General features: G+C 71.2%; 51 protein-coding genes (1 of these 51 only partly in view). 30 read left to right on the top strand and 21 right to left on the bottom strand.

The features are described from left to right. Positions 1-268 precede the first annotated feature (268 nt). Entirely contained in the window at positions 269-1,735 is a 1,467-nt protein-coding gene (locus ACETWP_RS06080) for an AAA family ATPase (RefSeq protein ID WP_373971326.1), read from the top strand. 139 nt (positions 1,736-1,874) lie between these two features. Here the strand turns inward: ACETWP_RS06080 and ACETWP_RS06085 are convergent, their stop codons facing one another. Beyond that, positions 1,875-4,409: a DEAD/DEAH box helicase gene (locus tag ACETWP_RS06085; RefSeq protein WP_373971327.1), complete on the bottom strand. Its 2,535-nt coding sequence runs from the start codon at positions 4,407-4,409 to the stop codon at positions 1,875-1,877. Between the two features lie 83 nt (positions 4,410-4,492). On the opposite strand from ACETWP_RS06085, the gene ACETWP_RS06090 reads away from it, so the two are divergent. Continuing rightward, a complete protein-coding gene (locus ACETWP_RS06090; RefSeq protein ID WP_373971328.1) occupies positions 4,493-5,302 on the top strand; it encodes a trans-aconitate 2-methyltransferase in 810 nt (269 codons plus the stop codon). Between the two features lie 70 nt (positions 5,303-5,372). Here the strand turns inward: ACETWP_RS06090 and ACETWP_RS06095 are convergent, their stop codons facing one another. Beyond that, entirely contained in the window at positions 5,373-6,044 is a 672-nt protein-coding gene (locus ACETWP_RS06095; RefSeq protein WP_373971329.1) for an MBL fold metallo-hydrolase, read from the bottom strand. A gap of 97 nt (positions 6,045-6,141) precedes the next feature. On the opposite strand from ACETWP_RS06095, the gene ACETWP_RS06100 reads away from it, so the two are divergent. The 13 genes from ACETWP_RS06100 to secG all read left to right on the top strand — a co-directional run bounded on the left by ACETWP_RS06100 (position 6,142) and on the right by secG (position 20,504). Further along, positions 6,142-6,519 (top strand): GntR family transcriptional regulator, encoded by a 378-nt coding sequence (locus tag ACETWP_RS06100; RefSeq protein ID WP_373971330.1) that lies wholly within the window; start codon positions 6,142-6,144, stop codon positions 6,517-6,519. Positions 6,520-6,769: 250 nt separating this feature from the next. Then, a complete protein-coding gene (gene uvrA, locus ACETWP_RS06105) occupies positions 6,770-9,661 on the top strand; it encodes an excinuclease ABC subunit UvrA (RefSeq protein WP_373971622.1) in 2,892 nt (963 codons plus the stop codon). Positions 9,662-9,748: 87 nt separating this feature from the next. Continuing rightward, entirely contained in the window at positions 9,749-10,435 is a 687-nt protein-coding gene (locus ACETWP_RS06110) for an HAD hydrolase-like protein (RefSeq protein ID WP_373971331.1), read from the top strand. After that, entirely contained in the window at positions 10,436-11,104 is a 669-nt protein-coding gene (locus tag ACETWP_RS06115) for a lysophospholipid acyltransferase family protein (RefSeq protein WP_373971332.1), read from the top strand. Positions 11,105-11,108: 4 nt separating this feature from the next. Beyond that, positions 11,109-13,091, top strand: coding sequence for an excinuclease ABC subunit UvrC (gene uvrC / locus ACETWP_RS06120; protein ID WP_373971333.1), 1,983 nt, complete (start codon positions 11,109-11,111; stop codon positions 13,089-13,091). A gap of 143 nt (positions 13,092-13,234) precedes the next feature. Then, the gene (rapZ, locus tag ACETWP_RS06125) at positions 13,235-14,125 is read left to right on the top strand and encodes an RNase adapter RapZ (protein WP_373971334.1); all 891 of its coding nucleotides are present in this window, start codon (positions 13,235-13,237) and stop codon (positions 14,123-14,125) included. A gap of 6 nt (positions 14,126-14,131) precedes the next feature. Then, positions 14,132-15,196: a gluconeogenesis factor YvcK family protein gene (locus ACETWP_RS06130; protein WP_373971335.1), complete on the top strand. Its 1,065-nt coding sequence runs from the start codon at positions 14,132-14,134 to the stop codon at positions 15,194-15,196. Further along, positions 15,187-16,167 (top strand): DNA-binding protein WhiA, encoded by a 981-nt coding sequence (whiA, locus tag ACETWP_RS06135; RefSeq protein WP_373971336.1) that lies wholly within the window; start codon positions 15,187-15,189, stop codon positions 16,165-16,167. Before ACETWP_RS06130 ends, whiA begins: the two co-directional genes overlap by 10 nt. Positions 16,168-16,283: 116 nt before the next feature. Further along, the gene (locus tag ACETWP_RS06140) at positions 16,284-16,913 is read left to right on the top strand and encodes a superoxide dismutase (RefSeq protein WP_373971337.1); all 630 of its coding nucleotides are present in this window, start codon (positions 16,284-16,286) and stop codon (positions 16,911-16,913) included. A 216-nt stretch (positions 16,914-17,129) separates the two neighbouring features. Beyond that, positions 17,130-18,140 carry a type I glyceraldehyde-3-phosphate dehydrogenase gene (gap, locus tag ACETWP_RS06145; protein ID WP_373971338.1) on the top strand — a complete coding sequence of 337 codons (1,011 nt, stop codon included), beginning with the start codon at positions 17,130-17,132 and terminating at the stop codon, positions 18,138-18,140. Positions 18,141-18,166: 26 nt separating this feature from the next. Then, on the top strand, positions 18,167-19,396 hold the full coding sequence (locus ACETWP_RS06150) for a phosphoglycerate kinase (protein WP_373971339.1): 1,230 nt from the start codon (positions 18,167-18,169) through the stop codon (positions 19,394-19,396). 5 nt (positions 19,397-19,401) lie between these two features. Further along, a complete protein-coding gene (gene tpiA, locus ACETWP_RS06155) occupies positions 19,402-20,217 on the top strand; it encodes a triose-phosphate isomerase (RefSeq protein WP_373971340.1) in 816 nt (271 codons plus the stop codon). A 35-nt stretch (positions 20,218-20,252) separates the two neighbouring features. Then, positions 20,253-20,504 carry a preprotein translocase subunit SecG gene (gene secG, locus ACETWP_RS06160; protein ID WP_373971341.1) on the top strand — a complete coding sequence of 84 codons (252 nt, stop codon included), beginning with the start codon at positions 20,253-20,255 and terminating at the stop codon, positions 20,502-20,504. A 98-nt stretch (positions 20,505-20,602) separates the two neighbouring features. Here secG and ACETWP_RS06165 read toward each other — a convergent pair whose 3' ends face one another. From ACETWP_RS06165 to tkt, 5 genes are read right to left on the bottom strand one after another with little or no spacing between them, the layout of a single operon-like run. Further along, positions 20,603-21,544 carry a glucose-6-phosphate dehydrogenase assembly protein OpcA gene (locus tag ACETWP_RS06165; RefSeq protein ID WP_373971342.1) on the bottom strand — a complete coding sequence of 314 codons (942 nt, stop codon included), beginning with the start codon at positions 21,542-21,544 and terminating at the stop codon, positions 20,603-20,605. Beyond that, complete coding sequence (zwf, locus tag ACETWP_RS06170; protein ID WP_373971343.1) at positions 21,541-23,088, bottom strand: glucose-6-phosphate dehydrogenase; 1,548 nt, start codon at positions 23,086-23,088, stop codon at positions 21,541-21,543. Before zwf ends, ACETWP_RS06165 begins: the two co-directional genes overlap by 4 nt. Positions 23,089-23,136: 48 nt before the next feature. Continuing rightward, positions 23,137-24,786, bottom strand: a complete 1,650-nt coding sequence (locus ACETWP_RS06175) for a phosphoglucose isomerase-related protein (RefSeq protein ID WP_373971344.1) — start codon at positions 24,784-24,786, stop codon at positions 23,137-23,139. Then, on the bottom strand, positions 24,783-25,913 hold the full coding sequence (gene tal, locus ACETWP_RS06180) for a transaldolase (RefSeq protein ID WP_373971345.1): 1,131 nt from the start codon (positions 25,911-25,913) through the stop codon (positions 24,783-24,785). The genes ACETWP_RS06175 and tal overlap by 4 nt, the downstream gene beginning before the upstream one ends. A 44-nt stretch (positions 25,914-25,957) precedes the next feature. After that, positions 25,958-28,063, bottom strand: coding sequence for a transketolase (gene tkt, locus ACETWP_RS06185; protein WP_373971346.1), 2,106 nt, complete (start codon positions 28,061-28,063; stop codon positions 25,958-25,960). 298 nt (positions 28,064-28,361) lie between these two features. On the opposite strand from tkt, the gene ACETWP_RS06190 reads away from it, so the two are divergent. Beyond that, a complete protein-coding gene (locus ACETWP_RS06190) occupies positions 28,362-29,345 on the top strand; it encodes a heme o synthase (protein WP_373971347.1) in 984 nt (327 codons plus the stop codon). 537 nt (positions 29,346-29,882) lie between these two features. Here ACETWP_RS06190 and ACETWP_RS06195 read toward each other — a convergent pair. The 3 genes from ACETWP_RS06195 to ACETWP_RS06205 are packed head-to-tail and all read right to left on the bottom strand — an operon-like array spanning position 29,883 to position 32,620. Next, complete coding sequence (locus tag ACETWP_RS06195; RefSeq protein WP_373971348.1) at positions 29,883-30,815, bottom strand: COX15/CtaA family protein; 933 nt, start codon at positions 30,813-30,815, stop codon at positions 29,883-29,885. Between the two features lie 49 nt (positions 30,816-30,864). Then, positions 30,865-31,632 (bottom strand): ABC transporter permease, encoded by a 768-nt coding sequence (locus tag ACETWP_RS06200; protein ID WP_373971349.1) that lies wholly within the window; start codon positions 31,630-31,632, stop codon positions 30,865-30,867. Beyond that, positions 31,625-32,620 carry an ABC transporter ATP-binding protein gene (locus ACETWP_RS06205; protein WP_373971350.1) on the bottom strand — a complete coding sequence of 332 codons (996 nt, stop codon included), beginning with the start codon at positions 32,618-32,620 and terminating at the stop codon, positions 31,625-31,627. The genes ACETWP_RS06200 and ACETWP_RS06205 overlap by 8 nt, the downstream gene beginning before the upstream one ends. 102 nt (positions 32,621-32,722) lie before the next feature. On the opposite strand from ACETWP_RS06205, the gene ACETWP_RS06210 reads away from it, so the two are divergent. The 5 genes from ACETWP_RS06210 (at position 32,723) to ACETWP_RS06230 (ending at position 37,426) form a co-directional block, all read left to right on the top strand. After that, positions 32,723-33,514, top strand: coding sequence for a helix-turn-helix transcriptional regulator (locus ACETWP_RS06210; protein WP_373971351.1), 792 nt, complete (start codon positions 32,723-32,725; stop codon positions 33,512-33,514). Continuing rightward, the gene (sufB, locus tag ACETWP_RS06215) at positions 33,511-34,971 is read left to right on the top strand and encodes a Fe-S cluster assembly protein SufB (protein WP_373971352.1); all 1,461 of its coding nucleotides are present in this window, start codon (positions 33,511-33,513) and stop codon (positions 34,969-34,971) included. Before ACETWP_RS06210 ends, sufB begins: the two co-directional genes overlap by 4 nt. A gap of 2 nt (positions 34,972-34,973) precedes the next feature. Continuing rightward, complete coding sequence (gene sufD, locus ACETWP_RS06220) at positions 34,974-36,251, top strand: Fe-S cluster assembly protein SufD (protein ID WP_373971353.1); 1,278 nt, start codon at positions 34,974-34,976, stop codon at positions 36,249-36,251. Between the two features lie 69 nt (positions 36,252-36,320). Then, entirely contained in the window at positions 36,321-37,079 is a 759-nt protein-coding gene (gene sufC / locus ACETWP_RS06225) for a Fe-S cluster assembly ATPase SufC (protein ID WP_373971354.1), read from the top strand. A gap of 2 nt (positions 37,080-37,081) precedes the next feature. Then, positions 37,082-37,426, top strand: a complete 345-nt coding sequence (locus tag ACETWP_RS06230) for a metal-sulfur cluster assembly factor (RefSeq protein ID WP_373971355.1) — start codon at positions 37,082-37,084, stop codon at positions 37,424-37,426. 185 nt (positions 37,427-37,611) lie between these two features. Here the strand turns inward: ACETWP_RS06230 and ypfJ are convergent, their stop codons facing one another. The 4 genes from ypfJ to ACETWP_RS06250 are packed head-to-tail and all read right to left on the bottom strand — an operon-like array spanning position 37,612 to position 40,529. Continuing rightward, the gene (gene ypfJ, locus ACETWP_RS06235) at positions 37,612-38,529 is read right to left on the bottom strand and encodes a KPN_02809 family neutral zinc metallopeptidase (protein WP_373971356.1); all 918 of its coding nucleotides are present in this window, start codon (positions 38,527-38,529) and stop codon (positions 37,612-37,614) included. A gap of 25 nt (positions 38,530-38,554) precedes the next feature. Beyond that, positions 38,555-39,193 (bottom strand): energy-coupling factor transporter transmembrane component T family protein, encoded by a 639-nt coding sequence (locus tag ACETWP_RS06240; protein ID WP_373971357.1) that lies wholly within the window; start codon positions 39,191-39,193, stop codon positions 38,555-38,557. Then, entirely contained in the window at positions 39,193-39,909 is a 717-nt protein-coding gene (locus ACETWP_RS06245; protein ID WP_373971359.1) for an energy-coupling factor ABC transporter ATP-binding protein, read from the bottom strand. Before ACETWP_RS06245 ends, ACETWP_RS06240 begins: the two co-directional genes overlap by 1 nt. Before the next feature lie 2 nt (positions 39,910-39,911). Continuing rightward, entirely contained in the window at positions 39,912-40,529 is a 618-nt protein-coding gene (locus ACETWP_RS06250) for a biotin transporter BioY (RefSeq protein WP_373971360.1), read from the bottom strand. 150 nt (positions 40,530-40,679) lie between these two features. On the opposite strand from ACETWP_RS06250, the gene ACETWP_RS06255 reads away from it, so the two are divergent. Beyond that, a complete protein-coding gene (locus tag ACETWP_RS06255) occupies positions 40,680-42,281 on the top strand; it encodes an ABC-F family ATP-binding cassette domain-containing protein (RefSeq protein ID WP_373971361.1) in 1,602 nt (533 codons plus the stop codon). 96 nt (positions 42,282-42,377) lie between these two features. Here the strand turns inward: ACETWP_RS06255 and ACETWP_RS06260 are convergent, their stop codons facing one another. Genes ACETWP_RS06260 through ACETWP_RS06270 form a run of 3 tightly spaced genes read right to left on the bottom strand, consistent with a single transcriptional unit; the run spans position 42,378 to position 44,177 of the window. After that, positions 42,378-43,271 (bottom strand): SURF1 family cytochrome oxidase biogenesis protein, encoded by an 894-nt coding sequence (locus ACETWP_RS06260; protein ID WP_373971362.1) that lies wholly within the window; start codon positions 43,269-43,271, stop codon positions 42,378-42,380. Positions 43,272-43,275: 4 nt separating this feature from the next. Then, a complete protein-coding gene (locus tag ACETWP_RS06265; protein ID WP_373971363.1) occupies positions 43,276-43,524 on the bottom strand; it encodes a hypothetical protein in 249 nt (82 codons plus the stop codon). Next, positions 43,521-44,177: a DUF3099 domain-containing protein gene (locus ACETWP_RS06270; RefSeq protein WP_373971364.1), complete on the bottom strand. Its 657-nt coding sequence runs from the start codon at positions 44,175-44,177 to the stop codon at positions 43,521-43,523. The genes ACETWP_RS06265 and ACETWP_RS06270 overlap by 4 nt, the downstream gene beginning before the upstream one ends. A gap of 122 nt (positions 44,178-44,299) precedes the next feature. Between ACETWP_RS06270 and ACETWP_RS06275 the strand changes: the two genes are divergently transcribed. The 3 genes from ACETWP_RS06275 to ACETWP_RS06285 all read left to right on the top strand — a co-directional run bounded on the left by ACETWP_RS06275 (position 44,300) and on the right by ACETWP_RS06285 (position 46,435). Continuing rightward, positions 44,300-45,022, top strand: coding sequence for a beta-ketoacyl-ACP reductase (locus ACETWP_RS06275; RefSeq protein ID WP_373971365.1), 723 nt, complete (start codon positions 44,300-44,302; stop codon positions 45,020-45,022). Positions 45,023-45,105: 83 nt separating this feature from the next. Continuing rightward, the gene (locus tag ACETWP_RS06280) at positions 45,106-45,507 is read left to right on the top strand and encodes a hypothetical protein (RefSeq protein WP_373971366.1); all 402 of its coding nucleotides are present in this window, start codon (positions 45,106-45,108) and stop codon (positions 45,505-45,507) included. Positions 45,508-45,688: 181 nt separating this feature from the next. After that, positions 45,689-46,435, top strand: coding sequence for an SDR family oxidoreductase (locus ACETWP_RS06285; protein WP_373971367.1), 747 nt, complete (start codon positions 45,689-45,691; stop codon positions 46,433-46,435). Positions 46,436-46,636: 201 nt separating this feature from the next. Here ACETWP_RS06285 and ACETWP_RS06290 read toward each other — a convergent pair whose 3' ends face one another. Together ACETWP_RS06290 and serB are read right to left on the bottom strand one after the other, a co-directional pair. After that, positions 46,637-48,328: a VanW family protein gene (locus tag ACETWP_RS06290; protein ID WP_373971368.1), complete on the bottom strand. Its 1,692-nt coding sequence runs from the start codon at positions 48,326-48,328 to the stop codon at positions 46,637-46,639. Positions 48,329-48,475: 147 nt separating this feature from the next. Next, positions 48,476-49,543 carry a phosphoserine phosphatase SerB gene (serB, locus tag ACETWP_RS06295; RefSeq protein WP_373971369.1) on the bottom strand — a complete coding sequence of 356 codons (1,068 nt, stop codon included), beginning with the start codon at positions 49,541-49,543 and terminating at the stop codon, positions 48,476-48,478. Positions 49,544-49,656: 113 nt separating this feature from the next. Between serB and ACETWP_RS06300 the strand changes: the two genes are divergently transcribed. The 5 genes from ACETWP_RS06300 (at position 49,657) to lplAB (ending at position 53,758) form a co-directional block, all read left to right on the top strand. Beyond that, positions 49,657-50,448 (top strand): ABC transporter ATP-binding protein, encoded by a 792-nt coding sequence (locus tag ACETWP_RS06300; RefSeq protein ID WP_373971370.1) that lies wholly within the window; start codon positions 49,657-49,659, stop codon positions 50,446-50,448. 13 nt (positions 50,449-50,461) lie between these two features. Continuing rightward, entirely contained in the window at positions 50,462-51,259 is a 798-nt protein-coding gene (locus tag ACETWP_RS06305; RefSeq protein ID WP_373971371.1) for a sulfite exporter TauE/SafE family protein, read from the top strand. Next, entirely contained in the window at positions 51,259-52,065 is an 807-nt protein-coding gene (locus ACETWP_RS06310; protein ID WP_373971372.1) for a TrmH family RNA methyltransferase, read from the top strand. The genes ACETWP_RS06305 and ACETWP_RS06310 overlap by 1 nt, the downstream gene beginning before the upstream one ends. A gap of 217 nt (positions 52,066-52,282) precedes the next feature. Further along, positions 52,283-52,537: a type B 50S ribosomal protein L31 gene (locus tag ACETWP_RS06315; protein ID WP_373971373.1), complete on the top strand. Its 255-nt coding sequence runs from the start codon at positions 52,283-52,285 to the stop codon at positions 52,535-52,537. A 111-nt stretch (positions 52,538-52,648) separates the two neighbouring features. Further along, positions 52,649-53,758 (top strand): lipoate-protein ligase LplAB, encoded by a 1,110-nt coding sequence (gene lplAB, locus ACETWP_RS06320; RefSeq protein ID WP_373971623.1) that lies wholly within the window; start codon positions 52,649-52,651, stop codon positions 53,756-53,758. A gap of 88 nt (positions 53,759-53,846) precedes the next feature. Here the strand turns inward: lplAB and pepN are convergent, their stop codons facing one another. Both pepN and ACETWP_RS06330 read right to left on the bottom strand, forming a co-directional pair. Then, positions 53,847-56,513, bottom strand: a complete 2,667-nt coding sequence (pepN, locus tag ACETWP_RS06325) for an aminopeptidase N (RefSeq protein ID WP_373971374.1) — start codon at positions 56,511-56,513, stop codon at positions 53,847-53,849. An 84-nt stretch (positions 56,514-56,597) separates the two neighbouring features. Next, positions 56,598-56,628, bottom strand: partial view of a putative sulfate exporter family transporter gene (locus tag ACETWP_RS06330; RefSeq protein ID WP_373971375.1) — the 3' portion only. It continues 1,025 nt past the right edge of the window; only the last 31 of its 1,056 coding nucleotides appear in the window; its start codon lies beyond the right edge, outside the window; its stop codon occupies positions 56,598-56,600.

The raw sequence follows: 56,628 nt of genomic DNA on the forward strand, positions 1-56,628 counted from the left end.
AATCCGGATGGTCGCCGGGGTTCCGCACTGGATCCCGCCCGCGCACGTGGACCCCGCGCGCAGGCCGCTGCGCAACACCTACTTCCACCCCGACATCGGTTAGGAAGCGGGCCCTCCAAGCATGACCTTGGCCAGCCACGCGGGCCGCTGCTACTGTCGCGATATGGGGGATGACGTGGAAGCTTTCTTGCGCAATTTCGCGGCCGTCGCAGAGGCGGCACAGAACGCTGGTGTGGCGCAACACCATGGTGAGCAGCTATGGGACGCCGTGGAGACCCATCTGGGCGGGGAGGTGTCCAGCCTCCCGGTGGTAACTGAGGAATTCGGCGGGCATCGCCTGACCGACGCGTCGATCCTCCTCGAGGCACTGGGCGCGGAGAAGGGAGCCCGGGTGGCCGGCCTCGCTGGTGAGGTTCGCCACCACATGTCCCTGACCGACATGCTTCAGGGGCGCCGGTTCCAGTCCGTTCCCATCGTCGAGGCGGACTACGTCTCGGTCGCCGTCGGCCCATGCGAACAGCGGCGCGTCGTCGTCTTTGGCCTTTTCCTCGTTCAGTGGGACGAGAGCCCGCTGGCTGTGCTCCTGCGCGGCGCGGCGCCGCAGTTCGGGCGTCCCGGAGGGACACTGGAGATCGTTGGCAGGGACCCCCGCGTCGTCGACTCCTTCACCGGTTGGTTTCGCGCACGCCTGCAGTCCGAGAGCATTTTCCGTGGGCAGGTTGTGTCCTTCACGGCCAACGAGTACGAGGCAACGAGTGCCGGCGTGACGTTCCATCGACGCCCGCGGCTCTCCGCCGCCGACGTCGTGCTGCCCCAAGGGCTTCTGGAGCGGGTCGAAGGTCACGTGGTCGGTCTCGGAACGCACCGCGACGAGCTGCTTCGACGAGGCCAACACCTGAAGCGGGGGGTTCTGCTCTACGGTCCTCCCGGCACGGGCAAAACCCACACCGTCCGGTACCTGCTCAGCAAATCCGAGGGCACGACGTCGATCCTGCTGTCGGGCGGTTCGCTGGCCCTCGTCTCGGAGGCCGCGCGCATGGCCCGGGCGCTGCAGCCGGCACTTGTGGTGCTTGAGGACTGCGACCTGGTGGCCGAAGACCGGAGCTTTGGACATGGGCCGCAGCCTCTGCTGTTCGAGCTCCTTGACGCCATGGACGGATTGGACGCCGACGCCGACGTCGCCTTCGTCTTGACCACCAACCGCGTCGACATGCTTGAACGGGCGCTCGCACAGCGGCCCGGCCGGGTGGATCTCGCCGTGGAGATTCCCCGCCCGGACCAGGCGCAGCGTCGCGAGCTGCTGCGGTTGTATGCCTCCGGCATCGGATTCGGCGGTGGTGCCCTCGATCGGGCGGCGGCGGAGACCGAGGGGACCACGGCGTCGCTGGCCAAGGAGCTGGTTCGGCGCGCGGTCCTGGCCGCGGTCACTGCGGGTGCGGAACCGGCCGACGAGCACCTCTCGGCCGCGGTCGCCGAACTCATGGCCGATGGCGCCGTGCTCACCCGCGCACTACTGGGCGGGGACGGCACGGCCGGGCTCGAGGACGGGAGCGACGGGGACGAGGAGGTCGTGAGTTTCGGATTCCTCGGCGACCCTCCCACGGAGTCCGGGGCGTACTTCGCCTACGCCCCGTCGTCCGGGACGGCGTACGGCCCCGCTTTCCCCGCAACGGACGACGCCGGGTCCAGGACATCGCCGGGGGCCCGGGACGCCGACGCGGCCGAGGACGGCTGACCACGCGGCGTCCGCCCGCTCGGAGTGAGCGCCCGGGTCCGCTGCGCCCCGTTCGCACCGTCAGCCCGCAACGCCGCGGGCGGCCACGTTTCCGGACTCGCACGCGTACCCGGTGGACGCGCGGGCCCGCGGCGCCTAACTAGCCGAGGCGTCCGACGTTGGTCACCGTGACGACGGCGGAACCGGCCTCGTCGGAGGCGGCGAGGTCGACGAACGCATCGATGCCCCAGTCGTTGTGGCCGGCGGGATCCTTGAAGATTTGCCGCACGGTCCAGCGGTCCTTGCCGGGGGTGATGATCAGCAGCTGCGGGCCCCGCGCCTCGGGGCCGTCGTCAATGTCGTCGTGTTCGCCGAAGTACCCGTCCATGGCGTCGGCCCACGCGTCGGGTCCGAATCCGCTGTGCCCGTCGAGCTCTCCCAGCGTCTGGTCCTGCTCGTCGGCGAAGAGGCGGACGCGGCGGAACATCTCGTTGCGCACCATGACACGGAACGCCCGCTCGTTGGAGGTCAGGCGGTCCGGCTGCGGCGGCAGGATGTCTTCCGACGTGTTCTCGGGTGCCTCGCCGTTGGCGAGCTTTTCCCATTCGTCCAGCAGGCTGGAGTCGATCTGCCGCACCAGCTCGCCCAGCCACACGATCAGATCCTGGAGGTCCTCGCGCAGAAGATCCCGCGGCACCGTCTGGCGCAGGGCCTTATAGGCGTCCGTGAGGTACCGCAGCAGGATTCCCTCGCTGCGCGCCAACGAATAGAACTGGACGTATTCCGCGAACGACATGGCCCGCTCGTACATGTCGCGAACCACGGACTTCGGAGCCAGCTCGAAGTCTCCGAGCCACGGCGCCCCGCGGCGGTACGTCTCGAACGCCTCGCCGAGCAGCTCCGCGAGGGGTTGCGGGTAGGTGACCTCCTCCAGCGCGGCCATGCGGGCGTCGTACTCCATGCCCTCGGCCTTCATCGCGGCCACAGCCTCGCCGCGCGCCTTCTTCTCCTGCCCCGACAGCACCTGCCGCGGCTTCTCCAGGGTGGCCTCGATCACCGACACGACGTCGAGCGCGTACGTCGCGGACTCGCGGTCCAGCAGTTCCAGGCTGGCCATCGCGAACGGCGAGAGCGGCTGGTTCAGGGCAAAGTTCTGCTGCAGGTGGATCGTGAGCTGCAGCCTGTTGCCGTGCTGGTCGGGTGTGTCCAGCCGCTCCACCACGCCGGTCGCGAGCAATTCGCGCAGGATGCCGAGCGCGCGCCGTTGCAGGGCCCGCTGGCGGGCCGGGGGCTCGTGGTTCTCCGTGAGCAGGCGCCGCGCCGCCGCGAAGCTGTCGCCGGGCCGCTCCAACAGGTTCAGGAGCATGGAGTGGGTGACCGCGAAGCTCGAACTCAGCGGGTCGGGCACGCTGGCCACCATCTTGTCGAACGTCTTGTCGCTCCAGGAGACGAAACCCTGCGGGGGCTTCTTCTTGACCACCTGGCGCAGCTTCTTCTGGTCGTCGCCGAACTTGGCGAGCGCCTTGTCCATGGCCTTCTTGTTCTCGATCGTGAACTCGGGTGCCTGCACGACGACGGTGCCCGAGGTGTCGAAGCCGGCCCGGCCTGCCCGCCCCGCGATCTGGTGGAATTCCCGCGCGTTGAGCGGGCGGGTGCGGACGCCGTCGTACTTGCTGAGCGCGGTGAGCATCACCGTGCGGATCGGCACATTGATGCCCACGCCCAGCGTGTCGGTGCCGCAGATGACCTTCAGGAGCCCCGCCTGGGCGAGCTGTTCCACCAGCCGTCGGTACTTGGGCAGCATTCCGGCGTGGTGGACGCCGATCCCGTGTCGCACGAGCCGGTTCAGGGTCTTGCCGAAGCCCGCCGAGAAGCGGAACCCGGCGATGAGTTCGGCGATCCGGTCCTTCTCCTCGCGGGTGCAGACGTTGATGCTCATCAGGCTTTGCGCCCGATCGATCGCCTCGAGCTGGCTGAAGTGCACCACGTAGACGGGGGTCTGCTTCGTGGACAGCAGCTCCTCCATGGCTTCCTGCACCGGATCCTGCGAGTAGTAGTAGTGCAGGGGGATGGGCCGCTCGGCGTGCGCGACCGTGGCCGTGTGGCGCCCGGTGCGCAGCGTCAACTCGTCCTCGAAGCGCGTGACGTCTCCCAGCGTGGCGGACATCAGGAGGAACTGCGCCTGCGGCAACTCCAGGAGGGGGACCTGCCACGCCCAGCCGCGCTGCGGGTCGGAGTAGAAGTGGAACTCGTCCATCACCACCGGCCCCAGGTCGGCGGTCGCCCCCTGCCGGAGCGCGATGTTGGCGAGGATCTCGGCCGTGCAGCAGATGATGGGGGCGTCCGGGTTCACCGAGGAGTCGCCCGTGACCATGCCGACGTTCTCGGCGCCGAAGATCTCGCACAGCGCGAAGAACTTCTCCGAGACGAGCGCCTTGATGGGGGCGGTGTAGTAGCTGCGCTCGCCCCGGGCCAGGGCGTGGAAGTGCGCCGCGACGGCCACAAGGGACTTGCCGGATCCCGTCGGCGTCGCGAGGATGACGTTGTTCCCCTCGACGATCTCCATCACGGCCTCGTCCTGCGCGGGATACAGGCCGATCCCGCGGTCCTCCACCCACTGGATGAAGGAGGCGTAGGTGGACTCGGCGGTGGCCCCGCGCGGCGGCGCGTCGGGCAGCAGTTCGGTCAGTTTCATGGTTCCCCCAGCCTAGCCGCCGCGCGGCGGCGCCGGTCGGCGGGAAACCCGGCCGCGATGGGCCGACGCCCTAGGGTGGGGACATGCGCTGGGATCCCGCCAAGTACGCCGAATTCTCCGACCATCGAGACCGCCCGTTCTTCGACCTGACCTCCCGGGTCGCTGCAGGGGCTCCCCGTCGGGTGGTCGATCTCGGGTGCGGGCCGGGCCGGCTCACGGCCGCGCTTGCCGAACGTTGGCCCGCGGCCGAGGTGGCCGGCCTGGACGCGTCCGCCGAGATGATCCGGGACGCCCCCGCGCGGTACGGCCCGGGAGCACCCGGGCACCGGCCGCGGCTCTCCTTCGCCGTGGCGGACGCGGGGGACTGGGAACCGGGACCCGACGTCGACGTGCTGGTCACCAATGCCATGCTGCAGTGGATCCCGGGTCACCTGGAACTGGTCGCCCGCTGGCTCGAGGCCCTCCGCCCCGGGGCGTGGTTCGCGGCCCAAGTCCCCGGGAACTTCGGGTCCCCCTCCCACGCACTGATGCGGCGGCTCGCCGAATCGCCGCGGTGGGCCGGACGGCTCGCGGGCATCCTGCGGCACGACGACGCGGTGGCCGAGCCAGCTGCCTACCTCAAGCTGTTGCTGGACGCCGGCTTCGAGGCCGACGCGCGGGAGACCACCTACCAGCAGGTCCTCGCGGGCGCGGACCCGGTGCTCGACTGGGTGCGCGGCACCGGACTCAGGCCCGTGCTCTCGGCGCTGGATCCGGCGGAGGCCGAGTCCTTCGAGCGGGAGTACGGCAGGCTCCTCCGGGTGGCCTATCCGGCGTTCGCCGATCGCAACGGATCGCCGCTCACGGTGTACCCGTTCCGCCGGATCTTCTGCGTGGGGTGGAAGGCGGGCTAGGTCGGTCCGGCCCGCGCACCCCTCCGGCGGCGACGGCTACCAGCCCCGCGCCTTCCTCCGGCGGCGACGGCTACCAGCCCCGCGCCTCCCACTCCCCGAGGCGGGGGCGCTCCGCGCCGAGGGTGGTGCCCCCGCCGTGTCCGGGGTGCACCAAGGTGTCGTCCGCGTACACCCCGAAGAGCCGTTCGCTGACGTCGCGGAGCAGGGAGGAGAACCGCTGGGGATCCTTCCACGTGTTGCCGACCCCGCCGGGGAACAGGCTGTCGCCGCTGAAGATGTGGGTGGGGCCCTCCGGATCCCGGTAGACGTAGGCCAGTGAGCCCGGCGTGTGGCCCCGCAGGTGAACCGCCGTGAGATCGAATCCGTCGAAGTTGCCCACGTTCCCGTGGTCCAGCCGGACGTCGACCCTGACGCCCGCCCCGGCCTCGACCGCGTCGGCGTCCTCCGACCCGGCGGCCAGCGGAGCCCCCGTCTCCTCCGCCACCTCCCGGAGTGCGCGGATGTGGTCCCAGTGCTGGTGGGTCGTGGCGATGAGGGCGAGCCGCACCGGCCGTGCGGAGTCCCCGGCGGACGCGGCGAGCATGGACCGGATGGCGGGGGCGTCGTCCGCCGCGTCGATGAGCACCTGGGCGCCGGTCTCCTTCGACGTCAGCAGGTAGACGTTGTTCTCCATGTCCGAGACGCTGGTCCTGCGGATCGTCAGGCGGGCCAGGTCGTGGAGCAAAGTGGTGTCGTTGGTCATGTCGCCAGCCTAGGCAACCGCCGTACCGCCGGGGAAGCGCGCCGGGTAGTGTTGCAGCATTCCCCGGGCACGCCGGGGCCCGCGCGGAGGAGGAAGCATGGACGAGGACGTGCTCGGCTTCATCGAGATCCGCGCCGACGACCCGGCCAACCCCTACGAGCAGATCCGCCTCCAGATCCTTGACGCCATCGCCTCGGGCCGGCTCGTCGCCGGCACCCGGCTCACACCGGTCCGCGCGCTCGCCGGTCGCCTGGGGGTTGCGGCGAACACCGTGGCCCGGGCCTACCGGGAGCTCGAGCAGGCCGGGGCGGTGTCCACGCGGGGACGCAACGGGACCGTGGTCGAGGCGTCGGGGGACGACGCGGCCCGCCATCTCGGCGCGGCGGCGGCGGCCTTCGCCGACGAGTCGGTGCGCTGGGGCATCCAGGAGGAGCAGGCGCTCGACTACGTCCGGGCCGCGTTCCGCCGGCGCTGAGCGCGGGCGGAACGCACACCACGACGCCGCGCGGTAGCCGAGCACACCGTAGCGTTGCGCGGTCGGCGAACACGCGTCCGGCGGCCCGGCCGACAGGCACCGCGCGCACCCCCCGCCGCGGGCCCCGAAACGGGTCCATGACGTGGCCACGCGCGTCCACGGCCTCCCGGTGGCGCACCGCAGCGACCGGGGGAGCGCATCATTCGAACGAGAATTCGAAGACGTTTTCGACTACGATTTGTCCGTGGCTATTTCCCAAGGTGAGATCCTGTCCCCGTCCGGCACCGAGCGTCGGCACGACCAGTCCCGGTTGATCGTCAAGGGCGCACGCGAGCACAACCTCCGCAACGTCGACCTCGACCTGCCGCGGGACGCCATGATCGTGTTCACGGGCCTCTCCGGCTCCGGCAAGTCCTCGCTCGCGTTCGACACGATCTTCGCAGAGGGGCAGCGTCGCTACGTCGAATCGCTGTCGGCGTACGCGCGCCAGTTCCTCGGCCAGGTCGACAAGCCGGACGTCGATTTCATCGAGGGGCTTTCGCCCGCCGTCTCGATCGACCAGAAGTCCACGAGCAAGAACCCGCGCTCCACGGTCGGCACCATCACCGAGATCTACGACTACATGCGCCTCCTCTGGGCCCGCGTCGGCACGCCGTACTGCCCCGTCTGCGGCGAGCCCGTCAAGCGCCAGACCCCCCAGCAGATCGTCGACCAGCTGCTCGAGCTGGAGGAGGGCACGCGCTTCCAGATCCTCGCGCCGGTGGTCCGCGCCCGCAAGGGCGAATTCGTCGACCTCTTCAAGGAGCTCGCGGCGAAGGGCTACTCGCGCGCCCGCGTCGACGGCGAGACCATCCAGCTGACCGAGCCCCCGAAGCTGGGCAAGCAGTTCAAGCACACCATCGAGGTGGTCGTCGACCGCCTCGTCATCAAGGACGGAATCCGCCAGCGCCTCACCGATTCGATCGAAACGGCCCTCGGGCTCGCCGACGGACGCGTACTGGCGGACTTCGTTGACCTGGACGAGGACGACGACGGGCGCCTCCGGGCCTTCTCGGAGAACCTCGCCTGCCCGAACGAGCACCCACTGGCGATCGACGAGATCGAGCCGCGCTCGTTCTCCTTCAACAACCCCTTCGGCGCCTGCCCGGCCTGCACGGGCATCGGGACGCGCCTCGAGGTCGACGAGGAGCTCATCATCCCCGACCCGGAGAAGTCGCTCTCGCAGGGCGCGATCGCCCCGTGGTCGCTGGGCACGGCGACGACGGAGTATTGGAACCGCCTGCTCTCCGGCCTGGCCAAGGAGATGAAGTTCTCCATGACCACGCCGTGGGGCAAGCTTCCCGCGGCCGCCCGGCAGTCCGTGCTGCACGGCAAGGACCACAAGGTCGTGGTGCAGTACAAGAACCGGTTCGGCCGCGAGCGCAAGTACAGCACCGGCTTCGAGGGCGTGGTGCAGTACATCCACCGCAAGCACCAAGAGACCGAGTCCGACAACGCCCGGGACCGCTACGAGGAGTACATGCGCGAGATCCCGTGCCCCGAGTGCAACGGCGCGCGCCTGAATCCCGCCTCCCTCTCCGTCCTCATCAACGGCATGTCCATCTCGGCCGTGGCCGCCCTGCCGATGCGCGAGTGCGCCGCCTTCCTCAACGAACTCACCCTCACGGGGCGCGAGGCGCAGATCGCCCACCAGGTCCTCATCGAGATCCAGGCGCGGCTGCGGTTCCTGCTCGACGTCGGCCTCGAGTACCTCAACCTGGAGCGCGCCGCGGGCACGCTCTCGGGCGGCGAGGCCCAGCGCATCCGGCTGGCGACGCAGATCGGCTCCGGACTCGTCGGCGTCCTCTACGTGCTGGATGAGCCGTCGATCGGCCTGCACCAGCGCGACAACCGGCGGCTCATCGAGACGCTGAACCGCCTGCGGGACCTGGGCAACACCCTGATCGTCGTCGAGCACGACGAGGACACCATCCACCAGGCGGACTGGATCGTCGACATCGGACCCGGCGCCGGCGAGCACGGCGGTTCCGTCGTGCACTCGGGATCCCTGGAGGACCTGCTCGCCAACACCGAGTCCCTGACCGGCGACTACCTGTCCGGGCGCAAGAGCATCGAGGTCCCCGCGAAGCGCCGCAAGGTCGACAAGAAGCGCCAGGTGTCCGTCGTCGGCGCCCGCGAGAACAACCTGCAGAACGTCAGTGTGAAGTTCCCGCTCGGCGTGATGACCGCCGTGACCGGCGTGAGCGGCTCCGGCAAGTCGACCCTCGTCAACGACATCCTCTACAAGGTGCTGGCCAACAAGCTCAACGGCGCCAAGCAGGTGGCGGGGCGCCACACCCGGATCGAGGGACTGGAGCACCTCGACAAGGTGATTCACGTGGACCAGAGTCCGATCGGGCGCACCCCGCGGTCCAACCCGGCCACGTACACCGGCGTCTTCGACCACGTGCGCAAGCTCTTCGCGGAGACCAACGAGGCGAAGGTGCGCGGGTACCTGCCCGGCCGCTTCTCCTTCAACGTCAAGGGCGGACGCTGCGAGTCGTGCTCCGGCGACGGGACGCTCAAGATCGAGATGAACTTCCTCCCCGACGTCTACGTCCCCTGCGAGGTCTGCCACGGCGCGCGCTACAACCGCGAGACCCTCGAGGTGCACTACAAGGGCAAGACCATCGCCGATGTGCTGGACATGTCCATCGAGGAGGGCGCGGAGTTCTTCGCCGCATTCTCGCCGATCGCGCGCCACCTGAACACCCTTGTCGACGTCGGGCTGGGCTACGTCCGGCTCGGGCAGCCGGCGACCACGCTTTCGGGCGGCGAGGCGCAGCGCGTCAAGCTGGCCTCCGAACTGCAGAAGCGTTCCAACGGGCGGAGCATCTACGTCCTCGACGAGCCGACCACGGGACTGCACTTCGAGGACATCCGCAAGCTCCTGCTGGTCCTCCAGGGCCTCGTGGAGAAGGGCAACACGGTCATCACGATCGAACACAACCTCGACGTGATCAAGAGCGCCGACTGGCTGATCGACCTGGGCCCCGAAGGCGGATCCGGCGGCGGCCGGGTCATCGCCGAGGGGACCCCCGAGCAGGTCGCGAAGGCCGCGGCGAGCCACACCGGGGGGTTCCTCGCCGAGATCCTCACGTAGGTCGTGCGCGACGACGAACGTCGGCCACGGACGCCGGCGGCGGCATGGAGTCCGTGGATCCCGCGGGCTTCGTGCGACAATGTCCCGGTGACAAATCCAGCCCGCGCCGTGTTGTTCGACCTCGACGGAACCCTTGTCGACCCCGCGGGGGCCATCACCGAAGGCATCCTCGCCGCGTTGCTGCGCCACGGCGTGCCGCACCCCGGGGACGAGCGGCTCGAGGCGCTCGTCGGCCCGCCCCTGGCCATCGGGCTGTTGGGGTTGCCCGGGATGGACGAGGAACTCCTGCCGTCGGTGATCGCGGACTACCGCGCCGAGTACGCGGCCAGCGGCATGGCCGCGAGCCGCGTCTACCCGGGGATCGCCGATCTGCTCGCGGAGCTGCGCGACTCCGGCCTAGCCCTGGCCGTGGCCACCTCCAAACCGCAGGACATCGCCGTCCGGCTACTGGAGATGCAGGGGCTGCTCGGGCTGTTCGACGCCGTCCACGGCTCGCCGAACGACGAGCACCACACCGTCCACTCCGGACCCGGCAAGGCGCACATCGTCGGGGCCGCCCTGGCAGCCGTGGGCGCGGAAGCGCGGGACGCCGTGATGGTGGGGGACCGCCACTACGACGTCGACGGGGCCGGCGCGCACGGCATGGCGTGCATCGGCGTCGCCTGGGGCTACGCCGCGGAGGGCGAGCTGGAGACCGCCGGCGCCCACGCCGTCGTGGACTCGGCCGACGGGCTGCGGGAGCTGTTGCTCGGGGCCGCGGGACGGGCGGTCTAGATGGGCCTCTACGACGGAGTTCGCGCGGGCTTCCGCGGCACCATCAACGCCACCTGCCGTCCCACGGTCGTGGGGCTGCACCACGTGCCCACGGAGGGTCCGTTCATCGTGGCCTCGAACCACCTCTCGTTCCTGGACAGCATCATCATCCAAGCCCTGATGCCCCGGCCCGTGGCCTTCTTCGCCAAGGCCGAGTACTTCACCACCCCGGGCCTCAAGGGGCGCGCCATGAAGGCGTTCTTCGAGTCCGTGGGCTCCATCCCGGTGGAACGCGGCGAGCAGGCGGCATCGGTCGCGGCGCTCGACGCCCTGGTGGAGATCCTCGAGTCCGGCGCCGCGGTCGGCATCTACCCGGAGGGGACGCGGTCCCGGGACGGCCGCCTGTACCGCGGGCGCACCGGCGTCGGCTGGCTCGCCCTGACCACGGGCGCGCCGGTGGTCCCCGTGGGCCTCGTGGGCACGGAGCGGCTGCAGCCGGCCGGGAAGAAGACGGTCACGCCGCGCCACTTCACGCTGACGGTGGGCGAGCCCCTGCGGTTCGACCACGTCGGACCCAAGCACCCCCTGCCGGCGCGCCGTCTGGCCACCGACCGGATCGTCGACGCGATCGCCGAACTCAGCGGCCAGGAGCGGTGCGACGCGTACAACCAGGCACCCGTCGCGGAGTAGCGCCATGGCCGACCCCAGCAGCTACCGGCCGCGCGCCGGCGAGATCCCCACCGGACCAGGCGTCTACCGCTTCCGCGACCAGCACGGCCGCGTCATCTACGTGGGCAAGGCCAAGAACCTCCGGGCGCGGCTGAACTCCTACTTCGCCAACCCGGCAGCGTTGCTGGCCAAGACCCACGCGATGGTGCACACGGCGGCGAGCGTGGAGTGGACCGTGGTCGGCAGCGAGCTCGAGGCCCTGCAGCTCGAGTACACGTGGATCAAGGAGTTCGCGCCGCGCTTCAACATCGTCTTCCGCGACGACAAGTCCTACCCCTACCTCGCGGTCACGCTGGGGGAGAAGTTCCCGCGTGCCCAGGTCATGCGGGGGGACCGGCGCAAGGACGTGAAGTACTTCGGCCCCTTCTACCCGGCCAGGGCCATCCGCGAAACACTGGACACGTTGCTTCGCGTCTTCCCCGTCCGGACCTGCAGCGCCGGCGTCCTGCGCCGCGCCCAGCAGTCCGGCCGCCCCTGTCTCCTGGGCTACATCGACAAGTGCTCCGCGCCCTGCGTGGGGCGCATCAGTCCCGAGGACCACCGCAAGCTGGCGGACGAGCTCTGCCAGTTCATGGGTGGGGAGGGCACGCGCTTCATCCGCCAACTCGAGCGGGAGATGGCGGAGGCCGTCGCCGAGCTCGAGTACGAGAAGGCGGCGCGACTGCGCGACGACATCGCGGCGCTGCGCCGGGTGTTCGAGCGCAACGCCGTCGTGCTGGCCGAGGACACGGAGGCGGACATCTTCGCGGTTGCCGAGGACGATCTGGAGGCCGCCGTCCAGGTCTTCCACGTCCGCAACGGCCGCATCCGTGGTCAGCGCGGCTGGGTCGTGGACAAGGTCGAGGACACGACGCCCGGCGAGTTCGTCGAGCACATGCTCCAGCAGGTCTACGGCGAGAACGCCGATTCGGACCGCCTTCCCCGCGAGGTCCTGGTGCCGGTCGAGCCGGAGAACGCGGAGCAGGTCGCCGCATGGCTGCGCGGGCTGCGCGGGGCGGCTGTCAGCCTCCGCGTGCCCCGACGGGGTGAGAAGGCAGCCCTCATGGGCACGGTCAAGGACAACGCCGAACAGGCCCTGCGGCTGCACAAGTCCCGCCGGGCGGGCGACATCAGTACACGCAGTTCCGCGTTGCAGGAACTCCAGGAGGCGCTGGGGCTCCCCGTGCCGCTGCTGCGCATCGAGTGTTACGACATCTCCCACGTGCAGGGCACCAACGTCGTCGCGTCCATGGTCGTGGTCGAGGACGGCCTGCCAAAGAAGTCCGACTACCGGAAGTTCGCCGTGACGGGCGACGCCGCCCGCGACGACACCTCGGCGATGTACGACGTCATCAGCCGGCGCTTCCGGCGCTACCTCGAGGACCAGACGCAGGTCGCCCCCGCCATCAGCGGCCAGGTCGACATCTCGGACGAGTCGGCCAAGGCCGCTCCGCGGAAGTTCGCCTACCCGCCGTCCCTCGTGGTGGTCGACGGCGGCCCGCCGCAGGTCGCCGCCGCGGTCAAGGCCCTCGAGGACCTCGGCATCGACGACATCTACGTCGTCGGCCTCGCGAAGCGCCTCGAGGAGCTGTGGCTGCCCGACGACGAGTTCCCGGTGGTGCTTCCGCGCGCCTCCCACGGCCTGTACCTGCTGCAGCGCATCCGCGACGAGGCCCACCGGTTCGCCATCTCCTTCCACCGGCAGAAGCGATCGTCGTCGATGACCGTGTCCATCCTCGACGACGTGCCGGGACTCGGCCCCGCGAAGCGGCAAGCCGTGCTGAAGCACTTCGGTTCGCTCAAGCGCATGCGTGCGGCCGCCGAGGAGGACTTCCTCGCCGTCTCGGGAATCGGCCCGGCGATGGCCCGCCAGCTGGTCGCCGCGTTGGCCCCCGGTCCGTCCGGGGAGGCGGGCGACGACGGCGCGGAGCCGGCCGTGAACACGGCGACCGGCGAGTTGCTGGACTGACGCGCGGGTCCCTCGCCGCCTAGCGTCCAGCCGGCTCCCACGCCTCGCTGCGCTCGGCGCGGGTCCCTCGCCGCCTAGCGTCCAGCCGGCTCCCACGCCTCGCTGCGCTCGGCGCGGGTCCCTCGCCGCCTAGACTGGGACCCATGACTGAGTTGGAACCCGTTAAGCCCGCCGAATCCGAACTGGTCATCGTCACCGGAATGTCGGGGGCGGGCCGGACCACCGCCGCGCACGCGCTCGAGGACCACGGTTGGTACGTCGTGGAGAACCTGCCGCCCCAACTTCTCGGGACGCTGACCGAACTGGTGGCGCGTGTGCCGGGGTCCATCCCCAAGCTGGCCGTGGTGATGGACGTGCGCAGCAAGTCCCTGTTCCCCGCCCTGCGCGACAACCTGGCCGCGCTGCGCTCCGCCGGCATCCACTACCGCGTCCTGTTCCTGGACGCGAGCGACGACCTCCTGGTGCGCCGTTTCGAGCAGGGCCGCCGCCCGCACCCCCTGCAGGGAACCGGGCGCATCCTCGACGGCATCGCAGCCGAGCGCGAGGTGCTGCGCGAGCTGAAGGACGCCGCGGAGATCGTCCTCGACACGACGCCGATGAACGTCCACGCCCTGGCCACGGCCATCACCGAGCTGTTCTCGGAATCCGGTCCGGTGGTCCTGCGCCTGAACGTCATGAGCTTCGGCTTCAAGTACGGCCTGCCCACCGACGCCAACTACGTCGCCGACGTCCGCTTCATCCCTAACCCGCACTGGGTGCCGGAGCTGCGTCCGCACACGGGTCTGGAAACCGTCGTCAGCGACTACGTGCTGGCGGCCCAGGGCGCCGCCGACTTCATCGACCGCTACATCCTCGCGCTCGAGCCCGTGCTCGACGGATACCGGCGCGAGAACAAGCACTACGCCACCATCGCGATCGGCTGCACCGGCGGCAAGCACCGCTCCGTGGCCGTCAGCGAGGAGATCGCCCGCCGGCTGCGGCAGCTTCCGGGCGTGACGGTCACCGTGAACCACCGCGACCTGGGTAGGGAGTAGCCGGACATGTCGTTCATGACGGGCCAGATGCCCCTGGTCCCGCCGAAGCCATCGGGTGGAGAGCGCGACGGGACCGTGCGCGTCGCCGCGCTCGGCGGCGGGCACGGCCTCTCGGCCTCGCTCGCGGCGTTGCGCCGCCTGACCACCGAGATCACGGCCATCGTCACGGTCGCGGACGACGGCGGCTCCTCGGGGCGGCTGCGCCGCGAACTGGACGTGCTGCCGCCGGGCGACCTCCGGATGGCCCTGGCGGCCCTCTGCGACGACACCGACTGGGGCCGCACCTGGCGCGACGTCATGCAGCACCGCTTCACCTCCAAGAAGGACTCGGAGGGGGCGCTGGACAACCACGCCCTGGGGAACCTGCTGATCGTGACGCTGTGGGAACTGCTCGGCGACCCGGTGGCCGGTCTCCGGTGGGCGGGCGCGCTGCTCGGGGCCCGGGGGCAGGTCCTGCCCATGAGCACGGTCCCTCTGACCATCTCCGGCGAGGTCCTCACCCAGGGCGACAACGACACCCTGATGCGGCGGAGGGTCGTGGGGCAGGCGGAGCTTGCCGTCGCCGGCCACCGCGGCATCGTGAACGGCGTGGAGCTCAGCCCGGCGGACGCGCCCGCCTGCCGCGAGGCCCTGGAGGCCATCGAGCTCGCGGACTGGGTGATCCTCGGGCCGGGATCCTGGTACACCTCGGTGCTGCCCCACCTGCTGCTGCCGGAGATGCGCGAGGCGATCGAGGCCACCACCGCCCGCCGCCTGCTGACGATGAACCTCGCGACGGAGACGAAGGAGACGTTCGGCATGGATGCCGCCGACCATCTCGATGTCATCGCGCGGTACGCCCCGGACCTCCGGTTGGACGCGGTTCTCGCGGATCCGTCGTCGATCGACGACGTCCAGCGTTTCCGCGATGCGGCGGCCCGGCTGGGTGCCCGGTGCTTTTTCGGTAAAGTAGGCGTCGGGGCGGGCCGCGCGGTACACGCGCCCCTGCGGCTGGCGACCGCCTACCAGGACGTTTTCTCGTCCTTCGATCCCAACGATCCCAGCAGTGAGGAACACAAGACATGGCATTGACAGCCTCGGTCAAGGACGAGCTGTCCCGGCTGGACGTCAAGAAGTCCTCCGAGCGCAAGGCGGAGGTCTCGGCTACCCTGCGCTTCGCCGGCGGGCTCCACATCATCTCCGGCCGCATCGTGATCGAGGCGGAGGTGGACCTCGCCTCCACCGCCCGCCGGCTCCGGCAGGCCATCGCGGAGGTCTACGGCCACACCTCCGAAATCATCGTCGTATCCAGCGGCGGCCTGCGCCGCGGGAACCGCTACGTGGTGCGCGTGGTGCGCGACGGCGAGTCCCTGGCCCGGCAGACCGGCCTCCTGGACGGCCGCGGCCGGCCCGTCCGCGGCCTCCCGTCGGTCATCGTCAACGGCTCCACGGCCGACGCCGAGGCCGTGTGGCGGGGAGCGTTCCTCGCCCACGGCTCCCTCACGGAGCCCGGCCGGTCCTCGGCCATGGAGGTCACCTGCCCGGGCCCCGAGGCCGCCCTGGCCCTGGTCGGCGCCGCCCGGCGGCTCGGCCTCGTCGCCAAGGCCCGCGAGGTGCGCGGGGTGGACCGCGTCGTGATCCGCGACGGCGACAGCATCGCCGCGCTCCTGACCCGGATGGGCGCCCACGACGCCCTGATGGTCTGGGAGGAGCGGCGCATGCGCAAGGAGGTGCGCGCCACGGCGAACCGCCTGGCCAACTTCGACGACGCGAACCTCCGCCGCTCGGCGCAGGCCGCCGTCGCCGCGGGCGCGCGCGTGGAGCGCGCGCTGGAGATCCTGGGCGACGACGTCCCGGACCATCTGCAGTACGCGGGCGCCCTCCGGGTCGCCCACAAGCAGGCCAGCCTGGACGAGCTCGGACGCCTCGCCGACCCGCCGATGACGAAGGACGCGATCGCCGGCCGGATCCGGCGCCTGCTGGCGATGGCGGACAAACGGGCGATCGAGTTGGGAATACCCGGCACCGAGGACAGTGTTACCGCAGATATGTTGGACGGCTAGCGCCTCCGCGCGGCCGCCGTCCCGACGAGATTTCCGACGCCGCGAGGCGCGGGATGCATGAGATGCATGACCAGTAGGCGCCCCTTGCCGGGGCGCACAGAGAATTGGAGGAGAACATGTCGCAGTACACCCTCCCGGAGCTGCCGTACGACTACGCAGCTCTGGAGCCGAACATTTCCGCTCGCATCATGGAACTGCACCACAGCAAGCACCACGCCACCTACGTCGCCGGAGCGAACACCGCGCTCGAGCAGCTGGCCGAGGCCCGTGCGAAGGGCGAGTTCGGGAACGTCCCGAAGCTGTCGAAGGACCTCGCCTTCCACCTGGGCGGCCACACCAACCACTCGATCTTCTGGCAGAACCTCTCGCCCGAGGGCGGGGACAAGCCCGAGGGCGAGCTGGCCGCGGCCATCGACGAGCACTTCGGCTCCTTCGACGCGTTCCGTGGCCACTTCACGGCGGCCGCGATGAGCCTGCAGGGCTCCGGCTGGGCCGTCCTGGCCTTCGAGGGCATCGGCGGCAACATGGTCATCGAGCAGCTCTACGACCAGCAGGGCAACGTCCCCGTGGCGACCACCCCGCTGCTGATGCTGGACATGTGGGAGCACGCCTTCTACCTGGACTACGTCAACGTGAAGGCCGACTACGTCAAGGCGTTCTGGAACATCGTCAACTGGGCCGACGTCTCCAAGCGCTTCGAGGCCGCCCGCGCCGGCGCCGCCTCGCTGGTCGTCCCCGGCAAGTAACGTAGCTCACAGAACTGCGTCACATGACGTAGGATGTAAGACAACGGATCCCGCGGGCCCCGCATCCGGCTATCCCCGGGTCGGGAGCCCGCGGATCCGGCCGGCCTGAAGGCCGGCGACACAACGGAGTGTCCACAATTCACCCTGGCACTCCGCGCAACTCCCTTCCCGGGACCACCGCGCGGTGGCCTACATTCCGGCAAGAGGAGAAACCACGTGACTACCCGTGTTGGCATCAACGGTCTCGGACGCATCGGACGCAACTACCTGCGGGCAGCGCTCGCACAGTCGGCGGACCTGGAGATCGTGGCCGTGAACGACCTCGGTTCCATCGAGGACCTGGCGATGCTCGTCAAGTACGACTCCGTGCTCGGCCGCCTGGAGCACCCGGTCTCCGTCGAGGCGGACCACCTCGTCGTCGGCCCGCACCGCATCCGGGTCCTCTCCGAGCGCGACCCGGCGCAGCTGGGCTGGGGCGACCTCGGCGTCGACGTCGTCATCGAGTCCACCGGCTTCTTCACCAAGGGCGCGGACGCGCGGAAGCACCTGGAGGCCGGGGCCAAGAAGGTCATCATCTCCGCGCCCGCCAGCGACGAGGACATCACCGTCGTCATGGGCGTGAACCACGAGAAGTACGACCCCGCGAACCACGACATCATCTCCAACGCTTCGTGCACCACGAACTGCCTCGGCCCGGTGGCGAAGGTCCTCAACGACCAGTTCGGCATCGTGGACGGACTGATGACGACCATCCACGCGTACACGGCCGACCAGAACCTCCAGGACGCGCCGCACAAGGACCAGCGCCGCGCCCGCGCCGCCGCCCTGAACATGGTGCCGACGTCCACGGGCGCCGCGAAGGCCATCGGCCTGGTCCTGCCGGAGCTCAAGGGCAAGCTGGACGGCTACGCGATGCGTGTGCCCGTCCCGACCGGCTCGGCCACCGACCTGACCGTCACCCTGGCGCGCGAGACCACGGTCGAGGAGATCAACGCCGCGTTCAAGCAGGCCGCCGAGGCGGGACCGTTGAAGGGCTTCCTGAAGTACAACGAGGATCCCCTGGTCTCGACCGACATCGTCACGGACCCGTCCTCGGCGATCTTCGACGCGCCACTGACCAAGGTCATCGGCAGCACGGTGAAGGTGCTCGCCTGGTACGACAACGAGTGGGGCTACAGCTCCCGCCTCGTGGACCTGACCGAGTATGTCGGCGGGAAGCTCGGTTAGTCCGTCGGTTCGGATAGCCTAGGCCCATGACTTCTCGCACTCTCGACGAACTGCTCGCCGATGGTGTCCGCGGGCGGCACGTTCTGGTCCGAAGCGACCTGAACGTGCCGCTCGACGGTTCCACCGTCACCGACGACGGCCGCGTCCGCGCGTCCATCCCGGTCCTCTCGAAGCTGGCGGACGCCGGCGCACGCGTCATCGTGATGGCCCACCTCGGGCGCCCCAAGGGCGCACCCGACCCGAAGTACTCGATCTCACCGGCCGCGGACCGGCTCCGCGAGCTCGCCGACTTCCCGGTCGCGGCCGCGGAGGACGTGGTGGGGGAGAGCGCTAGGACGCTCTCGGCCGGGCTGAAGGACGGCGAGGTGCTTGTCCTGGAGAACGTCCGCTTCGACGCCCGCGAGACCAGCAAGGACGACGCCGAGCGCGCCGCCTTCGCCGCCGAGCTGAAGGCCCTCACGGGCGACGCCGGCGCCTACGTGGACGACGCCTTCGGCGCGGTCCACCGCCGGCACGCCTCCGTCGTGGAGATCGCCGCCCTGCTGCCCGCCTACCAGGGCGACCTGGTGCGCACCGAGGTCGAGGTGCTCAGGACGCTCACCGAGGCGCCCAAGCGGCCCTACGTCGTCGTGCTGGGAGGTTCGAAGGTCTCCGACAAGCTCACCGTCATCGACAAGCTGCTCGGCCGGGCCGACCAGCTCCTGATCGGCGGAGGCATGGCCTTCACCTTCCTCAAGGCCCAGGGCCACGCAGTCGGCGGCAGCCTGCTGGAGGAGGACCAGTTGGAGACCGTCCGCGGCTACCTGTCGCGGGCCAAGGAGATCGGCTGCGACATCATCCTGCCGACCGACATCGTGGTGGCCTCGAAATTCGGCGCGGACGCCGAGCACGAGGTGCTCGCGGCCGACAACCTCGAGGGCGGCCGTTTCGGCTCCACGGGGCTGGGCCTGGACATCGGCCCGGCGTCGGCCGAGGCCTTCGCCAGCTACATCCGATCGGCCAACACCGTGTTCTGGAACGGGCCGATGGGCGTGTTCGAGATCGACGCGTTCGCGGGCGGAACGCGCGCCGTGGCCGGCGCGCTGGCGGAGTCGGAGGCGTTCAGCGTCGTCGGCGGCGGCGACTCCGCCGCGGCCGTGCGGACGCTTGGATTCCGCGACGACGATTTCGGCCACATCTCCACGGGCGGGGGCGCCAGCCTCGAGTACCTCGAGGGCAAGGAACTGCCCGGCCTGACCGCACTGGAAGGGAAGTAGCACCCATGACGACGTCGACCAACGGCACCTTCGACCGGACCCCGCTCATCGCGGGGAACTGGAAGATGAACATGGACCACGTCCAGGGCATCACGCTGCTGCAGAAGCTGGCGTGGACGCTCGAGGACGCCAAGCACGACTTCACGCGGGTGGAGGTCGCGGTGTTCCCGCCGTTCACCGACCTGCGCGGCGTGCAGACTCTGGTCGCGGGCGACGACCTGCCGGTCGTGTACGGCGGACAGGACCTCTCGCCGCACGACTCGGGAGCGTACACCGGCGACATCTCCGGCCAGTTCCTCGCGAAGCTCGGCTGCAAGTACGTACTGGTGGGGCACAGCGAGCGCCGGACGATCCACGGCGAAACCGACGAGTTGCTGCGCACCAAGGTGGAGGCGGCCTACCGCCACTCCCTGGTTCCGGTGCTGTGCGTCGGCGAGGGCCTGGAGGTCCGCACGGCGGGCCGACACGTGGAGCACACGCTGGAGCAGCTGCGCGCCGACCTGGAGTCGTTGCCGGCCGGGCAGGTGGCCGACCTGGTGGTCGCCTACGAGCCCGTCTGGGCGATCGGCACCGGTGAGGTGGCCGGCCCGGAGGACGCGCAGGAGATGTGCGCGGCGATCCGCGCCGAGCTCGCCACCCTGTACGACGCCGGGACCGCGGCCTCCGTCCGTCTGCTCTACGGGGGGTCCGTCAAGGCGGCCAACGCGGCGTCGATCCTGGCCGGGCGCGACGTCGACGGCCTGCTCGTGGGTGGCGCCAGCCTGGACCCCGCGGAGTTTGCTAGCATTGTCAGGTTCGAGCACCATCTGGTGACCGACTAACCGGCCCTCGCGCCGTCGTTGACCGAAAGGCCGAAGTGGACGCACTGAAGATTGTCCTCCAGGTGGTTCTGGGCATCACCAGCCTCCTGCTGACCCTGTTGATCCTCCTGCACAAGGGGCGGGGCGGCGGCATGTCCGACATGTTCGGCGGCGGCGTGACCACCAGCCTGGGCTCCTCGGGCGTTGCCGAGCGGAACCTCAACCGGATCACCGTCGTGCTGGGCCTCGTCTGGGGCACCGTGATCATCGCCCTCGGCCTGATCATGCGGTTCTCGGTCGAGTCCTAACCAAGGTCGAGTCTCAGCAAGACACGCAGACGCGCCGAAAAGCGGCCCTCCTGAAGGAGGGCCGCTTTTCGGCGTTCGGCGCGGGAGAGCGCCCGGCCTCAGCGTTCGCTGGCAGTGACGCTGCGCAGGTTGGTGCGCTGCAGGCCGCGGCGGACCACCTCGCCGAAAACCTCGTCCGGATCCAGGCGCCGCAGCTCCTCGGACAGGCATTCGGACAGCTGGCGCCGCGGCAGCGAGATCCGCTGGACCTGCTGGCCCGGCTGGTAGAGCTCCGCGACGTCGTCGTGCGGGCGCGTGAGCACCACGTCCCCGTCGACCCGCGTGAACCTGACGCTGCGGACCCCCGTCCCCGCCGTGGACGAGGCGATGGTCACGGGGACGTTCAGGCACAGGGTGAGCCAAGCCGCCAGCAACACCGTGCTGGGGGAGTCGGCGGCGCCCTTGACGGTCACCGCCACGATCTCCGCGGGGTCCAGCTGGTCCAAGACCGCGGCGAGCTGGGCACGCCAGAGCGTGAGCCGGGTCCAGGCAAGGTCGGTGTCCCCGGCCACGTAGGACTTCGCGATCGCGAACAGCGCGCGCCGGGGGTCCGGCTCGGCGCCGGAGTCGGTGATGCGGCGGTGCGCGATCCGCCCGATCGCCGTGGTGGACGCCTTACGCGGGACCCCGTGCGGCCACCAGGCGACGATCGGCGCGTCGGGCAGCAGCAGCGCCGCCACCAGCGACTCGTCGGCGGTGCAGATCTCGCCGTAGGCGTGCAGGACGATGACCTCCGAGGCCCCGGCGTCCCCGCCGACGCGGATCTGGCCGTTCAGCGTCGTCGGGGCGTCCCGCGAGCCCTCGACGACGACGATGATCCGACACGGATGTTCCCGGCTCGCCATGTTGGCGGCCGCGATGGCCTCCTCCTCGAACCCGTCGCGGGTGACGACGACGAGCGTGAGCACGCGGCTCAGCGCGACCACTCCGCCGGCCTCGCGGAGGTTCATGACCTCCTTCGCGATGCGGGAGGTCGTGGTGTGGGGCAGGTTGACGATCACGGACGCCTCCAGGTTCTTCCGTCGCGGGCCAGGAGCTCGTCCGCGGACGCCGGGCCCCAGCTGCCCGGGGCGTAGGGCTCGGGCTGGTGGCCCAGGGTGGACCAGTACCGCTCGAACGGGTCGACGATCTTCCAGGAGAGTTCGACCTCCTCGTGGCGGGGGAACAGCGGGGGCTCCCCGAGCAGCACGTCGAGGATGAGCCGCTCGTAGGCCTCGGGGCTGGACTCGGTGAACGAGTGGCCGTAGCCGAAGTCCATGGTCACGTCGCGCACCTCCATCTGGGTTCCCGGGACCTTGGAGCCGAAGCGGATCGTGGCGCCCTCGTCCGGCTGGACGCGGATGACCACGGCGTTCTGGCCGAAGTCCTCGCTGGAGTGGTCGCGGAAGAGCAGGTTCGGGGCCCGCTTGAAGACGACGGCGATTTCCGTCACCCGGCGCCCCAGGCGCTTGCCGGCGCGCAGGTAGAACGGAACGCCGGCCCACCGGCGGGTGTTGATGTCGACTCGGATGGCGGCGTAGGTTTCCGTCGTCGACTCCGGGTTGAAGCCCTCCTCCTCGAGGAAGCCGGTGACCTTCTCGCCGCCCTGCCAACCCCCGCTGTACTGTCCCCGCGCGGAGTGCCGCGAGAGGTCCTCCGGAAGCCGCACCGCGGCGAGGACCTTCTCCTTTTCGGCGCGCAGGTGGTTCGCGTCGAAGGAGATCGGCTCCTCCATGGCGGTGAGGGCGAGCAGCTGCAGGAGGTGGTTCTGGATGACGTCCCGTGCGGCGCCGACGCCGTCGTAGTACCCCGCACGGCCGCCGATGCCGATGTCCTCGGCCATGGTGATCTGCACGTGGTCGACGTGGTTGGCGTTCCAGATCGGCTCGAAGAGCTGGTTCGCGAAGCGCAGGGCGAGCAGGTTCTGCACCGTCTCCTTGCCGAGGTAGTGGTCGATGCGGAACACCGAGTCCGGCGGGAACACGGACTCCACGATTGCGTTCAGCTCCCGCGCGGACTGGAGGTCGTGCCCGAACGGCTTCTCGATCACCACCCGCCGCCACGGGGTCCCGGCGGCCGCGGCGTCCTGCTGGGCGAGGCCGTGGCGGGAGAGCTGCTCGCAGACCTCCTCGAAGGAGTTCGGCGGGATCGACAGGTAGTAGGCGTGGTTGCCGCGCGTGCCCCGCGACCGTTCCAGTTCCTGGAGCGTCTCGCCGAGCCGCGCGAAGGCCTCGTCGTCGCCGAACCCGCCGGTCACGAAGCGGAACCCGCCGGCGAGCTGCTCCCAGACGGTCTCGTTGAAGGCCGTCCGGGCGTTCGCCTTGACCCAGCCGCGCGCCTCCGCGACGAAGTCCTCCGCGGACCACTCGCGCCGCCCGAACCCGACCACCGCGAAGCTCGGCGGGAGCAACCCCCGGTTGGCGAGGTCGTAGACGGCCGGCATGAGCTTCTTGCGCGCCAGGTCCCCCGTGACGCCGAAGAAGATGAGCGCGGAGGGACCGGCGATGCGGCTGAGCCGCCGGTCCCTCCGGTCACGCAGGGGGTTGCGCGCGGTGGTGTCTGACATGGCTGCTTTCGTGGGTGCGGGCGGGCGACGGCGGGCGCGGACGGGACGCTAGGCGCCGGCCGGGCGGTCCAGCGAGGCGACGGCGTCACGCAACTGGGCGATGCCGCGGGCGCGGTCGATCAGGTGCAGCCGCAGGACCGGGCGTCCGAGGTCCGCGAGGACCTGCGCGTCCCCGGCCGCCTGGGCCGCGATCAGTTCGCCGAAGGTGAACGGGCGGTCCGGGATCGAAAGGTCGGCCGCGGAATCCGCCGTGATCTGCAGGTACACCCCAACGCGCGGTCCGCCCTTGTGGAACTGGCCGGTCGAGTGCAGGAATCGCGGTCCCCAGCCGAACGTGGTCGGCCGGCCGGAAGCGGCCGCCACGCGCGGACGCAGGTCCTCCAGCTCACGGTGGCCCAGCCGGTCCAGGTAGGCCTGGATGCTCACGTAGCCGTCGTCCGGCAGCAGGGCCAGCGCGGCGCGGAGGGCGTCGGCCACCGTCGTGGCGCCGTCGAGCAGGCCGTCCGTCGCGCGCAGCTCGATCGAGGCGTCGACCAGCTGGGCCGGCTCGGCCTCCGGCGTGGCGTCCAGCAGGCCCCGGGTCGCGTTCTTCGCGGCTTCGACGTCCGGCTGGTCGAAGGGATTGATCCCCAGGATCCGGCTCGCGACGACGGTCGCGTACTCCCACAGCAGAAGCTGGCTTCCCAGCGAGCCGGAGACGCAGACCTCGTGCCCCAGCGGCGCGGCCGGACGCTCGTCGGTCCCGGCCTCGGAGTCGGAGTCGGAGACCAGGCGCACCAGCAGCACGTCGTCGGCCTGCGCGACCGTCTCGGGGGCGCCGGGCTCGGCGACCACGGGGAGGACACCGGTGCCGTGCTTCCCGGTGGACTCGGCGATGAGCTGCTCGGCCCAGTCGGCGAAGCCCACGATCCCGGAGCCCTCGTCGACGAACACCAGCTTGTCGCGCAGCGGCGACGTGCCCGCCAGCGCCGCGCCCAGGCACAGGCCGATGTTGTCCTCGTCGTCGTCCGCCAGGAACTCCGCGGCCTCCTCGGCCTCATCCAGCAACGCGGCGATGTCGACGCCGGCGAGGCCCGTCGGCACCAGACCGAAGGCGGTCAGCGCGGAGTACCGGCCGCCGACGTTCGGGTCGGCGTTGAACACGGCGCGGTAGCCGGCCTCCCGGGACGCGGTGTCCATGGGGGATCCGGGATCCGTCACGACGACGATGCGGCGGGCCGGGTCCAGTCCCGCGTCGCCGAAGGCCTGCTCGAAGACGCGCCGCTGCGAGTCGGTCTCGACCGTGGAACCGGACTTGGACGACACCACGAGGACGGAGGTCGCCAGCCGGTCCCCGAGCGCGTTGCCCACCATCTCGGGGTCCGTGCTGTCGAGGACGACGAGCTCCACGTCCGCGGTCGCGGCGATGACCTCCGGGGCCAGCGAGGAGCCGCCCATGCCGGCGAGGACCACGCGGTCCACGCCTTCGGCGCGGAGCTCGTCCCGCAGCGCGAGGATCCTCTCCACGAGAGGGCGCGAGGTCTCGGCGAGCTCCACCCAGCCGAGCCGGACGGAGGCCTCTGCCTCGGCGTCGGGCCCCCACAGCGTGGCGTCCTTCGCGGCGATGCGCGAGGCGACGCGGTCCGCGACGAGGGTGGGGACGTGCGCCTCGATGGCCGCGAGGGCCGCGCCGGTGGCCTGGAATCCGAGGGAGCTCACGAGCGGGCCCCCGTCGCGGACGCGGCGGCGAGCGCCTCGCGGACGTCCTCGATCAATTCGGCCCAGGACGCCTCGAACTTCGCGACGCCGTCGGCCTCGAGCAGCCCCACGACCTCGTTGTAGTCGATGCCCTGCGCGGCGAGGGCGTCCATGACGTCGTCGGATTCCTCGTAGGTGCCCGCGATCGTGTCTCCCGTGACGTCGCCGTGGTCGGCGACGGCGTCCAGGGTCTTCTCGGGCATGGTGTTCACGACGTTCTCGGCGACCAGGCCGGTGACGTACAGGGTGTCCGGGTAGGCGGGATCCTTGACGCCGGTCGAGGCCCACAGGGGGCGCTGCGCGCGGGCCCCGGCCGCGGCCAGGACCTTCCAGCGCTCGGACGTGAAGAGGTCCTTGTAGACCTGGTAGGCCAGCCGCGCGTTGGCGAGCCCGGCCTTGCCCTTGAGCGCGAGGGCCTCGTCGGTGCCGACCGCGTCGAGACGCTTGTCGACCTCCGCGTCGACGCGCGAGACGAAGAAGGAGGCGACCGAGTGGATGAGCGACAGGTCGTAGCCGTTCTCCTTGGCCTGCTCCAGCCCCAACATGAAGGCGTTGATGACCGCGCGGTAGCGCTCCAGCGAGAAGATCAGCGTCACGTTCACGCTGATTCCCTCGGCCAGCGTGGCCGTGATCGCGTCGAGCCCCTCGAGCGTGGCGGGGATCTTGATGAGCACGTTGTCGCGGCCGACCTTGTCGTGCAGCTTCACGGCTTCCTTGGCGGTCGCGGCCGTATCGGCCGCCAGGCGCGGATCGACCTCGAGCGACACGCGGCCGTCGACCCCGTCGGTCGCGGCGGCCACGGGGGCCAGCAGGTCGCAGGCCTCGGCGACGTCCGCCGTGGTGATCTCGAAGAGCGCGTGCTCGACGTCGTGTCCGTCGGCGGCCAGCTCGGCGACCTGCTGCCGGTACGAGGCGTCGCCGTGCTTGATCGCCGCGGCGAAAATCGAGGGATTGGTCGTCACGCCGACGACGTTCTTCTCGGCGATGAGCGCGGCCAGCGAGCCGGACTCGAGGCGTTCGCGGGAAAGGTCGTCCAGCCAGATGGAGACTCCGGCCTGGGACAGGGCTTCGGTGCGGGGATTGCTCACAATCGTTCCTTCCGTGGTGCGTCTGGTGGTCTTCGGGACGGGCGTCAGCGCGCGGCGACGGCCTCGCGGGCCGCCGCGAGGCTCTCGCGCCCGGCCGCGGCGACCGCCTCGGCCGTGATGCCGAACTCGCGGAACAGGGTCTTGTAGTCGGCGGACGCGCCGAAGTGGTCGAGCGAAACGATGCGCCCGGCGTCGCCGACCAGCTCGCGCCAGCCCTGGGCGACACCGGCCTCGACCGAGACGCGTGCGCGGACCGACGCCGGCAGCACCGATTCGCGGTAGGCCGCGTCCTGCCGGTTGAACCACTCCAGGCACGGTAGCGACACGACGCGCGTCGGGATGCCCTCGGACTGGAGGGACTCGCGCGCCTGGACGGCCAGCTGGACCTCGGATCCGGTCGCGAGCAGCAGGACCTCGGGTTCGACCGGCGCACCGCCGGACATCGCCTCGGCCAGCACGTAGCCCCCGCGGGCGACGCCCGCCGCGTCGGCGAAGCCGCCCTCGGCCGACCGGTCGTAGACCGGGAGGTTCTGGCGGGTCAGCACGATGCCGGCGGGGTTGGCCGTGTTCTCGAGGATGGTCCGCCAGGCCCAGGCGGTTTCGTTGGCGTCCGCGGGACGGACGACGTCGAGGTTCGGGATCGCGCGCAGGCTGGCGAGCTGCTCGACCGGCTGGTGGGTCGGTCCGTCCTCGCCCAGGCCGATGGAGTCGTGGGTCCAGACGTAGATGGACGGGATGCCCATCAGGGCGGACAGCCGGATCGCGGGGCGCTGGTAGTCGGAGAAGATCAGGAACGTCCCGGAGAACGCCCGCGTCTTCGAGGACAGCACGATCCCGTTGACGATCGCCGCGGCGGCGTGCTCGCGGATCCCGAAGTGCAGGACGCGGCCGTAGGGGTTGCCCTTCCACGCGTCGGTCTGCCGGGATTCCGGGATGAAGGAGGGGGAGCCCTCGATGGTGGTGTTGTTGGACTCGGCGAGGTCCGCCGAACCACCCCAGAGCTCGGGCAGCGCCGGGCCGATCGCGTTCAGCACCTTGCCGGAGGCGGCGCGTGTGGAAACGTCCTTGCCGGCCTCGAAGGCGGGCAACGCGTCGGTCCAGTCGGCGGGGAGCTCCCCGGACTGCGTGCGGTCCAGGAGCGCGGCGGCGTCCGGGTTCGCGGAGCGCCAGCGGTCGTAGGCCTCCTCCCACCGGGCGTGGGCCTCGGCGCCGCGGTCCGCGACGGCGCGGGCGTGCGCCAACACGTCGGCGTCGACCGCGAAGCTGGCGGCCGGGTCGAAGCCGAGCAGCTCCTTGACCGCTGCGACCTCGTCCTTGCCCAGGGCGGATCCGTGGACCTTGCCGGTGTTCTGCTTCGTCGGAGCCGGCCAGCCGATCACGGTGCGCAGGGAGATGATGGACGGACGCCCGGTCTCGGCCTTGGCGGCGCGCAGCGCGGCGTCCAGGGCGGGGACGTCCTCGACGTATTCGCCGGTGGCGGTCCAGTCGACGCGCTGGGTGTGCCAGCCGTAGGCGGCATATCGCGCGAGCACGTCCTCGGTGAATGAGACGTCGGTGTCGTCCTCGATGGAGATGTGGTTCTCGTCGTACACGACGACGAGGTTGCCGAGCTCCTGGTGGCCCGCGAGGGAGCTCGCCTCGCTGGTCACGCCCTCCTGCAGGTCACCGTCCGAGGCCATGACCCACACGGTGTGGTCGAACGGGCTGGTGCCGGCCGGTGCGTCCGGGTCCAGCAGGCCGCGCATGCGGCGCTGGGCGTAGGCGAAGCCGACGGCGGAGGCCAGGCCCTGGCCGAGCGGGCCCGTGGTGATCTCCACGCCCGCGGTGTGCCCGTACTCGGGGTGGCCCGGGGTCTGGGAGCCCCACGTGCGGAGCTCCTCGAGATCCTTCAGCTCCAGGCCGTAGCCGGAGAGGAAGAGCTGCAGGTAGAGGGTGAGGGACGTGTGCCCCGGGGAGAGGACGAAGCGGTCGCGCCCGACCCACTCGGGGTGCGCCGGATCGTGCCGCAGGTGCTGCTGGAAGATCAGGTAGGCGGCCGGGGCGAGGCTCATGGCCGTTCCCGGGTGGCCGTTGCCGACCTTCTCCACCGCGTCCGCCGCGAGGATCCGGACGGTGTCAACCGCTCGCTCGTCCAGCTTGGTCCATGACATTTCCCGGGCATCTGACTGTGGCGCCACGTTGTGGTCCCTCTCTGTGGTCTGGCAAGCGGTGCGTGCCGGAACGGGGGGCTGGGGCGGTCGCCCCCGCCTCGTTGCCTGGCGGGCCCGCGGGCTCCGGCACATCGCCTCAACCTTATCCCTCCGGGCCCCTCATTGCCCGTTCAAGGCCATATTTTGCGCCGCCGTTCGCGGGCGGGGTAAGCGGCCACACACCGCGGGACCGATTTCTACGGGGCGTAAAAGGGTATGATGGGCGAGTCTGTCCGTTTCCCCTGGAGAACTGAGTGGCATGTCCGTGAAGTACGTCCCCGCCGACGCCGCGCCAGTCCAGCGCGCGTCACGCCAGCCGGGCGAGAGCCCCAGAGAGTTCGTGGGCCGGAAGGCGACGGCGTATCTGGCGTTGACGAAACCGCGCGTGGTGGAGCTGCTGCTGGTCACGACGCTACCGACGATGATCTTCGCGCACCGCGGCTTCCCCGACCTGGGCCTGGTCCTCGCCACGCTGTTCGGCGGCGCCATGGCGGCCGGCGCCTCTGGCTCGTTCAACTGCTACATCGACCGCGACATGGACAAGGTGATGCAGCGGACGAAGAACCGCCCGCTGGTCACCGGCGACGTCACGCCACGCGAGGCGCTCGTCTTCTCCTGGGTGCTCGCGGCCGCGTCGCTGGCCGTGCTGTGGTTCGGGACGAATCCGCTCACGACCGCCCTGGGCCTGGCGGCCATCCTCTTCTACGTGGTCCTCTACACGCTGATCCTCAAGCGCCGCACGGCCCAGAACATCGTGTGGGGAGGCATCGCCGGCTGCATGCCCGTGCTCATCGCGTGGGCGGCCGTCACGAACACCATCGAGTGGCCCGCGATCGTGCTGTTCCTGATCATCTTCCTCTGGACGCCCCCGCACTACTGGCCGCTGTCGATGAAGTACTCCGACGACTACAACGCGGCGCACGTACCGATGCTCGGCGCCATCGCGAGCGCGCAGCGGGTCTCCGTCCAGGTGGTCCTCTACGCGTGGGCCACGGTCGTCTGCTCCCTGCTCCTGGTGCCGATGGGCTACGCGGGGATCGTCTACACCGTCCTGGCCGGCGTCAGCGGGGCCTGGTTCGTCTACGAGTGCCACGTCCTCTACCGCGAGGCGCGCCGCGACCACGAGCCCCAAGACATGAACCGCAAGGCGATGAAGGTCTTCCACATCTCGATCACGTACCTCACGCTGGTTTTCGTCGCGCTGGCGATCGACCCCTTCGTCGGACAGCCGCTCTTCGGCTAGGCCGCGCGTCCGCAGCGGCGACCGTCGACGCGTCGGCCGCGGAAGTGGCCGGTCCACCCGCGCCGCTCGGGAAATCCCCGCCCCGTGCGGGGATTTTTTGTGCCCGGGCGCTGCGCATGCCGCGCCGATGGGCGGGCCCGGCCATAGCTGGGGGCGCGCGGGCCTGGCCACCGCCCGAGCGCGACCGCCGTCCGCGGCAACAAATTGGGCCTGCGGGCCTGGCCACCGCCCGGGCGCGCGACCGCCGTGCGCTGCACCAGCGTGGGTCCGGCGGGCCTGGCCAGCGCCCGAGCGCGACCGCCGTGCGCGGCACCAGCGTGGGTCCGGCGGGCCTGGCCAGCGCCCGAGCGCGACCGCCGTGCGCGCGGGACGGAACGTGTCGGGACGGAGTGTGTCGGGACGGAACATGTCGGGACGGAGCGTGTCGAGGCGGACGTGACCGGAGGACGTGTGGTCGGCGGGCAGTCCCCGGTGAGACGCGCCCACGGGGCACGCCGACTGCGGGGCGCGGCGACGGAGCACCGCCGGCCGCCGGGCCTACAGCGGGAAGCGTCCGGTCGACCGGTCCCAGACGTTGGTCGCGGCGGCCGTCAACAGGGAGGACCCGAGCATGTGCAGCAGGACCAGCCCCACCGGCAGCCCCGTGAAGTGCTGCACGTAGCCGATCACGGCCTGGAACGCGACGACGGACGCCAGCGCGAGCAGGGCGGTCCGCAGGCGCGGCGCGGCGCCCGTCCGGTAGGCAAGGACCAGCGCCAGCACCGTCGCGCCGACCAGCAGGTAGACGGGCGCGACGTGGATGCGCGTCACGAGGTCGGCGTTGAAGGCGTGCCGGGGCGAGTTCGCGTCGCCGGCGTGGGGGCCGGTGCCGGTGACGATCGTCCCGAGCACGACGGCGGCCGCGGAGGACGCGGCGATCGTCCAGCCCAGCGCGCGCTGGGTCCCGGACAGCGGGGGAACGGCGACGGAGGGCTCCGAGCGCAGGAGCATGCCGGTCCGGTTGACGAGCAGCGTCGCGGTGGAGACGAGCGCCGCGGACGCGAGGAAGTGCAGGCTCACCACCCACGGGTTGAGGTCCGTCCACACGGTGATGCCGCCGATGACCGCCTGGACCGGGATGACGCAAAGCAGGACCACGGCGAGGCGGAAGACGGTCGGGTGGGTGCGCCGCATCCGCCAGACCGCGACGATCATCGACACGGCGATGACCGTCAGGAGAAACGTCAGGGTCCGATTGCCGAACTCGATGAGCCCGTGGATGCCCATTTCCGGCGTCGGCGTCATGGAGCCGGGCACGCAGTTCGGCCACTCGGAGCAGCCGAGGCCGGACTGGGTCAGCCGAACGGCCCCGCCGGTGACGATGATGCCGATCTGGGAGGCCAGCGACGCGATCGCCAGGGCGTGGACGCCGCGGCCCACGGTGGTGGGCAGGCGGTCGGTCCAGCTGGTCTTCGCAACGGGGGTGGTCATGCGGGGGACTCCATTCGGGCGTGCGCGGTGCGGGGGGCGTGCGGTGGGGCTAGTTCCACTTGAACCAGCGGGTGGCGGCGATCCCGGCCAGGACCGTCCAGACGACCAGGACCAGAAACGCGCCGCCGAGGAATCGCCCGTCGATCAGGGCGGCGCGCATCGCGTCCCCGAGCGCCGAAGACGGCAGGGCCTGCACGACCGGCTGCAGGGCCGCGGGCATGCTGGTCGCCGGAATCAGGAGCCCGCCGCCTGCGGCGAGCAGGACCCAGGCCAGGTTGGTGATGGCCAGGGTCGCCTCGGGCCGGACGGTGCCGGCGATCAGCAGCCCCAGGGACGTGAAGGCGGCGGCCCCGAGGACCAGCAGCGCGGCGGCCAGGGCGAGGCCAGCCGGGGCCGGGCGCCATCCCATCAGGAGGGCCGCGCCGCCGATCACCACCAGCTGGACCAGCAGCACGGCGAGCACGGCGAGGGCCTTCCCGAACACCAGCCCGGCCCGTCCGAGCGGCGTCGTCGACAGGAAACGCAGGACCCCGTAGCGGCGGTCGAAGCCGGTGGCGATGCCCTGTCCCGTGAACGCGGTCGACATCACGCACAGGGCCAGCACACCCGGGGCGGCGGCGTCGATCCGCTGGGGCGCGACGCCGTCGAGCACGTCCACGAATACCAGGCCGAAGAGCGCGAGCAGCGGCAGCACCACGGCCAGGACCAGCTGCTCGCCGTTGCGCAGCATGGCCTCGGCCTCGTAGCGTCCCTGGCGCAGGATCCGGGTCAGTTGGGGAGCCGCGTTGCCGCGGGCCTGGACGAGTCGCTCAGCCACGACGGCCTCCTTCGGCTATTTCGAGGAAGACGTCCTCGAGGCTGCGCGGTTCCATTGCGATCGAGGTCGGAAACACGCCGTTCGCCGCCCACCACGCGGCGACGGCCGCCAGGTCCGCGGGGGAGCCGAGCGAGGTGACGCGGTACTGGCCGGGGGAGTCCTCCACCAGCGCGGTTCCCTCGGCGAGGCGGAGTGGCGTCGCGGGCCGCCTCCCGCCGCCCGCCCCGGCGGGCTCGGCCGCCAGGCCCGGGCGGGCGGTGAAGGCCAGTGTCCGGGACTCGGCGTCGGACGTGGCGCGCGCCGTCAGTTCCGAGACCGTGCCCTCGGCCACGTTCGTCCCGGCGTCGATGATGTAGACGTAGTCGGAGAGCCGCTGCGCGTCCTCCATGAGATGGGTCGTCAGCACGATGCACAGCCCCCTCGAGCGCAGCTCCCCGATGAGGTCGAACACCGTCTGGCGGGACTGTGGGTCCAGGCCCGCGCTCGGCTCGTCCAGGAAGACCACCTCGGGGTTCCCGACCAGTGCGGCCGCGAGCGCCACGCGCTGGCGCTGGCCCCCGGAAAGGCGGCGGATGGTGGTGTGCGCTAATTCGTCCAGCCCCAGCCGCGCCGCCAGCTCACCGACCGGAGCGGGATGCGCGTACATGCCGGCGACGTGCCGGAGGAGTTGCAGCGGCTTCGCCGACGGCGGCAGGCCGCCGTCCTGCAGCATCACGCCGACGCGCGACCTGAGCGGGCTGCCGGCCGTGGCCGGATCCTGTCCCAGGAGGCGCACGGTCCCGCCGTCGGGCTTCAGCAGGCCCTGCGCGCACGCAAGGGTCGTGGATTTCCCGGCTCCGTTGGAGCCCAGGAGCGTGGTCACGGCCCCGGCGTGCGCGGTGAGGCTGACGCCGTTGAGCACGCGGACCATGCGACCGTCGAGTGCGGCAACGGGGCCGAAGTCCTTGCGGAGGCTGTCGACGACGAGGCTGGGGGCGGAGTGGGGCACCGGATCATTCTACGTCAGGTAGAGTTTCGGCCGTCGCGCGGCTGGCCCCAAGTAAGGCCCTCCTTGCTGGCGCGGCACGTGTGATTAGGTGATGATTGTGTTGTGTATTCACCCCAGTCGACCTCGCAGCGGACGGACCCCACGGGCCGCCCCGGCGCCGTCGTGCCCGAAACCGAGGAGCGCACCAGGGACCGCGTCCTGCACGCGGTGCTCGAGGAGGGCCCCGTCAGCGCGGCCGAGCTCGGCGAGCGTCTGGGGTTCACCCCGGCCGCCGTCCGCCGCCACCTCGACGCCCTGAGCAAGCAGGGGCTGGTGGAGGTCAAGCTGGTCGCGAACCAGGCCACGGGCGCCGGGCGCCCGGCCCGGCGCTACGTCTTGAGCCACCGCGGCCAGACCAAGCTCGGCAACGACTATCTGGACATCGCCACGGACGCGCTGGCCGAACTGGGGCGGATGGCCGGCCCGAAGGCCGTGAACGCGTTCGCCGCGCGCCGCTTCGCCGAGATGGAGCGGCGCTACCGCCCGCTCGTGGAGGCGGCGGGCGAGCGCCTGGAGGACCGGGCCCGCGCGCTGTCCGAGGCGCTGAGCGCCGACGGCTTCGCGGCATCCACGCGCGACATCGGGCTGAACCAGCCGACGGCGTCCATGTTCAGCGTCCAGCTGTGCCAGGGCCACTGCCCCATCCAGGACCTGGCCCGGGAGTTCCCGGTGTTCTGCGACGAGGAAACGCAGGTCTTTTCCCGCCTCCTCGGCGTCGACGTGCGACGGCTGTCCACGCTGGCGCGCGGCGGGCACGTCTGCACCACACACGTCCCCGTGGGACGTCACCAAACTCCTCAGCCCGCTGAGAAGAGAACTCGAGTCAAGATCACTAGGCAGGAGAGGCCGCGATGACGGATCAGATTGCACAGGAGACCGCCGACCCAGGCGTGATTGCCGAGATCCTGGAGAGAAACCCCGAGCTCCACGGAATCGGCACCTACGAATACGGCTGGTCGGACAAGAACGACGCCGGCGCGAACGCGCGCCGCGGCATCAACGAGGAAGTCGTCCGCGACATCTCGGAGCTCAAGAGCGAGCCAGAATGGATGCTCGACCTGCGCCTCAAGGGGCTGAAGTACTTCGACCGCAAGCCGATGCCCACCTGGGGCGCCGACCTCAGCGGCATCGACTTCGACAACATCAAGTACTTCGTCCGCTCCACCGAGAAGCAGGCGACCACCTGGGACGAGCTTCCCGACGACATCAAGAACACGTACGACAAGCTCGGCATCCCCGAGGCCGAGAAGCAGCGGCTGGTCTCCGGCGTGGCCGCCCAGTACGAGTCCGAGGTGGTCTACCACCAGCTGCGCGAGGACCTCGAGGCGCAGGGCGTCATCTTCCTGGACACGGACACGGGCCTGCGCGAGCACCCGGAGATCTTCCAGGAGTACTTCGGCTCGGTCATTCCGGTCGGAGACAACAAGTTCGCCTCGCTCAACACGGCCGTGTGGTCCGGCGGGTCCTTCGTGTACGTCCCCAAGGGCGTCCACGTGGACATCCCGCTGCAGGCCTACTTCCGCATCAACACCGAGAACATGGGCCAGTTCGAGCGGACGCTGATCATCGCGGACGAGGACTCCTACGTCCACTACATCGAGGGTTGCACCGCGCCGATCTACCAGTCCGACTCGCTGCACTCGGCCGTCGTGGAGATCATCGTGAAGAAGGGCGCCCGCGTCCGCTACACGACCATCCAGAACTGGTCGAACAACGTGTACAACCTGGTCACCAAGCGCGCCGTCTGCGAGGCGGGCGCCACCATGGAGTGGGTCGACGGCAACATCGGCTCCAAGGTCACCATGAAGTACCCGGCCGTCTACCTGGTCGGCGAGCACGCCAAGGGCGAGACGCTCTCCATCGCCTTCGCCGGCGAGGGGCAGCACCAGGACACCGGCTCCAAGATGGTGCACATCGCGCCGAACACCTCGTCGTCGATCGTCGCCAAGTCGGTGGCGCGCAACGGCGGCCGCTCGGCCTACCGCGGCCTGGTGCAGGTCCGCGAGGGCGCGAAGGGCTCGCGCAACTCCGTGGTCTGCGACGCGCTGCTCGTGGACACCATCTCGCGCTCGGACACCTACCCGTACATCGACGTCCGCGAGGACGACGTGACCATGGGCCACGAGGCCACCGTCTCGCGGGTCAGCGAGGAGCAGCTCTTCTACCTGATGTCCCGCGGCCTGGCCGAGGACGAGGCCATGGCCATGATCGTGCGCGGGTTCATCGAGCCCATCGCGCGCGAGTTGCCGATGGAGTACGCGCTCGAGCTGAACCGCCTCATTGAACTTCAGATGGAAGGATCCGTCGGTTAGCCATGACTGATACCGCAACAGAACTCACGGAAGAGAAGGCGCGCATCGGCGCCCCGTCCATCGACGGCTTCACGGAGGAGGGCGAGAACCTCTCCCCGGTCAACGCCGACGCGTCCCCCTTGGGCGGCGCGAGCGCCAAGGCCCACAGCCACGGACAGGGCGCCGGCGTGCCGGACTCCTCCCGCGCCGGGCGGCTCACCAGCTACCGGCTCGAGGACTTTCCGGCCCTGACCGGCCGCGAGGAGGACTGGCGCTTCACCCCGCTCAAGCGGCTGGGCGGCCTGCACCGGGACGTGCCCGCGGGCCCGGCCCCGGCCGTGGACGTGCGGTCCGCCGGTGCCATCCGGCAGGAGACCGTCGGCATGGACGACCCGCGCGTCGGATCCGCCGGGATTCCGGAGGACCGCGTGTCCGCCAACGCCTGGAACGCCGCCGCCGAGGCGACCGTGCTCACGGTTCCGGCCGACACCGAGGCCGGAACCGTCACGGTCACCCTGACCGGCTCCGGGATGGCGGCGTCCGCGCAGCACCTGGTGCTGGTCGCGGAGCCCAACTCCAGCGCCGTCGTCGTGCTGGACCACGTCGGATCCGCCGTCGTGGCGGAGAACGTCGAAATCGACGTGCGGGACGGTGCGCGCCTGACCGTCATCTCGCTGCAGGCCTGGGAGGACGGGTCGATCCACGCCAGCTCGCAGCAGGCCAAGATCGGCAAGGACGCCAGCTTCAAGCACATCGCCGTCTCCTTCGGCGGGGACCTGGTCCGCGTGACTCCGTCCGCGCGCTTCGCCGCGCCGGGCGGAAAGGCCGAGCTGTTCGGCCTGTACTTCGCCGACGCCGGCCAGCACCTGGAGCACCGCCTGTTCGTGGACCACGCCGTGCCGCGCTGCACGTCGAACGTCCTCTACAAGGGCGCGCTGCAGGGCAAGGACGCGCACACCGTGTGGGTCGGCGACGTCCTCATCCGCAAGGAGGCCGAGGGGACCGACTCCTACGAGGCCAACCGCAACCTCGTGCTGAGCGACGGCGCCCGCGCCGACTCCGTGCCGAACCTCGAGATCGAGACCGGCCTCATCGAGGGCGCCGGGCACGCCAGCACGACGGGCCGCTTCGACGACGCGCACCTGTTCTACCTGATGTCGCGCGGCATCGACGAGAAGACCGCCCGCCGCCTGGTGGTCCGGGGCTTCCTGAACGAGATCATCCAGCAGATCCGCGTCCCCGAGCTCGAGGAACGCCTCAACGAGACCGTCGAGCGCGAGCTCGCCGCCACGGAGCACTAGGCCCCGCGCCGCACCCCCTCACACAGACCACGACGCCGGCGCGGCCGGCACAGGAGAGAACGGACACCAATGTCTACTCTGGAAATCAAGGACCTTCACGTCTCGATCGACACCGATCAGGGCACCAAGGAAATCCTCAAGGGCGTCACGCTGACCATCAAGACGGGCGAGACGCACGCCATCATGGGACCCAACGGGTCCGGCAAGTCCACGCTCGCCTCGACGATCGCGGGCCACCCGCGCTACAACGTCACCTCCGGCGAGATCCTGCTGGACGGCGAGAACGTCCTGGAGATGAGCGTCGACGCCCGCGCCCGCGCCGGCCTCTTCCTCGCCATGCAGTACCCGGTCGAGGTCCCCGGCGTCACGATGACCAACTTCCTGCGCACCGCGAAGACGGCCATCGACGGCACCGCCCCGAGCCTGCGCCACTGGACGAAGGACGTCAAGGCGGCCATGGCCGACCTGAAGATCGACGCGGACTTCGCCAACCGCAACGTCAACGAGGGCTTCTCCGGCGGCGAGAAGAAGCGCGTCGAGATCCTCCAGCTCGAGCTCTTCAAGCCCAAGTTCGCGATCCTCGACGAGACCGACTCCGGCCTCGACGTCGACGCGCTCAAGGTCGTCTCCGAGGGCGTCAACCGCGCCCAGGCGGAGCACCAGATGGGCACGCTGCTCATCACGCACTACACGCGCATCCTGCGCTACATCAAGCCGGACTTCGTGCACGTCTTCGTCGACGGCGCCATCGCCGAGCAGGGTGGCCCGGAACTCGCGGACCGTCTCGAGGAAGAGGGCTACGACCGCTTCCTGGCAGTGAAGGCCTGATCATGACCGCCGGGAACGACGTGGCACAGGGAACGGACCGGACGCCCCTCGAGGACGTCGAAGAGGCGCTCAAGGACGTCATCGACCCCGAGCTCGGGGTCAACGTGGTGGACCTGGGGCTGCTCTACGGGCTGAAGTACGCCGAGGACGGCGCGCTGCTGATCGACATGACGCTGACGACGGCGGCCTGCCCGCTCACCGACATGATCGAGGAGCAGGTCGGGCAGTGCATCAGCGGCGTCGTGGACGACTACCGCCTGAACTGGGTGTGGATGCCCCCGTGGGGTCCGGAGCGGATCACCGACGACGGCCGCGACCAGATGCGGGCCCTCGGCTTCAACATCTAGCAGGCGTCTTCGCTGGCAGACGTCTCCGCAAGCAGACGTTTCCGCATGACGATGGCGGGACCACACCCCGGGGTGTGGTCCCGCCATCGTCATGTCTCGGTCGCTCGTGTCTGGGTCCCTCACGTCTCGACCGCTCACGTCTCGGTCGCTCAGGTCTTAAACGCTCAAGTCCCGGACCAAGGTTCCTAGGAGGCCGGGCGGTCCAGGTCGGCGGCCCCGAGCGTGTCGCACCGGTTGATGTCGCCGGTCCGGTAGCCCGCGAGGAACCAGGCCTGGCGCTGTGCGCTCGATCCGTGGGTCCACGCCTCGGGGCTGACGCGGCCCGTCGCCGCCTGCTGGATCCGGTCGTCGCCGACCGCCGCGGCGGCGGACAGCGCCGAGCGCAGATCCGTCTCGGTGAAGGGCTCCATGAACGTCTCGCCCTCGGCGTTCCGGGTCTGCGACGCGTGGGCGGCCCACAGGCCCGCGAAGCAGTCCGCCTGCAGCTCCACGCGGACCGCGCCGGACCGCGGGCCCGTCCCACCCTCCTGCGAGTTCCGCAGGGTGCCGAGGTGGTTCTGGACATGGTGCCCGTACTCGTGGGCGACGACATACTCCTCGGCCAGCGCGCCGCCGTCGGACCCGAAGCGCGAGGACAGCTCGCCGAAGAACCCGGTGTCGAAGTACGCGGTCTCGTCCGCCGGGCAATAGAACGGTCCGACGGCGCTGCTGGCCGCGCCGCAGCGCGTGCTGACGGAATCCGCGAAGATCTCGACCGCGGGTTCGGCGAGTGTTTCCCCGTACCGCTCCAGGTACGGCACCCAGAACGCGTCCAGGCTCTGGGTCGTGGCCACGATGCGGCAGTCGGTCCGGGCGTCCGCGTCGGCCCCGGTCGTGCACTCGTCGACGGCCCGCGTCCCGGACCCGTCGGCCGGCTGCTCCTGGACGGTGTCCCCGCCGAGGCCGAGCCCCTCAAGCAGCGCCGGGTTGATCCCGAGCAGGCTGGCGATGAGCAGGACCAGGATGCCGCCGCCGCCGGCGGCGATCTTCCCGCCCCGTCCGCCCCGCCCGCGCGAATCGCGCACCCGGCCCGAGTCGATGCGCGTGTTGTCGTTGAAACTCATGGATCGAGAATACCCGTGCCGCGGGTCAGGGCCCGGAGTCCGCGCCACCCTCGAGCAGGCCGCGGGCCGCGAGCGCGTCGCCGGTCTGCTGTGCGTAGGCGACCGTGGAGACGACGACGGGGCTCGCGAGCGCCAGCGGGTTCCTGCCGAGGCCGCGGGCCCGGGCGGCGTCGCCGACGTCCTGCGCCGCGCCGAGCACGGCGGGGATGCTCCGCAGCATCAGCGCGACGGCCAGCGCGAAGGCGTCGGGGTCGAGGCCGACGCGTCGCGCGGGCGACGCCGCGCGGGCCAGACCGTCGATCAGTTCGGATTGCGGTGTGGTCAGGAGCAGCAGGCGGGCGAGCTGGAGGCAGGCCAGCATTCCGCCCACCATCGTCGCGGCGAACACGGGCCCATTCAGCCACCACTGGTGGGCCGCGAGGATGGCGAAGAGCCACCACATGGCGCGCAGGGGAGCCGCCCAGGCGCGGAACACGGCCCGGCCGGCCAGCGCGTACAGGCCGACCGACGCGGCCAGCAGCACGGCGGTCGTGGCGGGGCCGCGCAGGAGCACGACGGCGGCTCCGCCGAGCACGAGCACGGAGTACTTGAGCCACAGCGGCGCCCGGTGCACGGGGGACCGGCCCGGGATCTGCAGGCCCAGGAGGGCCGCGTGGCCGCGCATCAGCGCCCGCCGCCAGCGAGGGCGAGCGACCGGTAGTGTTCGACGGCGGACGCGGCGGGACCGTCGAACACGACGACGCCGCCGTCGACAACCAGCGCGCGGTCCGCGCGCGCGGCGAACTCGAGGTCGTGTGTCGCGTAGAGGACCTGCTGCGGAAGCCCGTGGATCGTGTCCTGCAGGAGGGCGTTGTTCCGCAGGTCGAGCAGCGTGGTGGGTTCGTCCGCCACGAGGATGTCCTGACCCGCCGCGAGCACGCTCGCGAGCGCGGCGAGCTGCCGCTCGCCCCCGGAGATGTCGTAGATGCTGCGGTCGGCGAGGTGGGCGATGCCGACGGCGCCGAGCGCGCGCAGGGCGGCGGCGCGGCGCTCCCTGCCGTCCCGCACGGTGGCGCGGAGCGACAGCTCGACGTCCTCGGCGACCACGGGCATGACCAGCTGCGAGAGCGGGTCCGTGAACAGGAAGCCGACCTTGCGGCGCACGTCGCGGGCGCGCGCCACGGAGTCGAGGCCGTCGACCTCCACCGATCCGGTCGTGGGACGGGTGAGGCCGTTGACCAGCCGGAGCAGGGTCGACTTGCCGGAGCCGTTGGCCCCGATCACCGCGACGCGCGGCTCGGTCAGCTCCAGCGTCAGCGGCCGCAGCAGCACGGTCTCCTCGGCCTGGGCCCCGCTCCCCGGGACGGAGACCCCCGCGGCGCGGAAGGCGATCCTCGACACGGTCAGCGCTGGAAGTCCCGGCGGGCCAGCCGGGGGAACGCCTTGAAGACGGTGACGGCCACGGCGGCGGCGAGCAGGTTTTTCACGACGTCGCCCGGCCAATACAGGAGGTCGTACGCGGCCGCCTGGGACAGGGGGATCTGCGCGTTGATGCTCATGCCGACGATGCCCATCGGGTGCGTCACCAGGATGGACCCCGCCATGGCGCTGAGGAAGAGCAGGGCGAAGCGCCAGCGCGTCGTCCTGCGCAGGACCAGTGTCGCGAGGGCGCCGGCGACCAGCGCGGCGAACGGAAAGGCCAGGAGGTAGCCGGCGCTGGGACCGGCGAGCACGCCGAGGCCCCCGCTGAACCTCGCGAAGACGGGGATCCCGGCCAGGCCCACCACGAGATAGAGCAGGACCGAGGCGGAACCGCGGAGGCTGCCCAGGATCAGGGCCGCGAGGCTCACGCCCAGGGTCTGCAGCGTGATCGGTACCCCGAGGGCGCCGACGGGGATCGCGGGCACCAGGGTCAGCGCGGCGATCAGCGCCGCGAAGACCGCGATGAGGGAGAGGTCGCGGGGGCCGATGCCGGCCCGGGCAGGCGTCGTGGCGTGCGCGCCGTGTTGGAGGTTGGTCATGCCGGAAAGCGTACTTGATCACCGTTCAATTGTCGTGGGCGGCGTTCAGGTGTGCGCTGTGGCGGGCGTCACTGGGAGCCCCGGGGCGTCATTCCCGGTACACTGGAGAGTTGCGTGCCCTGCGCCCCCGCCCCCACCGAAAGGTTCCCCGTGATTTCCGTTGTCGACCTCGAGCTCCGTGCCGGCGCTCGCCTCTTGATGGACGGCGTGTCCTTCCGGATCGACAAGGGGGACAAGATCGGTCTGGTGGGGCGCAACGGCGCCGGCAAGACCACGATGACCCGGGTGCTCGCCGGGGAAAGCCTGCCCGCGGGCGGCTCCGTCACCAGCACGGGCTCTATCGGCTACCTGCCCCAGGACCCGCGGACCCCGAACATGGAGCAGCTGGCGCGCGACCGCATCCTCTCCGCCCGTGGCCTGGACATCGTGGTGGCCAAGCTCAAGAAGTGCCAGGACGAGATGGGAAGCGACGACCCGCAGGTCCGGGACAAGGCGATGGGACGCTACGACCGGATCGAGGCGGAGTTCATGGCCAACGGCGGGTACGCCGCCGAGTCCGAGGCCGCGGCGATCTCCAACAACCTGTCGCTGCCCGAGCGCCTGCTCAACCAGCCGCTGAGCACGCTCTCCGGTGGCCAGCGCCGCCGGGTCGAGCTCGCCCGGATTCTCTACTCCGACGCCGAGACGCTCCTGCTCGACGAGCCCACCAACCACCTGGACGCGGACTCGATCGCGTGGCTGCGCGAGTTCCTCAAGAACCACCAGGGCGGCCTGATCGTGATCTCGCACGACACCGACCTCCTGGAGGCCACCGTCAACAAGGTGCTGCACCTGGACGCGAACCGCGCCACCATCGACGTGTACAACCTCGGCTGGAAGCGCTACCTCGAGCAGCGCGAGACCGACGAGCGGGCCCGCAAGCGCGAGCGCGCCAACACCGAGAAGAAGGCCGGCACCCTGTTGGCGCAGGCCAACAAGATGAAGGCCCGCGCGTCCGGCGCCTCCGCCGCGCAGAGCATGCTCAAGCGCGTGGACCGCCTCATGGGCGGCCTGGAGGAGGTGCGCGCCCAGGACCGCGTGGCGGCGCTGCGCTTCCCGGACCCCGCCCCGTGCGGCAAGACCCCGCTGACCGCCGAGGGGCTGAGCAAGTCCTACGGCTCGCTGGAGATCTTCACCAACGTCGACCTGGCGATCGACCGGGGCTCGAAGGTGGTCATCCTGGGCCTGAACGGCGCCGGCAAGACGACGCTGCTGCGCATGCTCGCCGGCGTGGCCGAACCGGACACCGGCGACGTGATCGCCGGCTACGGACTCAAGGTCGGCTACTACGCGCAGGAACACGAGACGCTCGACACCGAGCGCAGCGTCCTGGAGAACATGCGTTCGGCGGCGCCGTCCAGCCTGGGGGACGCGGAGGTCCGCGGGATCCTCGGCTCCTTCATGTTCAGCGGGGACGACGTCAACAAGCCGGCCGGCGTGCTGTCGGGCGGCGAGAAGACGCGCCTGGCGCTTGCGACGATCGTGGCCTCCAGCGCCAACGTCCTGCTGCTCGACGAGCCCACCAACAACCTCGACCCCGCCAGCCGCGCCGAGATCCTCAACGCGCTCAGCAACTACCCCGGCGCCGTCGTTATGGTCAGCCACGACGAGGGCGCCGTCGCCGCGCTGAACCCCGAGCGCGTCGTGCTCCTGCCCGACGGCGACGAGGACCTCTGGAGCGACAGCTACCTGGACCTGGTGACGCTGGCCTAGCGTCGGAGGAGCGCCGCCGCGGCGCGGCCAGGCGCCGGGGGCGGCCCGCTCCTCGGCGCCATGCCGCGCGCCGCCGACACTAGCTATTCGCCGACACTAGCTCTTCCGGCCCGCCTCCAGGGAGTCCAGGTAGGCGTCCTCGAGCTCCTCGTCCGTGGGCCCCCCGTCCCTGCGCCTGGCGGGCCGGCGCCGCGGCGCACGGTACGCCGAGTGCAGCACCTCGACGCCGGCGGCCTCGGCCTCGGCGGCCTCCTCGCGGTCCTCGCGGTTGATCCTGGCCTGCTGCTTGGCGGCGTAGCCAAGGCCGACGAACCCGAGCACGGCGAACGCGAACCACTGCAACGAATAGGAAAGGTGGTTCCCCTCGTCGATCTCCGGCCGGGGCAGCGCCGCCGGCGTGCTGGCCGGGGCCGGCGCCTCCGAGGCGAGGACCCCGTACGCGCCGGTCTGGACGTCGTAGCCGAGCAGCCGTTCATACCGCTCGAGCTGGATCGACGCGAGCTGCCCCGCGGGCGCGGTCCGGCCGACGTCGGGTTCGCCCGCCTTGAGCCTCGCGACGACGTCCACGGTGCCCGACGGCGGAGCCGGGACGGTGTCCGGGCGGCCGGCCGTGTCGTTGCCGATCGGCAGCCAGCCGCGGTTGACGACGACGACGTCGCCCTCCTGCGTGCGGAAGGGCACGAGCACCTCGTAGCCCGGCGCCCCGTTGAGCGGCCGGTTCCTCACCACCGCGGTGTCGCGGTCCAGATACTGCCCGCGCAGCGCCACGGGGGTCCACGTCCGCTCCGGGTCCAGCCGTGAGAACTCCCGGCTCGCCTCGGCGTAGGGCACGGGCGCGGCGTCGTAGTTCGCCGCGACGAGGCCGTTGTCCGCGCGTGCCTCGTCCAGCCGGTTCATCTGCCAGTTGCCCAGGGCCGCGCAGGCGGCGGCGAAGACGCAGACCATGAGGAACCAGCCGAGCCATCGGGTGCTGGCGAGGAAGCGGTACAAGGGTTCAGGACTCCTGGGTCGGTTCGTTGGGGGCCAGGGGGAGGGTCTCCCGCCACAGGCCGCGCTCGGACAGGTACGCGCGGAACCACTCGACGTGGGCGTCGCAGGCCAGCCACACCTTGCGGCGGTCCGGCGCGTGGATGCGCGGGTTGTTCCACAGCAGGCGCCAGAGCGCGGGTTCGCGGCAGCCCTTGCGCGAGCAGGTGGGGACGTCGGGACCGGCGACCCCGGCCAGTTGGTCGAACAGGCTCATTCCCCGGCCCCCCGGGGCGCGGCCGGGCCGGCCGCCGGCCTGGGCTCCGGTCCGGGCCCGGGTTCCGGAGGGTCGCCCTCGACGAGCTCGCCCTCCAGCACCAGGGGGGCGTCGTCGGGGTCCCCGCCCGGAGCGTCGCCCGGGCGCGGGGAGCCGCGGTGGTCTCCGCGGCCGCTCCGGCGGTGCCATTCCGTGGTGCCGGCGTTGGAACCCGTAGCGTCTGAGCCCGCAGCGCCCGAACCCGTAGCGTCGGAGCCCGCAGCGTCGGACCCCGTAGCGTCGGCCCCGGCCGCTTCGCCGGCGGCCGTCCCGCCGGCGGGGCCGCCGGCGGGGCTGCCGGCACCCAGCGCGTCGCGGGGTGCCTCGTCGAGCAGGGACGTGCTGGCGACGCGGCGGCTCTGGTCCGAGCCACCGTTCGCGATGACCACGGCGACCCACGGAAGGAAGATGGCGCCCGCGAGGAAGATCCACTGCAGCGGGCCCGAGGAGAAGAACGCCGCCACGAAGCAGGCCATGCGCACGCTCATCGAGATCGTGTATTTGACCATGCGGGAGTGCTGTTCCACCGAGCGCGACGTGTCGGCGTCGGTGATGTTGTAGACGGGCTCGGGGGGCGCGTGTCGTCCGTGCTGTGTGTTCGGTGGCTGGCTCATTTTTCTCCGTCGGCTGCCCAGCCATTGTCTCACCGGACGGCGCCCAGAACTAACCCGGCCGCACCGCTGCCCGCTAGGATGGCTCAGACTCCCAGCAGCCCCCATTCCACGGAGGAACACCCATGGCAGAGAACACGTCCGCACCCCGCAGCGTCCTGATCACCGGCGGCAACCGGGGCATCGGCCTGGCGATTGCCCGGGCCTTCGAGGCGAACGGGGACAAGGTCGCCATCACGTACCGCAGCGGCGACGTGCCCGAGGGGCTCTTCGGCGTCAAGGCCGACGTCACCGACGCCGCGTCGATCGACGAGGCGTTCACCGCCGTCGAGGCCGCGCACGGTCCCGTGGAGGTCCTGGTCGCGAACGCCGGCGTCACCCGGGACACGCTGCTGCTGCGGATGAGCGAGGAGGACTTCACCTCTGTCATCGACACGAACCTGACCGGGGCCTTCCGTGTCATCAAGCGCGCGTCCAAGGGCATGATCCGTCTGCGCAAGGGCCGCGTCGTGCTCATCTCGTCGGTCGTGGGACTGTACGGGTCCCCGGGGCAGATCAACTACGCGGCCTCCAAGTCCGGGTTGATCGGGATCGCCCGCTCCCTGACCCGCGAGCTGGGTTCGCGCGGCATCACCGCCAACGTGGTGGCCCCGGGCTTCATCAACACCGACATGACCGCGGAGCTGCCCGAGGAGACCCGCAAGAGCTACCTGTCCGGGATCCCCGCCGGACGCTTCGCCGAGGCCGAGGAGGTCGCCGGCGTCGTCCGCTGGGTCGCGAGCGACGAGGCCGCCTACATCTCCGGCGCGGTCATCCCGGTCGACGGCGGACTGGGCATGGGCCACTAGCCGCCACCCCCGCGCGCGTGGTCCCGCGAAGGCACACCGACGAAGGGGCAGCCTCCGTCCACGAACCGTCACGAAGGCACACCATGACCGAAGGCACCGGGAGGCGGCGCCGCGCCGACGTCGCCATCGATCCGCACGGCGCCATCAACACCCAGCGGCCCGGCAATGCGGCCCTGCGCCTCGCTGCCACCGCCATGGTCGTGCTCCCGGCGCTCGGCGGGGCCGTCGTCGCCGGGTTCGTCGCCTCGCTCTTCACCGTCCGCGTGGACGCGGTCCTCCCGGCGGCATGCGTGGGTGCGGTCCTCGCCGGCACGCTCTCCCTGCGCCTGCTGCTCCGGGCCGGCCGCGGCAAGCGCGAGGACTTTCGCCGCGCCGGCGGCGATCCCTCCGGGATCTCGACCGCCATGTTCGGCGCCATGCGCGGGGAGAGGCTTCCGGACGGCACGTGGGCCTGGACGCCCCAGCCGTCGGGGGACTACGTCTGAGCGCTCCGCCGCCCGGGCCGGAGCTGCCGGTCCCCCGCGGACACGGCATTCCTTGGAGGATTCCTACAAGAGCCGCCGACGCGGCTGCTGGCAGGATGGAGCTGAAGGTCGGCGCGCCACGTGGCGCTTGACGCTTCCCCACAACCGCGCGCCGCGCGTCCCCCACGTTTAGGAGTGCCAGATGTCCGAACTCACCGGCAAGACAGCCATCGTCACGGGATCCTCCCGCGGCATCGGCGCGGTGGTGGCCCAGAACCTCGCCGCCCAGGGCGCCGGGGTGGTCATCAACTACCGCCAGAAGGCCCCCCGGGCCAACAAGGTCGTGCAGGGCATCGTCGATGCCGGTGGCCGGGCGGTCGCCGTCGGCGCCGACCTCACGAGCCCGGAGGGGGCGCAGGCGCTCGTGGACGCCGCCGTCGAGAACTTCGGCGGACTGGACCTCCTGGTGCTGAACGCCTCCGGCGGCATGGAGTCGGGCATGGGCGAGGACTATGCGCTCCGCCTGAACCGCGACGCGCAGGTCAACATGCTCGAGGCCGCCGCGGCGGCCATGCCGGCCGGCTCCCGGGTGGTGTTTGTGACCAGCCACCAGGCGCACTTCATCGACGAGGTCGCCACCATGGATGCCTACGAGCCGGTCGCGCGCTCCAAGCGCGCCGGCGAGCTGGCGCTGCGTGAGCGGATTCCCGCCCTCGCGGAGCGGGGGATCGAGCTGGTCGTGGTCTCCGGGGACATGATCGAGGGCACCGTCACCGCGACCCTGCTGGACCGCGCCCAGCCGGGGGCCATCGAGGCCCGCCGCGAGGCCGCGGGCAAGCTGTACTCGGTCGAGGAGTTCGGGGCCGAGGTGGCCCGCATGGCGACCGCCGACGTCCCCAGCGGCCACACCGAGTACGTGGGCGGCGCCGGGCACTTCACCCAGGGCTGACGGCGGCGGCCCGGCCGCCGGGGCCCCGACGCGGAGCGGACCGCCATGGTTCCCCGCGTCGGGGCCTTTTGCCTGCGTGCGGGCGCCCGGATCGCGCCGCCGGGGAAGCCGCCGGGGAAGTCGCGGAGTCGAGACCCGGCCGTGGGGGCCCCCCACCCCCGGGCTTCGGCGCCGGAATCCCGGCGCCGACCCGTGGACCGTCTAGGGCTTCTCCCCGCAGACGACCTTGTTCCAGGGCTGGTAGGTCCACCGCAACGTCTCGCGGGGCAGGGTCCGCGTCGCCGACTTCCGGTCCCGGGTGACGGTGACGCTGAAGCCCTCCTGGCCCCCGGACTCCGGCACGCACTTCTCGCCGGCGTTGTAGACGGTCCGCGGTTTCCTCACGTCGAAGTGGTCCGACGTGGACGTCGCCACGTCCCAGACGTCCGTCCCCCACAGGCGGGTGTAGACGCGGTCCGCGACCCAGGTCTGGATCATCACGGCGTGCCCGGTGTTGTTGCGCCACTTCATGTCGATCACGCCCTCCCACAAGGTTGCCTCGCGGCCGGCCGGGTAGCGGTCGAACCAGCGGCTGTGCGGCTGGTGCTCGACGTCGTCCATCCCGGCCAGGAACCCGGCATTGAACAGCTGCGTGGAGATCTGGGAGAGCCCTCCGCCGAGCGCCTTGGACTCGAACCCGTCCACGACCACGCCGGAGTCGAAGTAGCCGTTCGCCGCGGTGATCGGCGCCAGATGCTCGATGAGGGAGAACGTCTCCCCGGGCATCACGAGCACGCCGTTGAGCTTGGCGGCGCCGGCGCGGAGGTTCTTGGTCCGCAGGGCGTCGTAGGTCGGGTAGGGGGTGGAGAACTCGACGAGCTGCTCCTTGACGCCCAGCGCCTTCGCTCCCGCCGTGGTGAGCTCCGGCTGGGTCACGGACAGCTTGACCGCCGCGGTGCGCCGCGGCGTCGACGCCGCCTTGAGGATCTTGTCCGCCAGCCCGGCGGTGTCGACGCCGCGCCCGGGAACGGACGGCAGGACGGCAGGGCGCCCGTTCCGCAACTCGATGCGGGCGTCGCGGGCCGTCGACGCCAGGTCGGGGTTGGCCTCGAGCAGGGCGTCGGCGAGGGCCTCGTTGTCCAGCGTCATGGACACCCGGTCGTCGGCGACCGCGAACGCGGCCGCGTCGGCGAGGACCTCGGGGCCCAGCGAGGCCTTCAACCCGCCCGCGGTCACGGTCACCGGGCCGGCCACGAGCGGCTCGGCGAGGTCCGTGCGGGCCCGGTCGAAGGCCTTGGCCTCGACGGCGGGCTCGATGGTTTCGGCCGGCAGGTCGATGGGTCGCGGGGCGTCGAACCACGCGGCGGCGACCAGGGGGACCGCGGCGTCGATGTCGACGACGGAGCCCGCGACGGGTTCCGCGACGGAGGGTCGGGCGTCCCTGAAGGCGATGGCCCCTTCGACGGGGACGCGGTCCAGCCGGGCGGACGCGGCCTCGAGGGCGCCGCGCAACCGGTCCTCGTCGGCGGTGAGCACGGGTTCGAGGGGCCCGCCCCCGGACAGGCGGTGCCACAGGACCGACGGATCGAGCGTGTAGCCGGTCTGGTCCTCGAGCGTCGCGTCGACGTCGAGGGCCAGCCCGGAGGCCGCGGGGTCGAGGGTCGCGTCGCGCCCGGCGGCGGCCACCCGGACGCCGCGCCCGGCGACGGGGCCGAGCTCCGCGTGGAGGGCGTCGGCCGCCTGCGCGGCATCCATCCCGCCGATGTCCACGCCGTGCACCTTGGTGCCCGCGGGGACCTGGCCCCCGAGGAACCAGGCGCCGCCGGCGTAGGCTCCCGCCAGGACGACCGCTGAGGCGCCGCCGACCAGCCAGGCGGTCCGCAGGCGCCCCCGCTTCGTGTCCCGAACCTTCAAGATTCCGCTCCCGTTCCGCCCGCCCTGGTGCCCTGCGGCGCGCAAGTCACTCCCGCAACATTACCGGTGGCGCGGGCCGGAGGCGTCGTCCGGCGCGCGACGTGCGCCCGCTGTCGGCCCCGGTCGGGTTCCCGAGGGCGTCGGTGCTCAGATCCCGACGAGGTGCCGGATGACGTCCAGCCGCGGCAGGTCGATCGCCGCGTCGGCCCCCCTGCGCAGGGCGGGCTGGGCGTTGAAGGCGACGCCGAGGCCCGCCGCGCGCACCATGTCCAGGTCGTTGGCGCCGTCGCCGACCGCGATGGTGTGCGCCACGGGGATGCCGAGCGACAGGGCCCATTCGCGCAGCCGCGCCTCTTTGGCGGCGCGGTCCACGACGTCCCCGACGACCGTGCCGGTCAGGCGTCCGCCCTCGATGCCGAGCTCATTGGCGTTCGCGAAGTCGAGCCGCAGTTCCGCCGCCAGCGGCGCGAGGATCTGGATGAAGCCCCCGGAGACGACGCCGACGGCGTGGCCCGCGGCGCGGAAGGCCCCGACCAGCTCGCTGGCCCCGGGTGTCAGTTCGACGGCGTCGCGCACGGCCGCGATCACCTCCTGCTCCAGTCCGGCGAGCGTCGCGACACGCGCGTGGAGGCTTTGGGCGAAATCGAGCTCGCCGCGCATGGCGGCCTCGGTGACCTCCGTGACCTCCGCCTCACACCCGGCGTGGGCGGCGAGCATCTCCACGACCTCCTGGCGGATCAGGGTCGAATCGACGTCCAGCACGAGGAGCATCCGTGGCGCGTGGAACAGGTCCGACGGCACAACGCACGCGCCCGTTCCGGCGTCGAAGGAGTCCTTCGCCCCCAGGACCGCGGCGCGGAGGCCCGCGAGCCCGCCCGGGGCGCGGTACGTCGCGGCAGATCCACCGCCGGGCAGGCCGTCGGCGCCCGTCGCCGCGGCGGAGAGGGCCCCGGCGGCTAGGGTCCCGGCGGATAGGGTCCCCACGGGCGATGGCCCGGCGAACGAAGCCTGCGGCTGCGCGGAGGACGCCGCACGGGCTTCCGCGGGCCGCACGGCCAGGCGCGCGCCGCAGAAGCCGTCCCCGGAAAACGCCTCGCGCGAGGCGACGGCGAATCCGGCCTCTGCGATCGCCTCGAGGAGCGCCGGGGGTTCGGCGGCGGGCGCCCCGTCCGGGCCGGCGGGGGAGTAGTGGACGACGTAGGCGGTGGTTTGCATGGTGCGATTCTCCCGGCTCCGCGGCGCCCGGTGCCAATCGTGACTTGCGGGCGGGGCGCGGCCCGCTGCCCGCGTTTGGTTGATTCGGCGGACACTGGCCTAGTGTTTTGTCCATGAGTGAAGTGCTGGGTTTCGCCGGGGTCAACGTGGTTCGTGGGCGCAAGAGGCTGTTGAAGGACATCGATTGGCAGGTCAACGACGGCGAGCGGTGGGTCGTCCTGGGCCCCAACGGCGCGGGCAAGACCACGCTGATGCAGATCGCCGCGACCCGGATGCACCCCACCTCCGGCCTGGCCGGCGTCCTCGGCGAGGTGCTCGGGGCCATCGACGTCTTCGAGCTGCGGCCGCGCATCGGCCTGTCCTCCGCCGCGCTGGCCAACCACATCCCGGGGCACGAGACGGTGCTGAACGTCGTGGTGACCGCCTCCTACGGCACCACGGGCCGCTGGCGCGAGGAATACGAGCAGCTCGACGAGCGCCGCGCCTTCGCGCTCCTGCACGACTGGGGCATGTCCACCATGATGAACCGGACGTTCGCCTCGCTCAGCGAAGGCGAGCGCAAGCGCGTCCAGATCGCCCGGGCGCTGATGACGGACCCCGAGCTGTTGCTGCTCGACGAGCCCGGGGCCGGACTGGACCTGGCCGGGCGCGAGGACCTGGTCCGCCGTCTGACGGAACTCGCCGCCGACGAGGACGCCCCCGCGATCGTCCTGGTCACCCACCACCTGGAGGAGGTGCCGCCCGGGTTCACCCACGCGCTGCTGCTCCGCGAGGGTGGCGTCGTCGCCGCCGGGCCCATCGCGGAGACGCTGACCGAGGAGAACCTCAGCGCGGCCTTCGACGTCCCGCTGAAGGTGTCCTCGGACGCCGGACGGTACACCGCCGTCGCGCGCGTCGGCGCCTGACCCGGGGTCCTCCATGGAGTTCTGGCGCGAAGCGCTCATCCTGCTCGGCGGGCTGTGGGCGGGAACGATCAACACGATCGTCGGTTCCGGCTCGCTCGTCACGTTCCCGATCCTCGTGGCCCTCGGCTACGCCCCGGTCAACGCCGTGATCTCCAACGCCATGGGACTCGTCGCGGGCGGTTTCTCCGGCGCGTGGGGCTACCGCCGCGAGGCCGCCAGCGTGCCGCGGACCCTGCTCAAGCTGCTCCCGGCCTCCTTGCTGGGCGGACTCGCCGGGGCGTACCTGCTGCTGCACCTGCCCGAGACGGTCTTCGGCTACGTCGCACCGGTGCTCATTGTTGTCGCGCTCGCGCTGGTGATCTTCCAGCCGCGCCTCTCCGCGTGGGCGAAACGGCGGCAGGACATGGAGCACGTGGAGCCGGAACAGGCCGACGCGCAACGCCTGTCCCCGGTCCTCTACCTCCTCGTGTTCCTGGTCGGCGTCTACGGCGGCTACTTCACCGCCGCCCAGGGCATCCTGCTCATGGGTGTGCTCGGCGTGTTCTTCCACGGGTCCCTGCAGCAGTCCAACGCGATCAAGGTGATCCTCTCGCTCGTGGTCAACCTCGTGGCGGCGTGCTCCTACCTCCTGTTCGCGTTCGAGCGGATCGACTGGCTGGTGGTCCTGCTGATCGCCGTCGGCTCCACGATCGGCGGTCTCGTCGGCGCCCGGATCGGCCGGCGGCTGTCGCCCGTGTGGCTCCGCGCCGTGATCGTCGTCCTCGGCGTCGTCGCGCTGGGCGCCATGCTCGGACAGCTGGTCAACGGCTGATGCCGGTCATCCCCATCGAGTCCGCGCGGGACCCCCGCGTCGGCGACTACGTGAGCCTCAGCGACGCCGCGCTGCGGCAGCGCACCGATCCGGGACGCGGGCTGTACATCGCGGAGAGCTCCAAGGTCCTGCGTCGCGCGCTGGCCGCGGGGCACACGCCGCGCTCCTTCTTCCTGGCCGAGAAGTGGCTGGACGGGCTGGCCGATGTGCTCGCCGCCCACCCGGAGATCCCGGCGTTCGTGGGCGAGCCTGCCGTGCTGGAGGAGATCACCGGATTCCACCTGCACCGCGGCGCGCTGGCTGCCATGAACCGGCCGGAGCCGCTCGCGGTCTCCGCCGTCCTCGGCGGCGCCTCCCGGGTGGCCGTCCTGGAAGACATCGTGGACCACACCAACCTCGGCGCGATCTTCCGCTCCGCCGCCGCCTTGGGCATCGACGCCGTGCTGATCACCCCGCGCTGCGCCGACCCGCTCTACCGGCGGGCCATCCGGGTGAGCATGGGCGCGGTCTTCCAGGTGCCGTGGGCCCGGCTCACCGACTGGCCGGCCGACCTCGCGGCGCTCCGGGCGCACGGCTTCACGCTCGCGGCCCTTGAACTGACCGAGGGCGCGTCCTCCATCGACGACGTCGCCGCGGAGCGCGTCGGCCGGCTGGCCCTGATGCTGGGCACCGAGGGTGCCGGTGTGTCCGCGGCGGCCCTCGCCGCCGCCGACCGCACCGTCATGATCCCGATGCGTCCGGGGGTGGACTCGCTGAACGTGGCGGCGGCCTCCGCCGTCGCGTTCTGGGAACTGCGCGACAGGTGAGCCGCGGGGCACGGGGAACCGGGCGCGGGGCAGTAGGGGGCGGCCACTGGCGGAGGATCGAGGGGTGCCGGGGGAGCGTGCACGAACACGTGGCGCGGCCGACTTGGGCGGCCGCGGGCCAGCGGGCTATAGTGGAAAGTCGGTTCCGTGACGAACGGTCCGAATTCTTCCGTATGGCCGCTGGCAAAATCCAGTGGCTCGAACAAAGGTTTCCAACATGAAGGCTGACGCACACCCGAAGTACGCCCCGATCGTGTTCCACGATCTGGCCTCCGGCGAGAAGTTCCTCACCCGGTCCACCGCCACGTCCAAGAAGACCATCGAGTGGGAAGACGGCAACACCTACCCGGTCATCGATGTCGAGATCTCCGCCGCCTCGCACCCGTTCTACACGGGCAAGCAGCGCATCATGGACTCCGCCGGACGCGTCGAGCGCTTCAACGCGCGCTTCAAGAACTTCGGCAAGAAGTAGCACTTCCGCATGTCGCGAAGGGACCCCCGCGGGGGTCCCTTCGTCGTTTAACCGCGCGGCGGGCCTCGGTAGACTGGAGGCATGTCCCCCCAGCATCCCGCCAGCGATCCGATGCCCCAGCAGACCCCGGCGGGAGCCGCGCGGGGAGACGCCCGGTCCCACCACGGCGAGTACAAGGTGCCGGGCGGGAAGCTGGTGATCGCCGACCTGCGGACTGCCGACGTCGCCGGCGAGCGGCGGATCGTGTCCGCGAGCGTCAACGGCGACTTCTTCCTGGAGCCGGACGAGGCGCTGCAGGACATCAACGGGGCCCTCGAGGGGCTGCCGGTCCACACCCCCCATGGCGCGGTGCGCGACGCGGTGTCCGCGGCGGTCCATCCGGAGGCGGTCATGTTCGGCTTCGACCCCGCGTCGGTCGCGGTCGCCGTCCGCCGTGCGTTGGGGCACGCGACCACCTGGGCCGACCACACGTGGGAGGTCATTCCCCCGCTGACCCTGCCGATCGCGGTGCAGGTGGCCCTCGACGAGGTGCTGACGCGCGAGGTGGCCCGCGGGCTGCGTCCGCCCACGCTGCGCCTGTGGGACTGGGACGAGCCCTCCGTGGTGATCGGCAGCTTCCAGTCGTTGCGCAACGAGGTGGACCCGGATGGCGCGGACCGCCACGGCGTGACCGTGGTGCGTCGCATCAGCGGAGGCGGCGCGATGTTCATGGAATCCGGCAACGCGATCACGTACTCCCTGTACCTGCCCGTGTCGCTCGTGGACGGGATGTCGTTCGCCGACTCCTACCCGTTCCTGGACGCGTGGGTCATGGAGTCCCTGGCCGGACTCGGCGTCGAGGCCTTCTACAAGCCGCTGAACGACATCGCCACCCCCCACGGAAAGATCGGCGGGGCTGCGCAGAAGCGGCTCGCCGGCGGCGCCATGCTGCACCATGTCACGATGTCCTACGACATCGATGCCGACAAGATGGTCCAGGTGCTGCGGATCGGGCGCGAGAAGCTTTCCGACAAGGGCACCGCGAGCGCCGCGAAGCGCGTGGACCCGCTGAAGCGGCAGACCGGCATGCGGCGCGGGGACATCATCGAGGCCATGATCGCGACCTTCGAGGCGCGCTACGGCGCCCGCCGCTCCGCGTTGTCGCCGGGGACGCTGGCCGACGCCGAGGCGCTGGCGGAGTCGAAGTTCCGCACCACCGAGTGGCTCCACCGCGTGCCGTAGCTGGTGCCGGCCGCCCAGGCCCCGCCCGCGGCCCGGAGGCGGCGCGCGCTATCCCCGAGGCCCGGGGGCGGTGCGCGCTGTCCGGGCTCTAACCCCGCGGGGCGGCGGCCGGTCCGCGCAGTGAGATCGCCTGCCCGCGCAGCGACCGGGCCAGCTGGTCCCGCTGCTCGATCACGACGCGCCGCAAGGCCCGTGGCGCGTCTCCGGAGTCGCCGAGCCACCGGTCGGCGGCGAGCAGCACGGGGTGCGCGTCGGGACCCTCGGCGCCGACGTCCTGCCGGACCGGGAAGAGCCCCTGGACCACGCGGGTGGCCTGTCCGATGCTCATGCGGGACCAGATCCCGGCCAGCGCCGGCCAGTAGCCGGCGTAGTGGCCGTCGATCAGTGCGTGCTCGCCCACCGTGAAGCCCTCGGCCGTGGCGCTGAGCGCGTCGTTGGAGAGCGTTCGGCCGTTCGCGTCCGCGCCCGACAGCGCCGCGTCCCACGCGGCCCGCTTGACCCCGGCGTCGGGCCGGGAGGCGAGCGCGAGCGCGTGGCCCACGGCGGCGACGGCCGAGGGCGCCGAGCCGAGCTCGGCGTCCAGGCGTTCCCGGCCGGCCAGGCCGCGCGCGGCCAGCGCCTGCAGCAGGGCCCAGCGCAACTCCTCGTCGACGGCCAGGCCGGGCACCGAAGCGGAGCCGTCCAACAGGCCGACGACGGCGTCCTCGCCGCCGCCGCCGCGCGCCAGCCGGGCCAGCGTGCGCGCGAAGGCAAGCTGGTGGTCCGAGCCCGGATCGGCGGCGCGCATCAGTTCCACGACGCGTTCCACAAGGAGCCCGCGCTCCCGGGCGCGCGGTTCCGGGGCGCAGTACGACTCCAGCGCGGCGACGGCCTGGTCCAGCAGCATCTGCAGGACCCCGACCTCGCGGACCGACGCGGCCATGCGCCGCACGGCCTCGAGGAAGTCCGGAGCGGGCAGCGCCCCGTCCCGCACCATGTTCCACAGCGCGGCCCACGCCGTGGCGCGCGCGAGCGGTTCGTCGAGGGTGTCGAGGTGCCGCAGCAGGACGCCGAGGGAATGGTCGTCGAAGCGGACCTTGGCGTAGCTGAGGTCTCCGTCGTTGGGCAGCAGCACCGCCGGCCGGGGTCGGCCGGCCAACCACGGAAGGTCGGCGGACTCGCCGGTGATCTCCACGTCCACGGAATCGGTGCGCACCAGTGCGCCGTCGCGCACGCCGAAGACGCCCAGGCGCGTCACGTGCGGGCGCAGGACGCGGCGGCCCGTGGCCGGGTCGGTCCCCTCCTGGCGTAGGCGGGCCGCGCGGACGGTCGCGCCGTCGTCGTCGAGTTCAAGCTCGACGCTCAGCACCGGGACGCCGGCGGTCTGCAGCCAGGCGGCGGACCAGGCCTCCATGTCGCGTCCGGAGGCCCGCTCGAGCTCGTCGAGGAAGTCGCGCAGCGTCGTGTTGCCGTAGGCGTGGCAGCGGAAGTAGGCGCGCACCGCGGAGATGAAATCCTCGCGCCCCACGTAGGCGACGAGTTGCTTGAGCACCGCGGCGCCCTTGGCGTACGTGATCCCGTCGAAGTTCTGCCGTGCGGCCTCGAGATCCGTGATGTCGGCAACGATCGGGTGCGTCGTGGGCAGCTGGTCCTGGACGTAGGCCCAGGCCTTGCGCCGGTTGGCGAAGGTGACCCAGGCCGTCCGCCAGTCGGTCGCCTCGTCCACCGCCAGGGTCCCCATGAAGTCCGCGAAGGACTCCTTGAGCCACAAATCGTCCCACCAGCGCATGGTCACCAGGTCGCCGAACCACATGTGCGCCATCTCGTGCATGATCGTGTTGGCTCGCCCCTCGTACTGGGCGTCCGTGGCCCGGGACGTGAACACGTAGTGCTCGGTGAACGTGACGAGCCCGGGGTTCTCCATGGCGCCGAGGTTGTATTCGGGCACGAACGCCTGGTCGTACTTGCCCCAGGGGTAGGGGTAGTCGAAAAGGTCGTGGAAGAAGTCGAGGCCGCGCTTCGTCACGTCGAAGATGGCGTCCGCGTCGAAGTGCGGCGCCAGCGAGGCGCGGCAGGAGGCGCCGAGCGGCACCTCCAACACCCCGCCGTCGTCGAGCCGGCGGGTCCAGGTGTCCGCCACGTAGTGGTAGGGGCCGGCCAGGACCGCGGTGATGTAGGTCGACATGTGGCCCGTGGGCGCGAACGACCAGGTCGCGGTGCCGTCGCCGTGCTCCTCGCGGCGGGCCTCCGCCTGGTTGGACGCCACGTGCCAGCCCGCCGGGGCCGTCACAGTGAACGTGAACTCCGCCTTGAGGTCCGGCTGCTCGAAGTTGGCGAAGACGCGGCGCGCGTCCGCGGGCTCGTACTGGGTGTAGAGGTAGGTCTCGCCGTCCGCCGGATCCACGAAACGGTGCATGCCCTCGCCGCTGCTGCTGTAGAGCGCGGTGCCGTCGACCTCGACCGTGTTCTCCGGCTGGAGCCCCTCCAGCAGGATCCGGGATCCCACGACGGCGGTTCCGGTCTCCAGCGCCGTGCCGTTGAGGACCACGCGGTCGACCCCGCCGTGGATGAAGTCGAGGAACGTCGAGGACCCGGGGGACGCCGCGGAGAACCGGACGGTGGTGCGGGACCGGTAGCCGGCGACGGCGGGGTCGGCAGCCCGCGAGAGGTCCAGCGCGACGTCGTAGGAATGCGCGCGGACGGCCGCCGCGCGGGCCGCGGCCTCGTCGCGGCCGAGGTTCTGGTTCGGGGGCTGTATCGCCTCGTGCTGTTCCACCCGCCCATTCAACCATCAAACGAGTGCTTTACATCACAAATCCCGCAGATGAAGCGGGCCGGGGGCGGTCTGCCATCGACCGCGTCAGGCGGCCATCGCGGCGACCGCGCCGAGC

The organism is Arthrobacter halodurans (assembly GCF_041877255.1).
In the GTDB taxonomy this organism is placed as follows: Bacteria; Actinomycetota; Actinomycetes; order Actinomycetales; family Micrococcaceae; genus Arthrobacter_N; species Arthrobacter_N halodurans.

What these genes read in the sequence shown, in the direction of transcription:
- ACETWP_RS06085 (WP_373971327.1), bottom strand. Translation starts at nt 4,409, where the DNA reads ATGAAACTGACCGAACTGCTGCCCGACGCGCCGCCGCGCGGGGCCACC.
- ACETWP_RS06090 (WP_373971328.1), top strand. Translation starts at nt 4,493, where the DNA reads ATGCGCTGGGATCCCGCCAAGTACGCCGAATTCTCCGACCATCGAGAC.
- ACETWP_RS06095 (WP_373971329.1), bottom strand. Translation starts at nt 6,044, where the DNA reads ATGACCAACGACACCACTTTGCTCCACGACCTGGCCCGCCTGACGATC.
- ACETWP_RS06100 (WP_373971330.1), top strand. Translation starts at nt 6,142, where the DNA reads ATGGACGAGGACGTGCTCGGCTTCATCGAGATCCGCGCCGACGACCCG.
- ACETWP_RS06115 (WP_373971332.1), top strand. Translation starts at nt 10,436, where the DNA reads ATGGGCCTCTACGACGGAGTTCGCGCGGGCTTCCGCGGCACCATCAAC.
- uvrC (WP_373971333.1), top strand. Translation starts at nt 11,109, where the DNA reads ATGGCCGACCCCAGCAGCTACCGGCCGCGCGCCGGCGAGATCCCCACC.
- rapZ (WP_373971334.1), top strand. Translation starts at nt 13,235, where the DNA reads ATGACTGAGTTGGAACCCGTTAAGCCCGCCGAATCCGAACTGGTCATC.
- ACETWP_RS06130 (WP_373971335.1), top strand. Translation starts at nt 14,132, where the DNA reads ATGTCGTTCATGACGGGCCAGATGCCCCTGGTCCCGCCGAAGCCATCG.
- whiA (WP_373971336.1), top strand. Translation starts at nt 15,187, where the DNA reads ATGGCATTGACAGCCTCGGTCAAGGACGAGCTGTCCCGGCTGGACGTC.
- ACETWP_RS06140 (WP_373971337.1), top strand. Translation starts at nt 16,284, where the DNA reads ATGTCGCAGTACACCCTCCCGGAGCTGCCGTACGACTACGCAGCTCTG.
- ACETWP_RS06150 (WP_373971339.1), top strand. Translation starts at nt 18,167, where the DNA reads ATGACTTCTCGCACTCTCGACGAACTGCTCGCCGATGGTGTCCGCGGG.
- tpiA (WP_373971340.1), top strand. Translation starts at nt 19,402, where the DNA reads ATGACGACGTCGACCAACGGCACCTTCGACCGGACCCCGCTCATCGCG.
- zwf (WP_373971343.1), bottom strand. Translation starts at nt 23,088, where the DNA reads ATGTCAGACACCACCGCGCGCAACCCCCTGCGTGACCGGAGGGACCGG.
- tkt (WP_373971346.1), bottom strand. Translation starts at nt 28,063, where the DNA reads ATGTCATGGACCAAGCTGGACGAGCGAGCGGTTGACACCGTCCGGATC.
- ACETWP_RS06190 (WP_373971347.1), top strand. Translation starts at nt 28,362, where the DNA reads ATGTCCGTGAAGTACGTCCCCGCCGACGCCGCGCCAGTCCAGCGCGCG.
- ACETWP_RS06195 (WP_373971348.1), bottom strand. Translation starts at nt 30,815, where the DNA reads ATGACCACCCCCGTTGCGAAGACCAGCTGGACCGACCGCCTGCCCACC.
- sufB (WP_373971352.1), top strand. Translation starts at nt 33,511, where the DNA reads ATGACGGATCAGATTGCACAGGAGACCGCCGACCCAGGCGTGATTGCC.
- sufD (WP_373971353.1), top strand. Translation starts at nt 34,974, where the DNA reads ATGACTGATACCGCAACAGAACTCACGGAAGAGAAGGCGCGCATCGGC.
- sufC (WP_373971354.1), top strand. Translation starts at nt 36,321, where the DNA reads ATGTCTACTCTGGAAATCAAGGACCTTCACGTCTCGATCGACACCGAT.
- ACETWP_RS06230 (WP_373971355.1), top strand. Translation starts at nt 37,082, where the DNA reads ATGACCGCCGGGAACGACGTGGCACAGGGAACGGACCGGACGCCCCTC.
- ypfJ (WP_373971356.1), bottom strand. Translation starts at nt 38,529, where the DNA reads ATGAGTTTCAACGACAACACGCGCATCGACTCGGGCCGGGTGCGCGAT.
- ACETWP_RS06240 (WP_373971357.1), bottom strand. Translation starts at nt 39,193, where the DNA reads ATGCGCGGCCACGCGGCCCTCCTGGGCCTGCAGATCCCGGGCCGGTCC.
- ACETWP_RS06250 (WP_373971360.1), bottom strand. Translation starts at nt 40,529, where the DNA reads ATGACCAACCTCCAACACGGCGCGCACGCCACGACGCCTGCCCGGGCC.
- ACETWP_RS06265 (WP_373971363.1), bottom strand. Translation starts at nt 43,524, where the DNA reads ATGAGCCTGTTCGACCAACTGGCCGGGGTCGCCGGTCCCGACGTCCCC.
- ACETWP_RS06270 (WP_373971364.1), bottom strand. Translation starts at nt 44,177, where the DNA reads ATGAGCCAGCCACCGAACACACAGCACGGACGACACGCGCCCCCCGAG.
- ACETWP_RS06275 (WP_373971365.1), top strand. Translation starts at nt 44,300, where the DNA reads ATGGCAGAGAACACGTCCGCACCCCGCAGCGTCCTGATCACCGGCGGC.
- ACETWP_RS06280 (WP_373971366.1), top strand. Translation starts at nt 45,106, where the DNA reads ATGACCGAAGGCACCGGGAGGCGGCGCCGCGCCGACGTCGCCATCGAT.
- ACETWP_RS06285 (WP_373971367.1), top strand. Translation starts at nt 45,689, where the DNA reads ATGTCCGAACTCACCGGCAAGACAGCCATCGTCACGGGATCCTCCCGC.
- serB (WP_373971369.1), bottom strand. Translation starts at nt 49,543, where the DNA reads ATGCAAACCACCGCCTACGTCGTCCACTACTCCCCCGCCGGCCCGGAC.
- ACETWP_RS06300 (WP_373971370.1), top strand. Translation starts at nt 49,657, where the DNA reads ATGAGTGAAGTGCTGGGTTTCGCCGGGGTCAACGTGGTTCGTGGGCGC.
- ACETWP_RS06305 (WP_373971371.1), top strand. Translation starts at nt 50,462, where the DNA reads ATGGAGTTCTGGCGCGAAGCGCTCATCCTGCTCGGCGGGCTGTGGGCG.
- ACETWP_RS06310 (WP_373971372.1), top strand. Translation starts at nt 51,259, where the DNA reads ATGCCGGTCATCCCCATCGAGTCCGCGCGGGACCCCCGCGTCGGCGAC.
- ACETWP_RS06315 (WP_373971373.1), top strand. Translation starts at nt 52,283, where the DNA reads ATGAAGGCTGACGCACACCCGAAGTACGCCCCGATCGTGTTCCACGAT.
- lplAB (WP_373971623.1), top strand. Translation starts at nt 52,649, where the DNA reads ATGCCCCAGCAGACCCCGGCGGGAGCCGCGCGGGGAGACGCCCGGTCC.